At 47.0% G+C, this 43,955-nt stretch carries 41 protein-coding genes and 2 pseudogenes; 15 read left to right on the top strand and 28 right to left on the bottom strand.

Annotated elements, in window-relative coordinates; all coding sequences use genetic code 11:
- Positions 1 to 321 precede the first annotated feature (321 nt).
- The 7 genes and pseudogenes from OCU21_RS08700 to OCU21_RS08670 all read left to right on the top strand — a co-directional run.
- Complete coding sequence (locus tag OCU21_RS08700) at positions 322 to 903, top strand: TetR/AcrR family transcriptional regulator (RefSeq protein WP_261807025.1); 582 nt, start codon at positions 322 to 324, stop codon at positions 901 to 903.
- A 150-nt stretch (positions 904 to 1,053) separates the two neighbouring features.
- Positions 1,054 to 1,425, top strand: coding sequence for a nuclear transport factor 2 family protein (locus OCU21_RS08695; protein WP_261807024.1), 372 nt, complete (start codon positions 1,054 to 1,056; stop codon positions 1,423 to 1,425).
- A 10-nt stretch (positions 1,426 to 1,435) separates the two neighbouring features.
- The gene (locus OCU21_RS08690; RefSeq protein WP_261807023.1) at positions 1,436 to 2,896 is read left to right on the top strand and encodes an MFS transporter; all 1,461 of its coding nucleotides are present in this window, start codon (positions 1,436 to 1,438) and stop codon (positions 2,894 to 2,896) included.
- A 20-nt stretch (positions 2,897 to 2,916) separates the two neighbouring features.
- Positions 2,917 to 3,771 (top strand): aldo/keto reductase, encoded by an 855-nt coding sequence (locus OCU21_RS08685; protein WP_261807022.1) that lies wholly within the window; start codon positions 2,917 to 2,919, stop codon positions 3,769 to 3,771.
- Positions 3,772 to 3,781: 10 nt separating this feature from the next.
- Positions 3,782 to 4,201 (top strand): nuclear transport factor 2 family protein, encoded by a 420-nt coding sequence (locus tag OCU21_RS08680; protein WP_261807021.1) that lies wholly within the window; start codon positions 3,782 to 3,784, stop codon positions 4,199 to 4,201.
- Positions 4,202 to 4,214: 13 nt separating this feature from the next.
- Complete coding sequence (locus OCU21_RS08675) at positions 4,215 to 4,865, top strand: NAD(P)H-binding protein (protein WP_261807020.1); 651 nt, start codon at positions 4,215 to 4,217, stop codon at positions 4,863 to 4,865.
- Between the two features lie 184 nt (positions 4,866 to 5,049).
- Positions 5,050 to 5,190: pseudogene (locus tag OCU21_RS08670) on the top strand (sigma-70 family RNA polymerase sigma factor); the annotation flags it as partial.
- 361 nt (positions 5,191 to 5,551) lie between these two features.
- Here OCU21_RS08670 and guaA read toward each other — a convergent pair.
- The 4 genes from guaA to helD form a co-directional block, all read right to left on the bottom strand.
- Positions 5,552 to 7,105 carry a glutamine-hydrolyzing GMP synthase gene (gene guaA / locus OCU21_RS08665; RefSeq protein WP_261807019.1) on the bottom strand — a complete coding sequence of 518 codons (1,554 nt, stop codon included), beginning with the start codon at positions 7,103 to 7,105 and terminating at the stop codon, positions 5,552 to 5,554.
- Between the two features lie 125 nt (positions 7,106 to 7,230).
- Positions 7,231 to 7,623 carry a hypothetical protein gene (locus OCU21_RS08660; protein ID WP_261807018.1) on the bottom strand — a complete coding sequence of 131 codons (393 nt, stop codon included), beginning with the start codon at positions 7,621 to 7,623 and terminating at the stop codon, positions 7,231 to 7,233.
- A gap of 455 nt (positions 7,624 to 8,078) precedes the next feature.
- On the bottom strand, positions 8,079 to 9,005 hold the full coding sequence (coaA, locus tag OCU21_RS08655; RefSeq protein WP_261807017.1) for a type I pantothenate kinase: 927 nt from the start codon (positions 9,003 to 9,005) through the stop codon (positions 8,079 to 8,081).
- A gap of 282 nt (positions 9,006 to 9,287) precedes the next feature.
- A complete protein-coding gene (gene helD / locus OCU21_RS08650) occupies positions 9,288 to 11,600 on the bottom strand; it encodes an RNA polymerase recycling motor HelD (RefSeq protein ID WP_261807016.1) in 2,313 nt (770 codons plus the stop codon).
- 305 nt (positions 11,601 to 11,905) lie between these two features.
- Here helD and OCU21_RS08645 point away from each other — a divergent pair, with 305 nt between their 5' ends.
- Positions 11,906 to 12,127, top strand: coding sequence for a hypothetical protein (locus OCU21_RS08645; RefSeq protein ID WP_261807015.1), 222 nt, complete (start codon positions 11,906 to 11,908; stop codon positions 12,125 to 12,127).
- 167 nt (positions 12,128 to 12,294) lie between these two features.
- On the opposite strand, the gene OCU21_RS08640 is transcribed toward OCU21_RS08645, so the two are convergent.
- The 5 genes from OCU21_RS08640 to OCU21_RS08620 form a co-directional block, all read right to left on the bottom strand.
- Positions 12,295 to 12,495, bottom strand: coding sequence for a CsbD family protein (locus OCU21_RS08640; RefSeq protein ID WP_261807014.1), 201 nt, complete (start codon positions 12,493 to 12,495; stop codon positions 12,295 to 12,297).
- 146 nt (positions 12,496 to 12,641) lie between these two features.
- Positions 12,642 to 12,896, bottom strand: coding sequence for a GlsB/YeaQ/YmgE family stress response membrane protein (locus tag OCU21_RS08635; protein ID WP_261807013.1), 255 nt, complete (start codon positions 12,894 to 12,896; stop codon positions 12,642 to 12,644).
- 285 nt (positions 12,897 to 13,181) lie between these two features.
- The gene (locus tag OCU21_RS08630; RefSeq protein WP_261807012.1) at positions 13,182 to 13,358 is read right to left on the bottom strand and encodes a hypothetical protein; all 177 of its coding nucleotides are present in this window, start codon (positions 13,356 to 13,358) and stop codon (positions 13,182 to 13,184) included.
- A gap of 51 nt (positions 13,359 to 13,409) precedes the next feature.
- A complete protein-coding gene (locus OCU21_RS08625; RefSeq protein WP_261807011.1) occupies positions 13,410 to 13,772 on the bottom strand; it encodes a CrcB family protein in 363 nt (120 codons plus the stop codon).
- Positions 13,772 to 14,149, bottom strand: coding sequence for a fluoride efflux transporter FluC (locus OCU21_RS08620; RefSeq protein ID WP_261807010.1), 378 nt, complete (start codon positions 14,147 to 14,149; stop codon positions 13,772 to 13,774). The genes OCU21_RS08625 and OCU21_RS08620 overlap by 1 nt, the downstream gene beginning before the upstream one ends.
- Before the next feature lie 386 nt (positions 14,150 to 14,535).
- On the opposite strand from OCU21_RS08620, the gene OCU21_RS08615 reads away from it, so the two are divergent.
- The 3 genes from OCU21_RS08615 (at position 14,536) to OCU21_RS08605 (ending at position 17,270) form a co-directional block, all read left to right on the top strand.
- On the top strand, positions 14,536 to 15,525 hold the full coding sequence (locus OCU21_RS08615; protein WP_261807009.1) for an aldo/keto reductase: 990 nt from the start codon (positions 14,536 to 14,538) through the stop codon (positions 15,523 to 15,525).
- A 164-nt stretch (positions 15,526 to 15,689) separates the two neighbouring features.
- Entirely contained in the window at positions 15,690 to 16,595 is a 906-nt protein-coding gene (locus OCU21_RS08610) for a proline-specific peptidase family protein (RefSeq protein ID WP_261807008.1), read from the top strand.
- A gap of 15 nt (positions 16,596 to 16,610) precedes the next feature.
- Positions 16,611 to 17,270: a histidine phosphatase family protein gene (locus OCU21_RS08605; protein WP_261807007.1), complete on the top strand. Its 660-nt coding sequence runs from the start codon at positions 16,611 to 16,613 to the stop codon at positions 17,268 to 17,270.
- A gap of 109 nt (positions 17,271 to 17,379) precedes the next feature.
- On the opposite strand, the gene OCU21_RS08600 is transcribed toward OCU21_RS08605, so the two are convergent.
- Both OCU21_RS08600 and OCU21_RS08595 read right to left on the bottom strand, forming a co-directional pair.
- Positions 17,380 to 19,230, bottom strand: coding sequence for an ABC transporter permease (locus OCU21_RS08600; protein ID WP_261807006.1), 1,851 nt, complete (start codon positions 19,228 to 19,230; stop codon positions 17,380 to 17,382).
- A gap of 10 nt (positions 19,231 to 19,240) precedes the next feature.
- Positions 19,241 to 19,996, bottom strand: a complete 756-nt coding sequence (locus OCU21_RS08595) for an ABC transporter ATP-binding protein (RefSeq protein WP_261807005.1) — start codon at positions 19,994 to 19,996, stop codon at positions 19,241 to 19,243.
- A 1,234-nt stretch (positions 19,997 to 21,230) separates the two neighbouring features.
- Between OCU21_RS08595 and OCU21_RS08590 the strand changes: the two genes are divergently transcribed.
- Together OCU21_RS08590 and OCU21_RS08585 are read left to right on the top strand one after the other, a co-directional pair.
- Positions 21,231 to 22,136: an alpha/beta hydrolase gene (locus tag OCU21_RS08590; RefSeq protein ID WP_261807004.1), complete on the top strand. Its 906-nt coding sequence runs from the start codon at positions 21,231 to 21,233 to the stop codon at positions 22,134 to 22,136.
- Positions 22,137 to 22,307: 171 nt separating this feature from the next.
- The gene (locus OCU21_RS08585) at positions 22,308 to 23,000 is read left to right on the top strand and encodes an SGNH/GDSL hydrolase family protein (RefSeq protein WP_261807003.1); all 693 of its coding nucleotides are present in this window, start codon (positions 22,308 to 22,310) and stop codon (positions 22,998 to 23,000) included.
- Positions 23,001 to 23,196: 196 nt separating this feature from the next.
- On the opposite strand, the gene OCU21_RS08580 is transcribed toward OCU21_RS08585, so the two are convergent.
- Positions 23,197 to 24,564, bottom strand: coding sequence for an FAD-dependent oxidoreductase (locus OCU21_RS08580; RefSeq protein ID WP_261807002.1), 1,368 nt, complete (start codon positions 24,562 to 24,564; stop codon positions 23,197 to 23,199).
- A gap of 1,420 nt (positions 24,565 to 25,984) precedes the next feature.
- Here OCU21_RS08580 and hflX point away from each other — a divergent pair.
- Positions 25,985 to 27,277: a GTPase HflX gene (hflX, locus tag OCU21_RS08575; RefSeq protein ID WP_261807001.1), complete on the top strand. Its 1,293-nt coding sequence runs from the start codon at positions 25,985 to 25,987 to the stop codon at positions 27,275 to 27,277.
- Positions 27,278 to 27,820: 543 nt separating this feature from the next.
- Positions 27,821 to 28,468, top strand: a complete 648-nt coding sequence (locus tag OCU21_RS08570) for an EAL domain-containing protein (protein WP_261807000.1) — start codon at positions 27,821 to 27,823, stop codon at positions 28,466 to 28,468.
- 75 nt (positions 28,469 to 28,543) lie between these two features.
- Here the strand turns inward: OCU21_RS08570 and OCU21_RS08565 are convergent, their stop codons facing one another.
- The 16 genes and pseudogenes from OCU21_RS08565 to OCU21_RS08490 form a co-directional block, all read right to left on the bottom strand.
- Complete coding sequence (locus OCU21_RS08565; protein WP_261806999.1) at positions 28,544 to 28,765, bottom strand: helix-turn-helix domain-containing protein; 222 nt, start codon at positions 28,763 to 28,765, stop codon at positions 28,544 to 28,546.
- Positions 28,762 to 29,235, bottom strand: a complete 474-nt coding sequence (locus OCU21_RS08560) for a hypothetical protein (RefSeq protein ID WP_261806998.1) — start codon at positions 29,233 to 29,235, stop codon at positions 28,762 to 28,764. Before OCU21_RS08560 ends, OCU21_RS08565 begins: the two co-directional genes overlap by 4 nt.
- Before the next feature lie 11 nt (positions 29,236 to 29,246).
- Entirely contained in the window at positions 29,247 to 29,726 is a 480-nt protein-coding gene (locus OCU21_RS08555; protein ID WP_261806997.1) for a DUF2975 domain-containing protein, read from the bottom strand.
- A gap of 202 nt (positions 29,727 to 29,928) precedes the next feature.
- Positions 29,929 to 32,715, bottom strand: a complete 2,787-nt coding sequence (locus OCU21_RS08550) for a cation-translocating P-type ATPase (RefSeq protein ID WP_261806996.1) — start codon at positions 32,713 to 32,715, stop codon at positions 29,929 to 29,931.
- 376 nt (positions 32,716 to 33,091) lie between these two features.
- Positions 33,092 to 33,730, bottom strand: coding sequence for a potassium channel family protein (locus tag OCU21_RS08545; protein ID WP_261806995.1), 639 nt, complete (start codon positions 33,728 to 33,730; stop codon positions 33,092 to 33,094).
- Between the two features lie 10 nt (positions 33,731 to 33,740).
- Entirely contained in the window at positions 33,741 to 35,126 is a 1,386-nt protein-coding gene (locus OCU21_RS08540; RefSeq protein WP_261806994.1) for a TrkH family potassium uptake protein, read from the bottom strand.
- Between the two features lie 135 nt (positions 35,127 to 35,261).
- Positions 35,262 to 36,008 carry a response regulator transcription factor gene (locus tag OCU21_RS08535; protein WP_261806993.1) on the bottom strand — a complete coding sequence of 249 codons (747 nt, stop codon included), beginning with the start codon at positions 36,006 to 36,008 and terminating at the stop codon, positions 35,262 to 35,264.
- Positions 36,009 to 36,940: 932 nt separating this feature from the next.
- On the bottom strand, positions 36,941 to 37,609 hold the full coding sequence (gene phoU, locus OCU21_RS08530; RefSeq protein WP_261806992.1) for a phosphate signaling complex protein PhoU: 669 nt from the start codon (positions 37,607 to 37,609) through the stop codon (positions 36,941 to 36,943).
- Positions 37,610 to 37,628: 19 nt separating this feature from the next.
- Positions 37,629 to 38,387, bottom strand: coding sequence for a phosphate ABC transporter ATP-binding protein PstB (pstB, locus tag OCU21_RS08525; protein WP_261806991.1), 759 nt, complete (start codon positions 38,385 to 38,387; stop codon positions 37,629 to 37,631).
- 5 nt (positions 38,388 to 38,392) lie between these two features.
- On the bottom strand, positions 38,393 to 39,184 hold the full coding sequence (locus OCU21_RS08520; protein WP_261806990.1) for a phosphate ABC transporter ATP-binding protein: 792 nt from the start codon (positions 39,182 to 39,184) through the stop codon (positions 38,393 to 38,395).
- A 29-nt stretch (positions 39,185 to 39,213) separates the two neighbouring features.
- On the bottom strand, positions 39,214 to 40,086 hold the full coding sequence (gene pstA / locus OCU21_RS08515) for a phosphate ABC transporter permease PstA (RefSeq protein ID WP_261806989.1): 873 nt from the start codon (positions 40,084 to 40,086) through the stop codon (positions 39,214 to 39,216).
- Positions 40,083 to 40,994 (bottom strand): phosphate ABC transporter permease subunit PstC, encoded by a 912-nt coding sequence (gene pstC / locus OCU21_RS08510; RefSeq protein WP_261806988.1) that lies wholly within the window; start codon positions 40,992 to 40,994, stop codon positions 40,083 to 40,085. The genes pstA and pstC overlap by 4 nt, the downstream gene beginning before the upstream one ends.
- 20 nt (positions 40,995 to 41,014) lie before the next feature.
- Entirely contained in the window at positions 41,015 to 41,917 is a 903-nt protein-coding gene (locus tag OCU21_RS08505; RefSeq protein ID WP_261806987.1) for a phosphate ABC transporter substrate-binding protein PstS family protein, read from the bottom strand.
- 252 nt (positions 41,918 to 42,169) lie between these two features.
- Positions 42,170 to 42,943: a hypothetical protein gene (locus tag OCU21_RS08500; protein WP_261806986.1), complete on the bottom strand. Its 774-nt coding sequence runs from the start codon at positions 42,941 to 42,943 to the stop codon at positions 42,170 to 42,172.
- Positions 42,927 to 43,457, bottom strand: a complete 531-nt coding sequence (locus OCU21_RS08495) for a sigma-70 family RNA polymerase sigma factor (protein ID WP_261806985.1) — start codon at positions 43,455 to 43,457, stop codon at positions 42,927 to 42,929. The genes OCU21_RS08500 and OCU21_RS08495 overlap by 17 nt, the downstream gene beginning before the upstream one ends.
- A 204-nt stretch (positions 43,458 to 43,661) precedes the next feature.
- Positions 43,662 to 43,955, bottom strand: a pseudogene (locus OCU21_RS08490) (hypothetical protein); the annotation flags it as partial.

The following is a 43,955-nucleotide window of genomic DNA, read 5'->3' as shown; positions in this document are numbered from 1 at the left end:
GTACTGGTGCCATCAGTATTCAGATAATTCTAGCAAATATCTTTATTACTAAAACCCACGTTAACTTGACGCCATCAATGCAAAGCATGCTCTGGTAAATTAACAGTTTTTCGCGTAAAATTACTCTAATGACTTGTTTATCAAAGAAACGGTGAATATGCTGACAAAAGGACGGGTAACTACTCTTATCATCAAATTAATTGCGCTTGGTCTCACTTGGATTTACCTACCGGCAATGTTAATTATGACGCCTGGTACAGCATTGCTTTGGATTCTAAATGGCATCCTAGCGTAGATGAAACAGTTTATGGAGATTCAATGATGAAATTAACTGGATATGAAGATTTACGCGTTCAGAAGACCATCAACTCGATCTATGACGCATTTGAAACATTGATACTAGCGAACGATTACGAAAAAATTACCGTTACGGCTCTCGCCAAGTTGGCCCAAATCAATAAGAAGACCTTTTATCGGTATTATCCGACTATGGACGATCTCTTATCTGAAATGCAGTCTCGTTACTCACAAGGCTACTTACAAATCACGGCTCACTTTCAATACCCACGAGACATCGCCAAAAGCGTTCGCAGCTTCTTCGAATACTCTGCGGTCCAAGGCCCAGCCTATGACCGAATCACGATCAGTGGTGCTTATTCTGGAATCAGACAGCAGATGGTGGATCAGGTCATGAGTAAGACTTGGGGAGCCTCACCGGAATTCCAAAAGCTTGCGGATTGGCAAAAGCAAATGTTGTTAAGCTTTGTCCAAGACACTGGCCTACGTGTGTATCACCAGTGGATCGACAATAACCGTTCTGCACCATTAGAAGACGTCATCACACTTGCAACTGCATTGATACAAGGTGGTGTCGAAAAGTTACTTTCAGCATTTGATCAATAGTTACAATCAGACAATCAGGAAACTGGTTGTCTTTTTTTTGCGCCGCTTTTTTAAAAAGTGTGGCATAAGACCCGAATTTGAAAACATTGCCCATCGAATGAGTTCATCGACGCTGGTATACTAGCAATATTGAAAGGCGGTGAAGTCATTATGGATAAGCAAACCAGACAGGAAACGATTGCCGTTTTTCACGAAATGACATCAGGCATGCTACGGCACGATGTGACATTGCTGAAACAAGTAATTGCGCCAGACGCAATTTTCGTCCATCTCAATGGCAAAGTAGAATCTCGGGAGGTCTGGTTAGATCAGATGCGAATTGGTCGCATGCGCTATCTCGACAGTAACGAATTGACTTTAACAGTAACTGAAGACGGCACAGATGTTGTCATTGTCAGCCGGTCAGACTTAACCGCCCGCATTTATGGCTTTGAGAATTGCTGGCACATTGAGACAACGACTAGACTTGCTCAACGCAATAACGCATGGCAAATCACCCGCTCGCAAGCACAATTTTTTTAGAGGAGGCTTTATGAAAAGAAAACTCGCAATGGCAACGATTGCCTTACTAATTGCCAATTTTATGGGTGGCCTAGACGCCACCATTGTTAACACTGCACTACCAGTGATTATTAGCGACTTAAACGGCATCCGGCTCGTCGGTTGGGTCAGTTCCGTATTCTTATTAGGCACGGCAATCACAACCGTATTATGGGGTCGAATTGGTGAAACCATCGGTAACAAACGTGCCTTTCAGATTTCCACATTCTTATTTATCGGCAGCTCGGTCATCGCTGGATTATCCAATAGTATGGTTATGCTAATTGTCGCTCGAGCGGTAATGGGCATTGGAACTGGCGGCATGGTTTCAATTCCATTCATTATCTACGCAGATATTTATCCCAATGCTGCGCAGCGCGCACGGGCTTTAGGTTGGGTCACTGCGTCTTACACCCTTTCCACGGTGAGTGGTCCAATTATCGGTGGGTGGCTAGTTGATCAATTTACTTGGCACTGGATTTTCTTTATCAACTTGCCAATCGGAATCATCTCAATGTTGTTACTACAATGGGCTTATCAAGATACTAAGCGTCAAGGAAAACGACAATCCTTCGATTATGCAGGCGCAGCGGTCCTCGCACTCGCGTTGATTATGTTGCTGTTTGCAGGCGACGCAATCGCCGTCAGTGGCTTACGCGCGGTATTGCTTTTACTTGCAGGAGTCATTTTATTAGCCGCGTTTTGGCACGTTGAAGGCCGTGCAACCAATCCTTTGATTCCACACCAGTTAATCACGGCTTGGCCGGTTCAAGCGCAAAACCTGATCATGTTTTTAATCAATGGATTCTTTATCGGTTATAGCGTCTATGCTCCAATGTGGGCGCAAGGAATTCTGGGGACAAACGCAACGTTTGGCGGATTGACCCAGATTGCTGGTTCCCTGATGCTTTTGATCGGCACCCGCTTAACCGCGCATCTCATGACGAAGCTTGGATACAAAACCATTGTTCTGGTGGGGACAACCAGTTTGCTAATCTCTGCACTTGCCATGGTAATTGCAACCAAGAATGCCCCGTATTGGTGGTTGCTGATCAGTGGTGCTTTTGAAGGATTTGGTATGGGCTTGTCATTCACACCAATGCAGGTGTCCATTCAAGACGGGGTCGAAAAAGAACTCGTGAGTGTTTCGACCACGTTTGGCCTTTTATTTCGAACGCTTGGGGAAACCTTCCTCGCCTCAATTTTCGGCGCTGTCCTCAGTTTAAGTACAACCCGTCAAGTGGCAACTGCCGGACATGGGATCACAACCAACATGATCAATCATCTGTCAGATTCGGCGACTGCTAAAGGTCTCGATCCAGCATTACTACCACAGTTGCGAACGATTCTATTCAATGGCATTCATACGATTATGATCATCGGTTTGGTATTGATCATCATTGCATTTCTGATCAACATTCGCCGTCGCGAGCCAGATCTCGCGGCACGCTAACAAAAGAAAGAAGGATTAACATGACAATTCCAAATATTGAACTCAACAACGGTACACTGATTCCACAAGTCGGACTAGGCGTCTATCAAATTTCAGGTGACAACAACACGCGACAAGCAGTATTGGCAGCCTTGAAGATGGGCTATCGACACATTGACACCGCCCACGCTTATCAAAATGAGCGCGGGGTTGGACAAGCTGTCGCCACAAGTGGCATCGAGCGCAAGGACATCTGGATCACCAGCAAGTTGTGGCCACATGAGTATGGCAAGGATTTAACGCAGATCGCGATTGACAAGATGTTGGATCGGCTTAACACACCATACCTCGACTTGTTATTGCTCCATCAACAAGTCGGTGATTACATGGGTGCCTGGCAAGCGATGGAAGCGGCCGTCCGGTCAGGTAAAGTGCGCGCCATCGGGTTGAGTAATTTCGATGGCGCTCGGCTGGACGAAGTACTCCGGCAAGCGACGATCAAACCAGCAATCATGCAAGTAGAACTGCACCCGTATTTTCAACAGAACGACTTGAAGGAAATTCTAGCCCCTTATGGAACAAAACTTGAATCATGGTACCCATTAGGGCATGGTGATCCGCAGTTATTGAACGAAACATTGTTTTCAGAATTGGCTAAGAAGTATCACAAGTCGAATGCACAAATTATCTTGCGCTGGCATACACAAGTCGGTCATATCGTCTTCCCTAAGACAACTAATCCGGCACATATGTCTGATAACATTGCCTTGTTTGATTTCGAATTAACCGACTTAGAAATGGCAAAAATTGCCGCGCTTGATTGCAATAAACGTTACTTCAACGTACCCTTGGAACAACAAGCCGCGCAGTTTATGGCCTGGCATCCAGAAGATTAGGAGAATGAATATGATAACTCAAGAAATCAGTGATCGTTTAGAACTCAAGGAATTAGTGGATCTCTTTTCCAATTACGCAGACACCAAAGAAAATGACAAGCAAGTTGCACTGTTTGCCCCTGACGGTGTCATCAACATTATCTCTAGCGGTGAGGTAACGTTCAGTCTTAAGGGGCGAGAAGCAATCTACAAGGCCTTCTCAGGCTCAATGGATGCCTACGAATCAATCTTTCACATGAGTGGTCAACAAACCGTTGAATTTCAGGACGAAACCCACGCCACTGGCATTGCTTATAACTTGGTCGTGTTGGTTAAAGACGGTGTGACTAGTCAAGAAGGTGTCCGCTACGCTGATACTTACGTGAAGCTGGATGGTAAATGGCAAATCCAGCAACGCAACTCAAACTTTATTTGGCGCAAGGATATTTAACAGGAGGCATTTTATGAAACTACTTATCTTAGGTGCTTACGGACAAATTGCTCGCATTGTGGAACATCGCATTCTATCAGAGCCAGAATTTAAAGATATAGATTTGACGCTAGGACTACGCAATAGCCAGCGCCTTGCAGCATTGAATGATAATCCGCGGGTACGGATTATCGATCTGGATCTTGAATCCGCTGAAGACGTGACGAACGCAATGTCAGGGCAGGATATGGTCTTTATTGCTGACGTCGATCACGATGTTGATAATGCCAAAACTCGAAACGTTCTTGAAGCAATGAAGCAACACAACGTGAGTCGCATTATTTCATCGAACATCTTGGGAATCTACAATGAAGTCCCTGGTGAGTTTGGCCGGTGGAATCACGAATTCGTCAAAGCGGGGCTAAAATCAGCAAGAAATTCTGATCGCATGCTTTCAGAATCTGGTATAACCTACACAACTTTACGTATACCGTGGCTAAACGATCGTAATGAAATCAAGTATACAATCACTCATCAAAATGAGCCTTACCTTGGCGTATCCGGTTCCCGCCAAAGCATTGCTGACGTGGTGCTCAAAATCGTTCGCAATCCATCATTTGTCGCAAACGAGAGTATTGGGATTGCTGACCCTTCAACTCAAGGTGAGCCGCGTCCTGTATACTAAATCATCCTCTACGGTTTAAGAAACTCCTAATGTTCTATGACAATAATCGACATACCAAGTAAAGCCACCAGGGCCGTCACCAATATGCCCTGGTGCTTTTTTTTGCAATTTTTTTGCAAATGGTTTCATTTCTCACTTCCCAATCGGTCTGTACTACCGAAGTCAAAAAAATGGAGGTCAAATTATGAGCAATGAGCAAGAAGTAAGCCGTATGTTTATTCGTTACATGCAACAAGTGCTAAGAAATGAGCGTATTAACATTTACCACCGCAATTTGAAACGTCTCAAAGAAACCCCACTTGAAGACTGGTTACTTGAGGAAATTGTATTTACTTCTTCTGTAAGAAATTCCAATCCGCGCTTCATCGCTATTTTGCCACACAAGCTATGGCATCAAAAGCACCAGATATCGAGGTCATGCACTGGCTAGGACATAAAAACTTGCAGATGACTGCCGACTACACTCGCCAAACATCAGACGAGTCCTTATCGCTGTATGCCAATATGGGCAAGCGATTGCGGATAATCGGCGGTACAAAATGACTTTTTTATTCTGTACCGCCGTTTGTACCGTATTTTTATCGCCAAAGAGCGTAAATAAGCGCAAACCAAGACAAACAAAAACCTGGCAAAACGTAATTTATCAACGTTTTGCCAGGTTCTTTATTGTTTGAAATTGTATCTTTTCACTCCCACTCGATCGTAGCTGGTGGCTTGCTGGTGATATCGTACACGACGCGGTTGACGTGGGCGACTTCGTTGACGATGCGGACGGAGATTTTTTGGAGCACGTCCCAGGGGATCTTGGCGAAGTCGGCGGTCATGCCATCGATCGAGGTGACGGCGCGGATGCCGATGGTGTAGTCGTAGGTGCGGCCGTCGCCCATGACGCCGACGCTGCGGATGCCGGGGAGGACGGTGAAATATTGCCAGACTTCGCGTTCCAGGCCGGCGTTTTTGATTTCTTCGCGGAGAATCAAGTCGCTATCGCGGACGATGGCCAGTTTATCCTCGGTCACTTCGCCGATGACGCGGATGCCCAAGCCAGGTCCAGGGAATGGTTGGCGCCAAACTAGGTCGCTGGGCATGCCCAGCTTTTCGCCCAGGTCGCGTACTTCGTCTTTGAACAAAGTACGCAATGGTTCGATCAGCTGGAATTGCATGTCTTCTGGCAAGCCGCCGACGTTATGATGGGATTTGATGGTTTGGGCGGTGCTGGTACCACTTTCGATCACATCAGTGTACAAGGTGCCCTGGGCAAGGAAATCGATGCCGTTGAGTTTGGTCGCTTCGTCGTCAAAAACTTTGATGAACTCTTTGCCGATGATTTTCCGCTTCTGTTCCGGATCACTAACGCCCTGCAGCTTGCTGAGGAAGCGTTCGCGGGCATCGACTTTGATGATGTTCAAGCCGAACTTGCCTTCCAAGCTGACCATGACTTGGTCAGCCTCGCCTTTACGCAACAAGCCGTGATCCACGAAAATACTCGTCAACTGATCGCCGATCGCCTTGTGCAACAGCACGCCGACCACGCTGGAATCAACGCCGCCGGAGAGGCCCAGCAGAACTTTTTTGTTACCAACGGTGGCGCGAATCTGGGCAATTTGTTGGTCGATAAAGTCAGTCATCGACCAATTCGCCGTCGCGCCGACCACGTCAAAAGTGAAGTGGCGCAAGATGTCGTTGCCATATTCGGTGTTGCGGACTTCGGCATGGAATTGGATGCCGTAAATTTTGCGCTGGTCATCAGCAAACGCTGAGATCGGCGCATTTTTGCTGGTGGCAACCACGTGGCAACCGGCGGGAACGGCCTTGACCAAGTCGCCATGACTCATCCAAACCGTCTGTTCCGTAGGCAAGCCTTTGAAAAGCGCATTTTCCGGATCAGTCACTTCGATCTGCGCCTTACCATATTCGCGATTATCTGCAGATTCGACCTTGCCGCCCAGCTTGTACGCCAAAAGCTGCATGCCGTAGCAAATCCCCAAAATTGGAATGCCCAATTCGAGAATTTCAGGATCAACGCTGAAGGCATTTTCATCGTAAACGCTCATCGGTCCGCCGGAGAAAATGATCCCCTTAGGCGCGATTGCTTTCACTTCCGCGGCTGTGATCGTATTCGGCAGTAATTCCGAATAAACGCCGAATTCGCGGATCCGCCGTGTAATCAACTGGTTATACTGACTGCCATAATCTAAAACAATGATTTTGTCGACACTTTTCAAGTCGGCTGTCGCCATCTTTGTCACGCTCCAATTTTTGAATTTAATGCTGGTTCTGCTTAACACAACAACTGGTTTTCTGAAAATATCTGTCCCCGCTGATGGGTCCAGTCACTGTTCTTATCATAACGATTTTCCCGCGGTTAAGCAATCACTGCTGGGAAAATATCCGCCAATGTTTGGTGAAAATAGCTTGGCCATAATGTTGATAGGGATAGTCGTAAAAGTAGCGTTCCCGCAGCTTGCGCTGCGAAATTCGGGGTGAGCTCGCTGTGGGCGTCACTTTGAGCTTCGCGAAGCCCGCGAATCTCAAAGCTGAGCCTTATTCTAAGCGGCAAAGCCGCTAAGAATAACGACACGGCGATCTCACCCCGAATTTCTCCGCTCCAGCCGTTCAACATTCTAACAGCCGTTTGAGCACTCACGCCGACTGGCAAGCTATGGCCAATTGGTGGAGAACCACGCAATTGACGACCGTGGTTAGTGGTCACAAGCTTTAAATTGGTGATACCAAGACAGTCTGCCTGATGAATCAAGGCAAGTTCTTGATCAGTCAGTTGAATCAGTCGGTTTTCACCAAGGATTGTCTAGGAAGTAGGTAAAACTGTCCAACAAATACAAACTGTACCGAACTTCTAATCCAAATTCGTTGGTGTTGCAGTACCGCCCTAAAAGGGCGATTGTTTGACCTCTAGCTTGCAAAAGCACTTCATCAGATACGCAACTTCGATTGCAGATATGCTCAATTCTGTTCAGCAACCGGTTCGGGCCATGCGGCTCAGCAGTGACGTTATTCTTAGCGGTTTACCGCTTAGAATAAGGCTCGATTTTGAGACAAGCCGCGGGTTTTGCGGATTGGCTCAAAACGATGCCCACTGCGTTCCAGCCGCACAAATGGCCCGAACCGGTTGCGCTCACGCGCCACACCCCACCACTTCTGCAACCAAGCGAGAAATCAAAAACAGAAGCAGCTCTTTTCAACTCGATTCACTCAATACTTGCGCAAACCGATTTTATCGATCACATGGTGTTCGGTCTTATGCAGGATCAAGTCGGCGCGATTGCGCGTGGGCAGAATATACTCGCGGAGATTCTTCAAGTTGACATCTTGCCAAACCTGCCGCGCCATCGTGAAGGCGGATTGACGGTCACCAATCGCGTAAGGGTAGTAGTAATTCAGCGGATCCTGCAAGGCCGTGTCCAACAGCACGCCAAAACGCTGCAAATACCATTCTTCGACCAGCGCCGCTTTCGCATCCACATAAATGGAGAAATCGAAATAATCGCTGACGTAGATTTGCTGATTGGTCGGCAGTTGCAAAACATTGATCCCTTCCACGATCAAGATATCTGGGCGGTCGATCACATCGTAACTGTCAGGCAGCACGTCATAAACTTGATGGGAGTAGCGTGGCACTTTGATCCCCGGTTGATAGGATTTGACCTGGTCCAAAAAAGTCAGCAAATGTTCCATATCGTAGCTTTCCGGAAAACCCTTGCGCGCCATAATACCGCGACGTTCTAACTCTGCGTTGGGATAGAGGAAGCCATCAGTGGTGATCAATTGAACTTTTTGATTGGGCAACGACCGACTAAGCAGTAATTGCAACAGTCGCGCGGTGGTGCTTTTACCCACGGCGACACTGCCGGAGATCCCGATCAAGAATGGCGTCGGCGCCGCGGACTCACCGCGAAAATCAGCTTTGTCTTCGACTAATTGATGGTATCGTCTTAAATAAACATGGATCAAATGACGCAAAGGAACATAGATCTCCTGCACGTCCGTCAGTGAAATGCGGTCATTCAAAGCGGCGATCTGCGCTAGCTCATCGCTGGTGACTGTGTTTAATTGATTCTTGCCATGAAAATTCCGCCATTGTTCCCGCGTAAAATAATCATAGTTTTCCGGCAAAGCCATAATTGCATAACTCCTTGACAACAGTTTATATTATTTTTTCTTCGATCATCTGGTGTTTCACCGTTGTGAAATAGTCGATTTATCAGCGTGAGTGGCCCGCCATTTGCACAACGATTAATACAGTATAACCATACTATTACACCAATGATCGCGTTTGCCAAGGGGTCCCGGCAATTTTTCTGTAAAAATCCCCGTTGAGCGACACAAATCAATGACGATAGCACACAAGGAACCGTGCTAACGCCTGGTTTGGTCACGTCAGGCGCATAAAGGATGACAGTTCTATTCAACTGTGTACAGCGTTGACGGCACTTGGGCCAATAGTGGCGATAATTCATCTTGGGCCAGGATCGTTAAGCGATGCATCGCCCGAGAAGCGATCGTGTAGACCAACTGGCGTTCATCTTCGTCATGGTAACTGGTCGCTGAGGCATTCCACATAATAACAGCATCGAACTCCAAACCTTTGGCTAAATAAGCTGGCACAATGATCGTTCCGGCAGCTAGGCGTTGATTTTCCGAACGGATCAAAGTAGCGCTGTAACCTACCTTTTTCAAAAATTGGGCGATATTCTGGCTTTCTTGTTTGGTTTTCGCAATGATCGCGGTGGTCAGTTGGCGCTGATCATTTTCCTGTAAGGTGCGCAACAACAATGCTTGTAGCGCCGCTTCGTCAGTACGGACCACGATGTTCGGCAGATCGCCTGCTCGTTCGAAGGTGTCGATCTTCTGCCCGTTTTTCAGTAAGGCCCGCGTGTATTCCGTGATCGGTTTCGTTGACCGATATGAGCGGGTCAACTGGACCACTTCCGTTTTCTCGGGATCGAATAGTTTTTGGACTTGACTCAGCAAGGAGCTACTGGTGGCATGAGTGAAAATCGCCTGATTCAAGTCCCCTAGCATGGTGAAGCGAGCTTTCGGGAATGATGCCTGCAAATAAGCGGCCTGAAAAGGTGTATAATCCTGGATCTCATCAATGAAAACAAACTTGATATTACGGTCGACTTGCTTGCCGGTGATCAGATCGAACAGATATAAATAAGGACTCACATCATCGAGGCGTAACCGTTTATCGCGAAAATCCTGTTGGACTTGAGCCACTTCAGCGGCCCAAGCTTCTTTAGTGACTCCGAAACTTTCCAGATCGATCAAATAAGGCACCTGTTGCAAAAAGTGTAAATATTGGGTGCGACTATTGATGAAGCGGAAACGCCGGATCCCCCGATTGACTGTTTGTAATTCTTTGGTCACGATTTTTCGCGCCAAATACTTAAACTCAGCATCACTAGAGGCAAATTCCTGATCAGCCTTGGCGTACATACTTTGCAATTGCTCGTCGCTTAAACTCTCAACCGCTTTGGCGACCCAGTTCTTGCGGATCTCAGGTTCGACTTTATTATTCAGCAATTGGATCAGACGCTCTTGCGTGGCGTCCATTCGGTTGGCCAAATGATAATTTTCATTGAAACTATAATAGATCTCCGCGATTTTTTCCTTGTTGAAATAAGGCTTGCCTCGGAATCTCAAGTCCTTGAAGCGCATATCACGTTTTTCCAGATGGCGCGCATAGATCGCGACTGCTTTGAAAAAGCGTAGGTCGGTTTTGACCCGTGAAATGGCCTTGGCGGTTGCCGTTTGCGTCACTTCGAAATTTGCCGCGGGATCAACGATCGTCATTTTGGGCAGGCGTCGGCCAATAAATTGCGCATAGGTCATCTGCACCATATTTTGTTCGCCCAATTCCGGCAAAACGTTCTCAATATAGTCATTAAACAATTGATTCGGCGAGAACATCACCACTTGACTGGCAGTGAGTTTGCCGCGATAACGATACAATAAGAAGGCGACCCGCTGTAAGATCGCCGACGTTTTTCCGGAGCCGGCCGCGCCTTGAACAAAGAGTAGATCCGCCGCCACATTACGAATGATCTTGTTCTGTTCTTGCTGGATCGTGGTGACGATCGATTTCATCTGTGTGCTGGACTTTTCCCCCAGCACTTCCAGCAACATCTGATCACCAATGGTCTCTGTTGTATCGAACATTGACTGGATCACGCCGGCCTTGATCAAAAACTGGCGCTTCAGTAACACATTGACCGTCTGTTCGCCATCAGGAGTTTGATAGCTGACCTGTCCCAACTTACCATCATAATAGATCGACGAGATCGGCGCCCGCCAATCGTAGATCAAAAAATGATCGTGCTCATCGCTAAAAGAGCCGAGACCGATGTAGATCGTTTCTCGCCTAGGCTCACCGTGTTCATGAAAATCAAGGCGTGCGAAATAAGGCGTTTTGGCTAAACGCTGTAAGGTGTTCAACTGTCGCGCTGATTGTTGCCAACTATTTTCTCGTTCTTGCAGCATTTGTTGCTGCTGCCGGATCGATAGCGCCGTCTCCAAATTAGTCGTATCACTACCATAACTTAAATGGACTTCTTCATTAAATTGTTTATTCAGTGACTGCGTATCATTTTTCGCCTGATCGATCGATTTGCGTGCTTTCGTTTCAGCACGACCCAGTTTGGCGATCACCTCATCTAAATGTGTCTGTTCCGCCGCTTGCGTTTGACGGATAAATTTCTCATTTTTTGTCAATTCCCCACAACCTTTTCAAATAAAAAATGTCATTGCCAAAAATGTATTGAATAATTTTATCACAAAACCGTGACGAACAAAAGTATTTGAGCTTGATCTTTCCCCTTGTCGCCCGCTTTGACCGCCGTAGTTCGCCCTAAGTAATCAACAGTTAGTTGCCGGCTTCCTCCAAAAAGCGGACCGCCAGTTAACCACTGTGGAACACTCAACGACTATTTGAAAAATCTACTTGTTTTGGCCAATTTAGTCGATTAGACTAAGATCAGCTCATTTGCAATGAGCTGAAAATGGAGGAGGAGTTAAGGATGGCGTCAAGCGAAGTCATCGCACCAGCAATAATTGGTGTTATTCTCTTAGGTGTGGGCGTCTGGCAATTGATCACAGTGGTCAGATACATTCGTAATGCTGGCAAAGCGAAGGATGCCTTTAGCGGGTGGGCTATCTGGGCCAGTTTATTGTTTGGGGTGCTCTTCACTGGCATTGGGGTGGAGACGCTGATCGCCACCATCGTCAACGCCCTTAAATAAGCCGCTGGTTCAATCTTATCTGTGAATCAACAAAAATGACCCCGTCAACCGGAGATCGCCGTTAAGCGTTGTTCGGTTGCGGGGCCATTTTTTATTTTAAAGTAGCTGCGGTGCTTGCTGGGCCTTTGTCCTAAAAAGGTTTCCGTCAATTAGCCCATCACCACATGCTATTCACCTTTGTGCCGCTGATCAAGTGTTTCATTGACTTTCTCTGCAACGTTTTCTGCAAGTTGATCTAATTTCTCTTTCGCCTTGCCTGTCGCAGCTTGGGCCTTGCCTTTCAATTCTTGTTGATCATTATTGGTGATCTTGCCGACTGTTTCATTAACTTTGCCTTTGACTTGATCTTTTTTACTCGCAAAACTCATTTGATCACTCCTGACATAACTGCGTCAATCTGAATAGAACTTCTGGGGGAAGTATTCAACGATTTTTTGGGGGGAGGGAAGGAAGAATCAACGCAACACTTTACTACCAGCTGAGAAACGAGCATTGTGGGGGGACAAGGCAAGTTTCAAGGGTGTTGTGTTTTATTGAAAAGCCAAGAAGTGAGTAGAACAACAACGATTGCGCCGACCAAGGCAGGAACGATCGCCATACCACCAATGATTGGACCCCATGAGCCGAGGAAACGTTCCCCCAGCCAGGCCCCAACTAGACCGCCAAAAATATTACCGAGCCAACCCATGGGTAGATCGCGATTGACCAGTGCACTAGCCAATGAGCCGATTACGGCGCCCACGATCAAAACCCAAATGAAATGTAGCACGCGCACACTCCCTTTCTAATCAAGATCAACCAATAATTTCTTATTGGTAGCTTAACTTTAACCTGATGACCATTTACCTGTCAACAAATATGCAATGCAAATCATAGATTAAATCTTATGAAGTTAAGGCGACTATTTTTGTCTCTTCACCAAAATAAAAATCAGGATAACTGACAGTTTGCTCCAGCATTCGCTGACCTGTGAACAACGCTCAACTATAAGGATCAAAAAATAAGCCAGCCATTCTCGCGAATAATGGCTGGCTTAAATTTTCTGATCGTTGAGTTACTTTTTATTCCGGCGCCGCTGTTGTTGCCCCTTGCGAAAATAGGGGATCCAGAAGACGATCAAATACCCAACGGCTAAACCTAACATGGTGTAGACAAAAATATGCTTGAAATAAAAGCCGAAGATAAAGCCTACTAACGTTGTCAGTCCGGTGATGATCGATTTTTTTGCCATTTATTCGCTCCTAATCGTGAATCGTGCTTGATTTCATTTTACCATTTCCACTCAGAAAAGACGATGTCCCAGCCACCAGCCTAAAATACAAAGGCCTAGGCCCAAACCATAAGTCAGCCCGCCATAACGAAGCGCGCGGCGAAAATTCTCTCCGGCGATCTGCCCGCCTAACTCACTATTCAAGGTGGAAAATGTGGTCCACCCACCACAAAGTCCAACTCCGAGAAATGAATACCAACTTTGATTCACTGTGGCCGCAGCTAGCAGTCCTAAAAGAAAAGCGCCGCTTAAATTGATCAATAGCGTTGCTTGATAACCTAATTCTGGCCGCGATCTTTTGTAAAAAGCAGTAAAGTGAAAACGACCTAAGGCGCCTAAACTTGCGCCTAATCCGACCAAGACCCAATCAGTCATCAGTGAAGGCCTCCCCGTGTATTCAAGTGTTGTGCTAAGGTGATCCCCGCCCAAGCCATCAGGATCCCGCCAATCAAACTAAGCACCAAATATATCCCGGCGATCAGCCACTTTCCCGCAGTCAATAATTTGATCACATCAAGGCAGAAACTGGAGAAAGTCGTAAACGAGCCAAAGAAACCAGTCCCCACACCAACATGGAGCCATTGTCGCCGCGATCTTAATCCTGGGCCCCAATAATCGTTCCACAGGGGTAACAGTAAGGTGCCACATAGATTAACTGCCAATGTGGCCCAAGGCGCGCTAAGTAACTGCGTCGTTCCCAGCCGGAAGACCCCACCCCAAAAGGCGCAAAAGGCAATCATCAAATCAGTCATGTCATCCCCCCTAAAACTCTTCAAGAAAATATTGATGCGAGTTTTTCATTGCTTTCATTATTCAATTATTTTCTGAAAAAGTCCATGATAAATTTGAAAATATTTGTAACGTGCCTTTATTCAGGCTGACCACTCTGCCTATCGCTTGATTATCGCTTGGCCATTCTGCTCAGCAACTGGGTTTTCTGGTGATCGGTAGCAGTGATTTGACCGCGATCGTTCCCACTTGTCTGACCTGTTTTCAATAAAAAACGCCTAGAAATCAATCTCCGCCATTTTACCGCTTGCAACCCATACCAATTATCACTAGAATTAAGTTGGACGTTGTTTTTTGTGAACCAACAAACCGCTCGGGCCAACAAGCTCGTGCCCAAGGAGGAATTTTGATGTACGCAGCAGCAACAGATCGTTATGAGAAACTTCCCTATCGTCGCGTCGGCGATACTGGATTACAACTACCAATCATTACCTTAGGACTCTGGCGTCATTTCAGTAGCGTTGATCCCTTTACTGATCGCGAGAAATTGATTTTGAAGGCTTTCGATAATGGCATCTTCAGTTTTGATATCGCCAATAATTATGGTAGTCCTGACTATGGCTCCGCTGAAAAATTATTCGGTGAGGTCTACCAACGTAATTTAAAACCTTATCGTGATGAATTGGTGGTCACAACAAAAGCCGGCTTTGAAATGGGGATCGGACCTTATCAAAGTTTCAATTCACGGAAAAGTCTGCTTCAATGTATCGATCACAGTTTGACTCGTCTAAAAATGGATTATGTTGATATTTTTTACAGTCATCGCCCTGATCCAAATACAGACCCTGAAGAAACAGCGCTGGCGTTGGCGCAGATCGTGCAATCAGGTAAGGCGATCTACATTGGTATCAGTAATTATGACGCGGATCAAAGCGAGACCATGATCTCATTGCTGAATAAATATCACGTTCCTTTTGTGGTCAATCAATATTCGTACAACATGTTACGGCCAGAAGCTGCCCATAATGGCGTTTTAGAAACGATCAAACGTCATGATCGTGGTTTGGTCGCTTATGGTCCTTTGGCGGAAGGTCTATTGACTGAACGTTATCTTGATGGTATCCCTGAAGATTTTCCGATCCATCGTACTAATACACCGATTTTTGCTCAAGGCAAAGCCCACGTGGTCACGATCCTTAACCAACTTGAAGAAGTTGCTCAGAATCGCAATCAAACATTGGCCCAGATGGCGTTAGCGTGGTTGCTTCGAGATCCAGCCGTGACAAGTGTTCTGATCGGCACGACTAGCGAAGCTAATCTCATGGCAAATTTGGATGTGGCTAAGCATTTAGACTTTAATAGCGATGAAGTCAAACGGATCAAAGATATTTTGGCTTAGTGCTAAACTTTGCGCGTCGGCGTGAATACGGGTTGCAACGTCGTTAGTTACAGATCATTCGCGAGTGCAGTAGCTTCAAATAAAAGCGTCAAGTAGTAACTGTCATGTTAAAATAAAACTGTAATAATAGCTGATTAATAATCATAAGGAAACTAGGTGGCGCAATGAAACAAGGAACAACGATTTTAACATTAGATAATGGCTATCATCTTTGGACCAATACTCAGGGCCAAGGTGACATCCACCTACTCTGTCTCCATGGTGGCCCTGGTGGCACCCATGAATACTGGGAAAACTTTGGCGAAAAGTTAGCCGACCTTGGTGTTCAGGTCCATATGTACGATCAATTAGGTTCATTTTATTCTGATCAACCTGATTATAATGACCCTGAGATCGCGGCAAAATATTTAACTACCGATTACTTTTTAGGTGAAGTCGAAGAAGTCCGGCAAAAATTAGGCCTCGATAATTTCTACTTGATCGGTCAATCTTGGGGTGGCGCCTTGACCATGCTCTATGCTTTAAAATATGGTCAACATTTAAAGGGCGCGATCGTTTCCAGTATGATCGACAATATTGACGAATACGTGGTTCATATCAATAAGGTCCGCGAAGAAACGCTGCCCGTTGAAGCGGTCGCTTACATGAAACGTTGTGAAAATGAGGGGACTTGGGACGATCCGCAATACCAACAATATGTTGATATCCTCAATCGCAACTTTGTTGATCGCCGCCAACCACCAGCAATCAGTCATTTGATCTCGACCATGGCAACCCCTGTCTACAATGCCTTTCAGGGAGATAATGAATTCGTCGTTACAGGAAAGTTGAAAGATTTCGACCTGCGTAAACAAATTCAAAATATTACGGTGCCAACGTTATTGACATTTGGTCAACATGAAACGATGCCTTTATCCTCAGCGTTGCGGATGTCGGAACAAATCCCCAACGCGCGGCTGGAAACGACTCCTAATGGTGGTCATCACCACATGATGGATAATCCTGATGTTTACTTCGAACATTTAGAGAAATTCATCAAAGACGTTGAAGGCGGCCATTATCAACCTTAAGGACTGAAGAGAAACATGAAAACAATTACTGTTTATTTGGTGCGTCATGGCCAAACCTATTTCAATAAATTCAATCGCATGCAAGGCTGGAGCGACTCTCCCCTAACCGCAGCTGGGATCGCCGGCGCCGAAGAAGCGGCAGAACGCTTGAAACACTTGACTTTCACTCACGCCTATTCTTCGGACACGACCCGGGCGATGCGTACTTGCGAGGTCATTCTTGGCAAAAATATGAATACCACTGTTCCCTATACAACGACACCCCTTTTTCGTGAAGTCTTCTATGGCTATTTTGAAGGGGCCGACTCCGCCCAGACTTGGTATCAAGTCGGTGCGCCTCATGGTGCGCCGACTTTCAAGGCCTTAGTTTCGCAATATGGCATTGATAAGTCTAAAGACTTCATGAACGCTATCGACCCTTTTCATGACGCGGAGACCGCGACCCAATATTGGACTCGTCTGGGTAAGGGCTTTAAAATGTTGCGGGAACAGAATCGTAACGGCGATAACGTCCTATTAGTCAGCCACGGCACCACGATCCGCAGTATTGTGGAAAAATTTGGTCAGGGTCAGTTTGATGTGACGGTAGCGCCGCGTAATGCCAGCGTGACCAAGATCCAATTGACTGATACAGGGATCGATGTGTTAAGTTACAACCAATTGAAAGTTTTTTAAAGGAAAACAACTCGTGAGGTGCGCTCAGTTTGACGATGATCGCGCTCAACCAGTAGAAAAGCGACCGCGGAAATTGCTTCCGCGGTCGTTTTGGATACTGAAACCAATTTTATTTGTCGATCTCTACTTTAGGGATCACGATACCCCGATAAAGGGTGACCGTTAGCCAATAATAAAGGCCGTAGAGCAATAAGAAAATCAGGAAAGGTAACCAGATCCCGCGGTATGGGTTGAGCAGCAATAGTTTGAAAAGCTGTAACCCAAACAAAACATGGATGATGCCAAGCAAACCGGGTAACGCGTATAGGACCCCAATTTCCTTGGCCACCGACGCTTTCAGCACGCTGGTCCGCGCGCCCATTTTGTTCAGCATGTCATAGCGTTTCACATCGCTGTACGCGCCTGATAAAATCTTGAACATCAAGCAGCTGGCTAACATCGCCAAGAAGGACAACCCTAAGAATAAGCCCATGAAGATCATGCCAGAATACATCGCCGTCCCCATTTGGGCATTGGCATATTTCGAGTTCTCCAAAACTTCACTAAACTCAGGCGCTGCGGCTAGTTGTGCCTGTTCGATCTTGGCGATTTTTTGCCGAGCAGCCGCGAAATCTTGTACCCGAATCAGCGTCAACTGGGAAGTCTTACCCGGCAGTCGCGCAAACTCAGCGGCGGTGACCAAATGCCCAGTTAAATTGGACCCACCATAAATCGACTTGATGCCCAGCTGATTGTAGGCGTTCTGGACGGCGCCATTCGGTTCATCACGACTGATTTGATAGTCTTTCGCCGCGAAACGTCGCCGTTGCGGCATTTGCATTGAAATACCACCACTTCGTTGATAATGGAAATAATACAAAGGCTGATCCTGCAATTGGTCTTGACGATAATAGATCTGGTTGCCTTTAACCTTGTAAGAATAGGTCGCCTGCTCTTTGATATCCAACTTAGCGACTTTCGCGTCGATCTTCGCCGAATGGGTATAAAGTTTCACATCATAAGCGTCAAACGAGTCGATCAACACACTTAAATCATTGCGGAAGCCTAGGCCCACAGTGATCGCGCCTAAAGCCAAGGCAAACAAAATCGAAATCATCGCCAACATTCGCGTATAATCATGAATGCGGAAATTCAATTGCGAAAGTGTGAAATTACGGATCCCCCGTAATGAAAAGGAACGGCGCTTTTTCATGAGGCGTAGTAACCAAATGAAAGTCGCGTTAAAGGTGAAGAAACTACCTAAAACGATCGTGACTAAGGCAAAAGGGATCGCCAACAGTTGCAACAGGGCAATATTGATCATTGACCAGTAGCCGGCAGCTAATAACGCCACCCCCAACAAGGCTTGGACCGCCAACCAAATCGGTTGCGCCTGAGCCCGCGCTGGCTGCTCCGCGCTGTGCAAGAGCTTAAGTACCGGTGTTTTCATTAATTTGTGACTGTTCCAGATCGCCGCGAAAATGAACAGGGCCAAGAAGAACGCCAAGGTGATCAGAAAGGCCGGCCAGTAAAACGAGTTGAAATGCTGCAAGGTCAACCCCATTTGTTGCACCAGTAGTCGGGCGACCACCTGAGTCAGGCCAATGCCAATGATTTCCCCGATCAACGTGGCGCCCATCCCCAGCAAAAAAGTTTCCATGAAAATCAATTGGCCAATTTTTCCGGTTTTGGCGCCAAGCATCATAAACATGCCATATTCCCGTTGGCGCATCGTCAACAGAAACGAATTGGCATAAATCAGGTAGAAGAAGGTGATGATCGCCAATAAAATCGCGCCGAAAATGAAGATGAACATGGTATTGTTGGCGCTGAGCATTGAGTTTTTGCCCAAGAAATCTTGATTGGTCGCCAAGGCCATGAACATATAGAATGTCGCGGCGGCAACGACTAAGCCTGAGAAAAGGACCACGTAATCCTTCAAGCGGCTTTTGATACTGCTAAAAGCTAGCTTTCTTAACATTGTGTCCCTCCTATTCTGTAAAGGTGCCTAGATTATCAAGGATCTCTTGATAAAACGCCGCCCGATCGCGTTCGCCCCGGCGCAACTCTGAACCGATCTCGCCATCTTTAATGAACAAGATCCGCTGACAATAACTGGCTGAGAAAGGATCATGGGTCACCAACAAAATCGACACCTGATCGTTGCGGTTCAAGCTGGACATGGTTTCCAACAATTCCCGGGCACTATTGGAATCCAAAGCCCCAGTTGGCTCGTCACCAAATAAAATCGTCGGTTGATGCACCAACGCCCGCGCCGCCGCCACTCGCTGCTTTTGCCCACCGGATAATTCAGTTGGATAATGATCCAGCACGCTTTCGATCGACAAGCGCTTGGCGATTTTCATCACCAAGGGTTGGATCTGCTTCGGCGCGACGCCCTGCAAGGATAACGGCAAAGCGATATTCTCCGCCGCGGTCAGATTCTCCAACAGGTTGAAATCTTGGAAAATAAAGCCGATCTCGTGACCACGGAAATCCGCCATTTGGTTGCCTTTCAGCTGGGTCAGATCCTGCTGATTGATTCGGACCTCTCCACTAGTCGGTTTATCCAAGGTGGATAAAATATTCAACAGCGTCGTTTTGCCGGAGCCAGACGCCCCCATGATCCCCACAAATTCACCATTCTCAACGGTAAAATTAATATCTTTCAAGGCGGTAAATTTCTTTTCATTACCCTTGCCATATGTTTTAACTAGGTGTTGAACTTTTACGACTTCATTTGTCACGCTTACTTCCTCCGTTTCCTTATTTCGCTATTAAGTATAGCAAGGAACACAAACAGGAGCATTCGTTTCAACTAACAAAACCCAGGTTGAACTAACAGCATCGTAAGATTTGACTAGGTCCTTGGGCTGATGACAAGTTTATGGGCAGTCGATTTGCTTGCGAATGGCAGTTACGGTTCTTGAGTTTTCGCTTAATTGCAGGTGTGCTGGGTTTGGATGGGGACGCAACCGCCTCAGGACGTTTGTCGTGGCTGGAACGCGGTGGGCATCGTTTGAAGCCAATTCCAAAAGCGGGAATTGGCTTCAAATCGAGCCTTATTCTAAGCGATAAATCGCCAAGAATAATCTCACCGCTGAGCCACACGTCCTGAGGCGGTTGCTAGGCAGCATTGAGCTTATCTGCAATCGCAGTTGGGTATCTGACGAAGTGGTTTTGCAAGATTGAGATCAAACAATTGCCCGCCTTAAGGTGGTAAGGCAATGCCAACTGATTCAGATGGGTCGGTTGACACAGTTTGCATTGGTCGAGCTTCTTTACCTGCGCCTTAACAATCCATGGGTGGAAGCCAATCGATTCGGCTGGTTCACCGAGAAGCAGGTCTGTTCATCCTGCGGACTGCGCTGGTGTCACCAATTTGAAGCTTGTAACCACTAACCACGGTCGTCGATTGCGTGGGTCCTCATCAATTGACGATAGCTTGCCAAATGGCGTGAGTGCTCAAACGGCTGTTATAACGTTGAGCGGCTGGAGCGGAGCGTGGGTTGGTGGATCGTTTACTAGTTGGCGGAAGGTCGGGCTGGGGGTGAGTCAGTCGCGATATTATTGTTGGCGGCTCTGCCGCTTAGAATAAGGCTCAGCTTTGAGATTTTCGGTGCCCTTCCGAAAAGCTCAAAGTGACGCCCGCCGCGTTCGAAACAGAGTGTGCAACGCAATGGTTTGCTTTTGAGCACGACTAGCGATTTTGCTGGATTGATGCAATCAATCCAGTGAAATCGCGTATCGGCGCAGAAAGCAATTGCGTGGAACACGTTTCCACCACCCCCAGCCCGACCTGGAGCCCCACTACACTTGCCCACCACCAATGCCACGCGCAGCGCAAGCTGCGGCCAACCTACTTTTTAACGAAGCAAAATTTTTAGCACTCGCCATGATTGACCTGTTTTCACGAAACGCTTACAATGTAAGAGTTCGCCCGCAAACGAGACGACCAATAAATAAAGTGAGGTTTTTGAGATGACAGTTTTACCAGCAGTACCGTTGACCGTCCCAATCGTTGACGAAACCCGCGATATTACATATAAGAACGCGACTGACAGCCATTATCGCGATTTGAAAATGAGCCTCCTGATTCCGCGCATCCCCGGACCCAAACCAGCAGTGCTCTACTTCCCCGGCGGCGGGTTTGTCGAAGCGGAGGCGCATAAGCTGTTACAGCTGCGCCTGGCGCTGGCCCAGCGTGGCATGGTGGTGGCCGCGGCCGAATATCGAGTGATTCCGGACAAATTTCCCGCGTTAGTTCAAGATGGCAAAAGCGCCTTGTTATTTTTACGTCAACATGCAGCTGAATTTGGGATCGACCCCTTGCGGATCGCAGTACTTGGGGATTCCGCCGGTGGCTATTTAGCCCAATTTCTCGGAACAACTAGCGAGAGTACTTTGTTTATCGCGGACGCGGCTATGGCAGCGCAAACTCGCGTAACGGCCACGGTCTCGCTATACGGCATCAGTGATCTGCGCAATATTGGTGCGGGTTTGGACGCCCCTTTTCACGAAGCAGCGACGGCGACGGAGGCCTTATTGGTCAATGGGGTTTCTTTGGGCAGTGACCAGACACACCCAATCAACACCGTTCCAGAACTGGCGGCGAAAGCCAGCCCCATTACCTACGTGCAGGCTGGTTTAGCGCCGTTCTTATTGATGCACGGGTCTGCCGATGGTTTCGTCTCCCCCGTCCAAAGTCAGCAAATGGCCACAGCGCTTCAGGAAAAGGGTGTGCCTGCCGACTATGTCACGTTGACTAACGCCGGCCATGGCTCCGCAGATTGGTACCAACCAACGACGATCAGCTATATCGTCGATTGGCTCGCGGCAAAACTACAGCCAACAACGGTAGCGCCGCACCCAACGATGACCCTCTAATCTCCTAGCTCAAAAAGAGTGCGAGTCACCCCGGATAGTGCTTGAGCATTAGCCTAGCAATTGTTATGGAAGCCGCCCTATGCTGCCGGAACAATTGAATAGCTAAGCGGAAAGCCCTGGGGTGACGAACACGTTTCAAGGAATCAACATAAGTAAGGAAGGTTTCGAAAAATGGCAGAACATCAGCTTTTACTCTACGGCTTCGGCGATTCGTTGATTGCCGGTCACGAACTAAAAATTGGCCTGCTGGACGATTACGCCGCCCAAGCCCATTTGACGCTACAAAATTTCGCCGTCAATGGCGCTTCGATGATCCCTCCGAAACCCAGCGATCACACTTGGGCTAGCGAAAATCATATCCCTGATTTAGCCAAACAACTGGCGCAAGCGCCAGCAGTGCTTCCGGATCTGATTGTTTTTGATGGCACCACCAATGACGCTATTAATTATGTTGACCAACAATATCCGCTGGGCGCCCCAGCGGTGGACTACCAACCAGCTAATTTCGATTTGACCACCTATGCTGGCCATTTCGAAAACGTCCTAGCCCTAATGCAGGCCAAATATCCTTTCGTTCCCCGCTATTTTGTGGCGGTGCACCATATGCCGGCGATTCCGTTAGCGCGACAAGACCGGGTTCAAGCGCTGGCGGCGCAACTGTGTCACAAGTGGAGCATTCCGGTCATCGACCTTTACGGCGCGGGCCAAATCAACACTTTCGATACCAAAATGGCGGCGCGTTTTTCCTATAATTCTGGAAGTCATCCGCAAGATGGCAATGGCACACACCTTAACGTGGCTGGCTACCAACGTTTCTATACCCCCATGTTGCAAGCACAGATCCAGCTACCGCCACGTCATTGAGACCCGAAGTGGCAAATTCTCCAAGAAATTCTCGTGGAAAATTCTTGTGCCAAACACTCGCGCTATGTTCTCACGCCAATTCTGATGAAGAAATAGAGAAATCAAGATAGAAAATACCGCTGACACGTCCTGATGTCAGCGGCATTTTTTGTGATTTTGCTTGGTGGGTGACTATTTCAAAACAGTCTCCGATCGATTAGAACTTGTGCTCGCCTAGCGCGTGTTGCGCGGCCAAATTCAACAAACTCCATTGACGATCGAACCCTGGCTGGAAGAAGAAGTCAGCTTCGGCCAAGTCTTCGACACGTAAACCCTGCTGGATCGCCAAAGCCAAAACATTGCCCTGAGCGGTAATATCATAAGTCGATAAAACAGCGCCACCCAACAGTCGATGGCTGGTCGGATCAAACAATAACTGCACATAAACTTCTGGATTGTCTGACCCGACTGGCACATACTCCGGCCGTAACCAATCTTGGTAGAAAGAAGTTTTGACAGCGACGCCGGCCTTCGCCGCGGTGGTGGTATTTAACCCACTTGTGGCGAAATGGTAGTCGAACACGCTTAAAGCCGATGAGCCCACCACACCCTTGAATGGCGCGCTAGGAATCTCTTCAAAAAGATGGCGGACTAAATAGCGGGCTTCGCGGCGAACGACCGTCGCTAAAGCAATCGGCATTGGTTGCGCCGCAGGGATCGAGTACGCCAGCACCGCATCGCCGATCGCATAAACATCAGGGACATTGGTGCGCAAATACTCGTCGGTCTTGATCCAGCCGCGGCGATCCAACGCAACCGTCCCCTGCAACCAAGCGGTATTCGGTTGCACTCCAGCAGCTTGGATCACCAAATCGGTGGCGATTTCTTCATTATCCGTTTGCACAGCAGTCACATGGTCCGTGCCAAGATAGGCCTGGATCTTGGCGCCGGTGATCACCTGAACACCTTTTTCATCCAAGTGCTTGGCTAAAATATCAGTCATTTCATGATCCAAATACGCCCCTAGCGGCCGGTCGATCACATCCAACAACGTGACCGCCTTACCCGCTTTCCGACTGGCCTCAGCCGCTTCGATCCCAATATAGCCAGCGCCAACGACCGTCACATGCTTGACTGCGGGATCTTCCAACTTGGCCTTGATTTTTGTCGCCCAATCCAAGCCGCGCATCAAGTAAACATTTTCCAAATCAGCGCCAGGGACCGGCAATGATTTCGGCGTGACTCCGGAGCTTAAAATCAATTTATCATAAGGAGCGATGGTGGTCGCCTGCGTCTTTTGATCAACGACCGTCACGGTTTTATCCGTGGTGTTGATCGCCGTGACCAAATGATTACTTAGAATATGCACGTTATTTTCGGGAAAACTCTCCGGGCTGAAATTGCGCACATCGTGAACGTCAGTGACCTTGTTCTCCAGATACAGCTCCATGCCGCAAGACATGAATGAAATAAAATCGCCCGCCTCAAACAAGGTGATCTCCACATCATCATAGCGGTTCAATAATTCCAAAATCGATTGGTGCCCACCATGGGATGCACCGACAATAACAACTTTTTTAGTCATTACAACAAACCTCCTAAGGATTCTTGCTAGATTTTAATGATTCTAAACTGTACGCTTCCAGTATAGGTCTCTTGACTGGGTGATGCAACTTTCCCACTTGTGTTCTCAGGCGATCACGTAGGTGTGGAGGACCGCGCCATGATTCACAGTAAAATCAGTTTTGTTTTAATACTGGCCGCAGGCTACGTTGCGTGTGGCGGGTGAGCTCGCTGTGCTGCTCCTGTATCTTGGTCGCAACTTCCACTGCGTGGTTCGGGGTGAGCTCGCTGTGGGCGTCACTTTCACTGCGTGGTTCGCTGCTGACTTTTATTCAGTTTCAACGTTGGCCGCGGGCTGCGTTGCGCGTGGCGGGCAAGCTCGCTGTGGGCATCACTTTGAGCTTTTCGGAAGTACACCGAAAATCTCAAAGCTGAGCCTTATTCTAAGCGGCAAAGCCGCTAAGAATAACGACACGGCGATCTTACCCGCCACACTCCACTCCGCCTGCTCAACGATTTTAAGCAAATCAAGCTGCCACGCCATTCTACCTGCTCGTGTAAATTGACGGATTCTCACGCAGTTGACGACCATGGCTGGTCACAAGTTCGCACTGATAGTGACATTGTAACAATCGACTAGATGATCCCTAGTAACTCTGGTCAAACAGCCGACAGGCCTTTTCTCACAAAAAGAAATGGCATCATTTTGTCCGCCACACTAGCAAAAGCACTTTATTAACTGCTTCGCCTAGATTGCAGATAGGCTCTACACTGCCCAGCAACCGCCTCAGGGCGTGTGGCTCTATTCAGAGTGTGAGCCGACCTGGGCAGCTTCTGAGCATTAGCCTAGCTCTTATTTTGGAAGTGTTCCTTGCTTCCAGAATAAGAGCGTAGCTAAGCGGAAGAAGCTTGGTCGGCGAACACGTTTCAGCAGTGAAATTTGTCTTTGTAGGTGCGCCAGCAGCTACTTAGACAAAGGCTCGATTTGAAGACAGGCCGCCGTTTTTGCGGATTGGCTTCAAACGATGCCCACTGCGTTCCAGCCACCAAAAACGCCCTGAGGCGGTTGCGTCCCCACCCAAACCCAGCAAACCTGCAAGCGGGCGAAGCAGCAAATGCAGAAGCCGCACTTTGCAAATCAGCCCAAACCAACATGTAAGCAAAGACAAAAGCTGTACTTTCTCCTTTACGCTGGTGTCCAATCGTGTTAAGATGAACTCATCTACAAGAGAAAGGACTGTCAAGAATGCGTTTGAGAATCGCCCCAAAACCATTGAACTCGAACACAACTAAATAAGCATTCACCACGATTGATGACAGTTTCTTGGTCTTTTATTTTTATTGATAAAATTACCAGAGCCGAATGAGTCGGCTCTTTTTTATGCCCAAAATCTGACTGTCAGTGGTCGCCTAGATGCTTTGTTATCAACTAGGAGGTTTATATGACTGATACTTATCAAACAATTCCCACACAAGAGCAAGTTATTATCGGTGGCTTAAGTCACGGCAAGGCAAGTTTCGAATATACAATGACCGAATTAGCCGAATTGGCGCGCGCCGACAACTTAGAGGTCGTGGACAGAGTTACTCAAAACTTGGATCGAATGGATGCTGCCACTTATTTTGGTTCTGGTAAAGTCACTGAGATCAAGGAGCTTGCTCAAGGGCTCAATGTTCAAACGGTGATCATCAACGATGAACTGTCGCCTTCGCAGCTAGCTAACTTAGAGAAGCGAACCGGATTACACTTTATTGACCGGACCGAGCTGATTTTAGAGATTTTCGCTGATCGGGCCAAAACTCGCGAGGCTAAAGCTCAAGTCGAGATCGCTCGTTTACAATATGCTTTGCCGCGGATCCATCCTTCCGCAAATACTTTGGACCAACAACGTGGCGGCGGCGGGCTGATGAACCGTGGTGCTGGTGAGACGCAATCTGAGTTGAATCGCCGGACGATCAGAAAGCGCATCAGCGATCTTAAACAGCAACTGGCGACGATGGCCAAGACAGAGAATACCAAGCGGCAACGGCGGCGTAATAGCGCGTTACCTCAGGTGGCACTGGTTGGTTATACGAATGCTGGCAAATCGACGACGATGAATCAATTACTGGAGGTTTTTGCTGGCGAATCAGGTTCAAAGAAACAAGTTTTCGAAAAGAATATGCTTTTCGCTACTCTGGACACTAGTGTACGTGAGATCCAGCTACCAACTAATCAAAGATTCCTTTTGAGTGACACCGTCGGCTTCGTTAGCAGTCTTCCGCATAATCTGATTGAGTCTTTCAAAACGACTTTGGCTGAGGCGGCTCAAGCCGATCTTTTGATCCAGGTAGTGGATTATTCTGATCCTAACTATCAAGAAATGATGGTCACTACGGCGCAAACGTTACAGGAAATCGGGATCACAGATATCCCGATGATCTACGCGTTTAATAAGGCTGACTTGAAGGGGGATACTGTCTATCCTGAATTGGATGGTCACGATCTTACTTATTCCGCCAAAGATCCTGCTTCGATCAAATTGTTAGCGCGATTGGTCACCTCGATTATTTTTGCGGACTATCAAACCGTTGATCTACTATTACCCTTTAGCCAAGCAAAAGATGTGGCCGAACTAGAGGCGACCGCCGAAGTCAAATCAAAGGTCTATACAGATCAAGGAACCGCTTTGAAGGTAAGTCTTTCTCCGGCCCAATTGACCCAATATCAGGCCTTTCAGGTCAGTACGCGTTAACCGAATGCGATCGAACGATTTAATACTTGCAGCTACCCCATTCATCCTCACCGCTGAATGGGGTATTTCGTTGAACTTTGATCCGCTTCTACTCAGAGGTTCGATCCTTAATAGCCAAGTTTGTGTGGCCTTGCTATTTTTGTAACAATAAGCGCTTTCTTGGAGATCTGGGGATTTATTTCAAAAATTTGTGTAATTAAATCGTTTTCTTGTTCAATTTGCTTATTTTTGTGATTGACTTAATAATTTGTTTCAACTAATATACTTATAGGTTGTAAGAAAATTCCAACTGCTACGTTAAATGTTGCTTTTGTTAGTAATTTTTTCACTTGATATTTATCGCAAACCTGATTTTAAGTTAATCAGGCCCTAATATTCTCAATAAGTTATCAGTTCTTTTTAACTTCGTTTTTAGTTGCTCTTAAGCCAATTAGTTTGATTGAAGTTTTAAAAGAGATGGACTAGAATGGACAGTAGATGATCCCACAAATAAAAGAAAGACCCACCAATTTCTTAACGTACCCACCCAAAGGAGGCGACTCAATGTATCGTTTTTTTGCCCAACCACAGATCAATTCAAAAGATAATTCTGTTTATGGTTATGAAGTTTTATTGCGCCAGAAAGACTGCAATGTTTGGCATTTACCTAAGAATTTCAGTGAAGTTTCGATTGAAGAACAAGCAAAAATGGTCGAGACGACTGTTGGTCAATTGAACACAGCGATCAATCATCGTGTTCTCGCCTTCAACATCAACCAAGATCAAGTCAATAATCCCTTGACCCTAGGTTCATTGATCGCCTTAAAAAAGCGGATCGATCCAGCCGCGCTGATGATCGAATTGACGGAAGCGCCGACTTTACAGCAAATCAAAGAACTTAGTATGGTTTTACACCAGTATGGCATTGGTTTAGTGATCGATGATGTGGGTACGGGTTCAAATACTTACGAAAATATTCGTCATCTTTTGCCTTATGTCGATCAAATTAAATTGGCGATGCAGAATCTACGGGAAAATGGTAATGCCGAGCGGATCCCAGAATATTTGAAGTTCTGGTCAAAACAGGCTCACGAATATCGTTTGGATGTTGTCCTAGAAGGAATCGAAGATGAACACGACCAGAATTTAGCCCATGAATATGGTATCAATATCCATCAAGGCTATCTCTACGGCCGCCCCAGTCTCGTTTAGGTCCAGACTATTTTAACAAACAAAAATCAGTTCGATCATCTGAAGATGACTGAACTGATTTTTTTCTCGGTAAAACTAAATATCGGTATGATCATCTGGCAAATATTTCAAAAGATCACCAGGTTGGCAGTCAAGCGCGGCGCAGATCGCAGCCAAAGTAGAAAAACGGATCGCCCGGGCCTTACCCGTTTTTAAAATCGATAGATTGGCCAATGTCAGCCCAACTTGTTGCGATAATTCAGTCAAGGTCATTTGTCGTTCGGCCAACAGGCGATCTAAATCAACAATGATTTTCATTGCGGCACCCCATTTTTAATTGCGGCCGCTTGGCGTTCACTGAGCTGACGTAATAGCAGTGCCAATACGCCTAAACTAAACATTCCCAAAAAGAAAATCAGATTGAACACCAAAACTTGAGGTACCCGGACTGCTTGAACGTAGGGAAACCAAACGGGTAAGCAAAGCAGTTGTAACCCATTGATGCTCCACAATAATCGCTGGATCGTTTTTAATCGTTGTTGGATCATTGGCGCGATGAACTGGATTTTTAGTAAGCGTTGCAATAAATGAATACTCAGGCCGAGCACAACGAAGCCGACCCCACCAGCAAGATACATTAGGATCGTAGCCCAGACCAGGCCAGGCAACCAACCGATCACACTTAGCCAATCTCGTAGGATGGTGGGCACAAGATCTATCAACATCAACGTTTCAAGTGCTCCTAGCAAGAATAAAACGAATTGTAAAAAACGCACAGTTTTGGTCATCTTGATTCCTCCTAAATCGTTAAGTCGTGTTCTTCTTGTAAGGTCAGAGCCTGTTGCAACAATTGTTTCAAGACGCCTGCAAAAACACCGATCACCAGGGCCGCACCTACAAACACCAAGGCGAGTGCCAGCAGGCCAGGAGCATCATCACGGTCGGCCCACAAATAGAAGATCGGCAATTCAAGTCCATAGATCAAGCCGATCAGGAAGGCCTGATCACGAATGAGCGTCAAAGCCTTGACCGAAGCCGGGGCAAATGCGATTCGTTGTTGAATACGCCGAAGTAAACGCCAAGCCTGCCAGAGGATCCCAGCAAATAAAACTGCGGTGAGATATAAACCACCGCCTAATAAAAGCGGCCACCACCAAGCTCCAGGAAAAAGTCGAGCTACTCCAATCAAAAAATGAGGTAGGACGAGCACACAGACAGCGGTCAACCCTAGCGCTAACACGATCAGCGCCAATTGTAGAAATCGTGTTTCACGTTTCATAGATTTTCTCTCCTTTATCGACTATCGATAAATCCAATCATCTTATTATAGCATTGATTTATCGATAAACAATAAGAAAGTACCTAACAAAATCGTTAGTTGTTTTCACTAACAATAAAAGAACCTGTTCTCAATTTTCCCTAGAAAAGTGAGGACAGATTCTTTTTTCAATCTTTATTCTGATCGATCAGTCAGAACCGTTTCACCACAACGTGATCGGAAATAGTTCCTTCAATCCTGATAGGATCAAGGTCGGCAACGCCGGAATGAAGATCACGGCCAAATAAAGTTGCCAAGTCAGGGGCACTGTTCCAAAAACAGCAGTGAATAAAGGAAACATCGTGACCACCAATGAAGCGATCGCCGCAAAGGAGACCGCCGCGACTAAATGAAGATTACTGAAGGGATTACGGCGAAATAGGGTTTGAGAACTACGAGCGTCAAAAACGTGCCATAATTGGCCGAAAACCAAAGTCAGAAAGGCGATCGTTTGACACTCTGCCGCCGAATAGCCTGATTGTGCCGCCCAGACAAAGGCGCCAAAGACCAAACCGCCCATCACGACGCCACGAATCAAGACCCGTGAGAGTAAGCCATTAGCAAAAACCGATTGTTTCGTATCTCGCGGCTTTTCAGTCATGATATTACGTTCAGCTTCATCATAACCTAAAGCGAAAGAAGGTAACGCGTCACTGATCATATTGACCCATAGGACCATCAATGCGGTCAGTGTTGGTGTTAGTTCTGAAACTTCACCGATCGGCGCGGTAATAAAGAAAACACCTAATAACAAGGACAGGACTTCTGCGACATTGGTCGTCAGTTCATGCCGAATGAAGTTTTTGATATTGCCAAAAATGGTTCGACCTGCCGCCACTGATTTTTCGATCGTCGTAAACTTATCATCCATCAAGATCAAATCAGCAGAATCCTTGGTAACTTCAGTACCATTGATCCCCATGGCGATCCCGATATCAGCCGCACGTAAAGCTGGCGCATCGTTAACGCCATCACCGGTCATCGCCACGATCTCTTGATGACCCTGAAGCGCCTTGACCACTCGCTGCTTGTGTTCAGGGGAGACCCGCGCATAGACGCGAATATCTGGAACGATCGCCGCTAACTCTTGATCACTCATCGCTTCGATCTCACGGCCTTGAACAACACGAGCGGCCTGATCGTGCACGATCCCCAAGCGATAAGCAATCGCGCGCGCAGTCTCCGCATGATCTCCTGTGATCATCACCACATTGACCCCTGCCCTTTCCAGGATCGCCACGGAACGTTTGACTTCCGCACGCGGTGGATCAATGATCCCCGCGATCCCCAACAGTTGTAGATGCTGTTCTAACTCGCCTTGACTCCCATTCTCCGCCATTTCAGCTGAAATGGTCCGTTCAGCGACCGCTAAAGTTCGCAAAGCCTGTTTCGCATAAGTATGGATCTGCGCTTCCACTAGATCACGAGCCGCAGCGATCGGTCGCATTTGATCATTGAGCCACACTTGATCGGTTTTCGTTAAGATCACGTCCGGAGCACCTTTAGTCAAAACCTTGAAGTGCGCGCCATCTTTGACCACAACACTCATCATTTTGCGGGTACTGTCGAATGGAAAGACCCGAAGGATATCATAATCATCCTGACCCGTTTGATTCAGTAGATCGTCACGAAAGACTTTATCTTTTTGACCCAGCACGATCAGGGAAACATCAGTTGGATTGCCAAAAGGACGATAATTGCCGTGTTCGTTTTGGGTAACGCTCGCCTCATTATTCAAAACCGCCGCATGGATAAAGCGTTGGTAATCGAAACGGCCCACATCGGCTTCTTCAACGGGTTCGATCTCACCGATCGGTTCATAACCATTACCATCGACCTCATAGGCGATGCCATTAGCCCAAAAATCGGTGACTGTCATTTCGTTTTTAGTTAAGGTCCCGGTTTTATCAGAAGCGATGAACGTTGTCGCGCCAAGCGTTTCTACACTATTTAGTGACTTGATCAAGCCTTTGCTCTTAGCTAAGCTGGTGGCGCCGATGGTTAGGACGATCGACAACACGACCGGTAACGCGTCGGGGATCGCCGCAACCGCTAACGCGATCGCAGTGGATAAATTATCGGCCACGCCACTGACTGTGAGCTGACCAGTCGCAATCACTTCTTTCGCAATGCCATAACCTAATACGATCACCACGATCGCCGCCGCGACATACATCAATTTCCGCGTTAAATTAGCCATCGTCTGCTCGATCGGTGTTTTTTTAGCTTCGACACTGTCGAGCAAATTCGCGATATGTCCCAATTCAGTCGCCATCCCCGTGGCGACTACGACGCCAACGCCATTGCCATTGACTACCGTTGAGCCCGAGAAACCCATGTTAGTGCGGTCACCAAGTTGGGTATCATCAGCTAACATGAACCGCGTTTTCAGCACCGGTTCAGCTTCGCCGGTCAGATGAGATTCATTGATCTGTAATTCGTTTGCGGCCAACCAACGCAGATCCGCGTCTAAGAAATCCCCCATCTTGACTGACACGATATCACCGACGACTAGCTCCGCCGCGTCGACTTTCTGCCAGTCCTCATCACGTAAAACCGCGACTTGATGATCGGCCAACTGTTTCAAAGAATCCAACGACTTCTGCGCCTTTGTTTCCTGCACATAGGAAAGGACCGCATTACCAATGATCAACGCAAAAATCGCGATTGCTTCATAAAGTGACGCCCGCCCATGACTAAAATCGCCATTGATCTGGAAATCATAGATCGAACTAAGGATCGCCAAAGCCACCGCGATCCAAAGAACGATCACGATCGGCTCTTTAAACGACCGGATAAAAATCTTCCAACCAGGATCAGGCTGTTTTTGGACCAACTCATTGCGCCCATCACGAGCTAAGCGATTCGCCGCTTCCGTTTCAGTCAACCCGCGAAAACGGGAAGTTTGTAGTTTTTCGAGGACCTCTTTTCGATGTTGGTTATAAAACATAGTAAACTCCTTTTCAATTCAGACCGACAAAAAGAACTACGCCTAAAAGGCCCTTCTTCACCCCAAGAAGGCTCGCCTTGAAAGCATAGCTCCAACCGATCGTGCAATATTTCGTTACAATTATTATTCCAGAAAAAACAGGTCCTTGTCAAGTGGCAAGTTACATTTTGTTACCAAAAACTCGGGAATTCCTGACAGACCCTGCCTGCAGCTCCGGTTGGGATTGCTCATTCGAGTCGCAAGTAGCTTGACGCAACTTGTGCTCCGCCAGGTGAGCGATGGTTAGCCGAAATGGTGAGGCGGTTGCTGGCCATACCCCAATCAGACCACAGGATACCTGCCCCACCATCAATTCATAACTGACCAGTGGCAGACTCTATTCCGCGCTTAACATGATCAAGACGTCATCCGTTTGTAAAGTCAGATCTGCGGGCACGGGAATAATGATCTCCTGATTACGGATCACAGCCATAATGTTATAATCGTATTTGTTGCGAATATCCAAATCGGCCACGGTATGTCCGACCCATTGCGCCCGCGGATGTACTTCGGTGATAGCTTGCCGACCCGCACGTTCCAAAATATCGATCATGTCCGGGTCGATCAAACTGTGAGCGATTTTTTCACCCATTTCGATTTCTGGCAAGATCACGCGATCGGCACCAAGTTTCTCGAGAATCTGCTTCTGTCGTTCACCTAGCGCTTTGACAACGACCTTGGGAACACCCAATTCTTTAGCCGTCATCGTTGCCATGATCGCCGCCTCAAAATTCTCACCCATCGCTAAAACGACCACGTCAAAATCAGCAAGGTCTAAGCCTTTTAACGTATCAGCATCAGAAACATCAGCTTGAACCAAATGGTTGGTGTAATCCGCCGCTTCATTCAAACGCTCCTCTTTGATATCACAGGCCAAAACAGTCGCATCATAGTCAGCCAAGGTCCGTACGATACTCATGCCGAAACGGCCGAGACCAAAAACCGCGAACTGTAAATTAGTACGATCAATATCCATTTTTATCTCCTTATCCGATCATGACTGTCGCACTCGGATAGTGGACATCATGTTGATTCATATGATGAGTCAACGCCACCATCACGGTGATCGGTGATAGCCGCCCAATAAACATGCAAAGCGCGATCACGATCTTGCCGATATCACTTAAATGTGGCGTGATCCCCGTTGTTAATCCCACAGTCCCCAATGCCGAGCTTACTTCAAAAACCAAATCTAGTAAACTATGCTGAAAGCCGGAATCCTGTTCTGAAAAGGTCAAGATCGCCACCGCGCCCAAGACCAACAGCACAAACATCGAGACCACCGTTAAAGCTTTTTGTAATAATTGTAACGGCAAAGTCCGGTGAAAACTGATCAGCTCAGAACGCCCTTTGATCGCCGTATGGACCGCGATCAAGATCAAGGCGATCGAAACAGTTTTGATCCCGCCAGCAGTGCCTGCCGGTGACCCGCCGATCAGCATCAATAGAGAAGAAATCAATTTACTCAGGTCCGTTAGGCCGGCCTGATCAATTGAAAAATAACCCGCCGTTCGCAATGTCACCGATTGAAAAAAAGCATTGAGGATTTTCTGACCCCAAGATAAGGGACCCAAAGTCGCTTGATTTTGCCATTCCAACCCTAAGATCGTCAATGTACCGATCAGAAGTAAACTGCCAGTCATCACAAAAACAATCTTGGCGTGGACCGAGAGCATTTGCAAGCGACGTCGGACTGACCACTGCCGGTTACTGGTCAAACGCCGAAAGAACTCGATGATCACTGGGAAACCTAGTCCTCCCAAAATGATCAAAACACTAACGGTCAAAATAATAGCGCCGTTACCGTTGAATGGCTGTAAACTGCTATTGCCCAGAATATCGAAACCTGCGTTACAAAACGCCGAGATCGCGTGAAAAACGCCTTGGTAAACTGATTTGCCCCAAGTGATCGATTCCGCTTGATGAAAAAATATCGTCAGTAACAAGGCTCCGACCATTTCGATCATTAAAGTGATCTGGACGACCCGTTTGATAAACGCACCCATCCCACCGATCCGCTCCTGACCAAAGGCGGTTTTGATCACCACGCGATTCTCCAACGAGATCCGCCGATTGAACAATAACAAGCTGGCCGAGAAAATCGAAATAAAACCTAGCGCACCCAATTGGATCAAGGTAATGATCACCACTTGCCCAAAAATCGTCCAATGAGCCAGTGTGTTGACCACCACTAGGCCAGTGACACAGCTAGCAGAAGTCGCGGTGAATAGCGCGTTCAAAAAACCCACGGATTGCTGATCCTTACTGGCGATCGGTAAATTCAATAATAATGTTCCTAATAAGATCAACCCGACAAAACTCAAAGCGATCAATTGTGTGGCTGATAAATGGCGGACTCTTTTCCCATCCAAAAACAAAACAACCCCTTGTCTAACTCGTTCTGATTGCTTTCAGTATAGCACAAGTCACCAGTTCGATCGTGACCAGTTTGCCGCCAAGATCAAGGCCAACAAAAAAGGCAACCCGTTCCAAACGGTTGCCCTGCTCTATTTTTGATAATCGATTTTCAAGTGTTTATCCTCGAAAATATAGCCAAAACCACGAACTGTTTTGATGATCTGCGGATTTTTTGAATCCAACTCGATCTTATCGCGCAAGTGACTAACATGAATATCAACGATCCGTGAGGATTCTAGCTCATCATACCCCCAAACATTGTTCAAGATCTGTTCGCGGCTGAGCACTTGACCATTATGGTTGATCAAATAAATCAAGAGTTTAAATTCTTTGGGGGTGAGCCCCAGATCCAATCCTTGACGTAAGACTTGATAATGTTGCAGATCGATCGTCAAATCATCTAAATGGATCGCCGAAGACTGCACTTCGTCAGCTAATTCAGGATGCTCTGGACGTTCGTGCTCATGTGTCGTATAGACCCAGATCCGTTGTTGGAGCCGCGCTGACAGTTCAGAAAAAGAAACTTGCGTTGATAAATAATCATCGACCCGCAAAGCAAACAACGCCAATAGATTATCCGCTGAGGGGGCCGCGTCAAGCGCCACGATCGGTCCATTGATCGCCTCACGATTTTGCGCAACCAACTGACTTGAAGCTTCGAAACCTAAGCAATCTAAATCAACGATCACCGCGTTAAATTCTTGACTGGCGATCGCCTGGGCCGCGCTTAAGGCAGAGGTGACATTAAAGACCGAATAATGTTGTTCCGCCAGTTTCTCATTGAGCATAATGAAAATTTTGAGCTGTTTGGTCAAGACCAATATCTTGTTTTGCATTAGTCTACACCTAAACTTTCGCTTCTTGTCTTGGTCGCTACTGTTCCATTCTAATCTTGGCCGTGGGCTACGTTGCGTGTGGTGGGCAAACTCGCTGATTTTCTACATCTTACCCGTAACTTCCACTGCATAGTTCGGGGTTAACTCGCTATGTCTCTTCTGTTTCAATCTTGGCCGCGGGCTGCGTTGCGTGTGGCGGGTGAGCTCGCTGTGGGCGCTGTTTTAAGCCTCGCTTTGCGAGTCTTAAAATCAGGCCTTGGTCTAAGTGGCACAGCCACTAAGACCAATTTCACGGCGATCTCACCCGCCACACTCCACTCCGCCTGCTCAACCGTTTTAAGCAGACTAAGCTGCCACGCCATTCTGCCTGCTCGTGTAAAGTGACAGATTCCCACGCAGTTGACGACCATAGTTAGCAATTACAAATTCGCACCGATAGTCACACCATAACAATTGACCTGATAATCACCAGCAACTGAATAACATGTCAAAAAACTTGGGATTACTAGTCTGGATAATCGGTCGAGACAACCATTCAGGATTTTTTATCAATTGAAATGATATTGTTTTGACCACCACACTAGTAAAAGCACTCCGTAACCTACTTCGCCCAGATTGCAGATAGGCTCTACACTGCCTAGCAACCGCCTCAGGGCGTGTGGCTCAGCAGTTAAATTTGTCTTTGTAGGTGCGCCAGCAGCTACTTAGACAAAGGCTCGATTTGAAGACAAGCCGCTGCTTTTACGGATTGGCTTCAAACGATGCCCACTGCGTTCCAGCCACTACAAACGCCCTGAGGCGGTTGCGTCACCACCCAAACCCAGCCATACCTGCAATCAAGCGGAGAAATAAATACAGAAGCCGCACTTTTCAAATCGGTTCAAGTCGGCAGCCATACTTCTCAAAGCAGTTCAAAAATAATCCCCAACGACCTAGCGTCGTTTATCATTACTCAATTCAACAATATTCCCGGTTTTACTATAAACGATCCACTCCGTGATATTGACGATATGATCGCCGATCCGTTCCAAGAACCGCGCCACCATCAGATAGCTAGCGCTGGCTGGTGCCAGATCAACGCTTTGCGACTCAGTATCAGTGATCGATTTACGGATCGTCATAAATTGTTGATCGATCCCTAGATCCGCCTTGGCGACGTTTTCCGCAACGGTCGCATCTTCGTGAAAGTACGCGTCCAATGCTTCTTCCAACATTTTACGAACACTATTAGTCATTTCGGCGATCTGCTCTTCAACTTCAGGGATCCGTTGATTACCCTTAATATAAATCGTTTCGCGGGCAATGCCAACTGCATGGTCTCCGATTCGCTCTAAATCTGAACTAGCTTTAAGGATCGAGATCACTTCACGAAAATTAGTTGCCACCGGCTGTTGCAACGCCATCAAATATAGCGCTTGTTTTTCCAAGTCGATCTCGTTTTCATTGATATCATGATCCGTCGTGATCACGGCGTGGGCCAACTTTTTATCATGATCAATGAATGATTTGGTTGACTGATAGATTTGCTCACTAACGGTGATGCCCATATTCATGAAGTTGGTTTGTAAACTCTTCAACTCATCAAAAAATTGTTGTGCCATGATTGTCTCCTATCCGAAATTATCCGAATTTCCCGTTCAAATAATCACTGGTTGCTTGTTCACGCGGCTTCATAAAAATCTCTTTAGTCGCTCCGGCCTCAATTAAATTCCCATTCAACAGAAAGGCGGTCTGGTCAGAGATCCGACTGGCCTGTTGTAAATTATGAGTCACGATCACGATCGTATAGCTATCCTTTAAGGCCAGCAAGGTCGTTTCGATCTTCGCGCTGGCAATTGGATCCAGAGCACTAGTTGGTTCATCAAGCAAAATCACTTCCGGGGCCCCCGCCAAAACACTGGCTAAACAGACCCGTTGCTGCTGACCACCAGATAATGATTGCGCGGAACGATGAAGCCGATCTTTGACCTCATCCCAGATGGCCGCCTGACGCAAACTACGCTCCACGATCTCATCGGCCTGACGTCGCTCACGCATCCCCATCATTCGTTGACTGAAGATCACATTCTCATAGATCGAAAAGGGAAACGGTGTTGGTTGTTGATACACCATGCCGATCTGAGTCCGCAAAGCAACGACATTGACTTTGGGTCCATAAATATCTTGCTGCTCAAACTCGATCTCACCACTAACAGTCACATCAGGAAGCAAATCATTGCTCCGATTCAAACAGCGTAAGAAAGTCGATTTGCCGCAACCAGACGGTCCCATCAAAGCCGTGATTTTATTTTTTGGGAAAGCCAAAGTTACGCCATGAAGGCTCTCGTACTTGCCATAGCTAACTTTAACATCCTTGGTCGTCAAACTATTCTCTGTCATGATCATCACCCAAAATTCCCTGACAAATAATCGTCAGTCATCGCCAAATGCGGCTTGATAAACAACTGCGCCGTCGCATCGAATTCCATTAATTGCCCATCGTAAAAGAAGGCTGTGTAATCGCTGATCCGCGCCGCTTGCTCCAGATTATGGGTCACGATGATGATCGTATAGTTCTGCTTTAATTCTAGCAAATTTGCTTCGATTTTGGCAGTCGAAATTGGATCCAATGCACTGGCCGGTTCATCCAATAACAAAACTTGCGGCATCGACATCAAGGTCCGCGCCAAACAAAGCCGCTGTTGCTGCCCCCCTGATAGTTGCAAAGCGTTGCGCTCCAGATCACCATCTAATTCATTCCAAAGATCGACCATACTCAATACCTGCTTCATTCTTTGCTGCAAATCTTGGTTACTGATTTTCTGATGTTCAAGTAGACCAAAGGACAAGTTGAAGCGGATCGAGCGAGCAAATGGATTCGGCTGCTGAAAAAGCATGCCGATCTGTTGCCGCAATTGATAAACGTTTAGCTTGCGATCATTGATATTCGTGTCGTCAAAAACGATCTGCCCGCCGATCGTCGCCACTTCGTCATTCATCCGATTCAAACAACGCAGAAAGGTTGACTTACCAGAGCCTGATGGTCCGATCAAGGCCGTGATCCGATTTTTCGGAAAAACCGCGGAACAAGGGTGCAGCGCTAAGGTATCATCATATTTGACCGTTAGATCCTTGGTCGTCAAGGCATTGGTCAAATCAGGAAAATTCAAATAGGTCTCTGCAGTATCATACATCATCGCACCTCATTAACAGTTAGCTCCACCACTTAATGGTAGATTTTACGTTGCAGTCGTCGGGACAATTGCCGCGCCAGCAAATTAAAGGCCAGGATGGTCAAGATCAAAATAACGATCGTGCCTTTTGAGATAGCTTCGGCGTTAGCGCCCAGCCCTTCAGTATTGACTTTCCAAATATGGACCGCCAATGTTTCCGCCGGTCGCAAAGGATTCAAGAAACTGTTGGCATCAAAAATATTCCAATTGAAGTAGTCTAACTTCGGCGCGCTTTGACCAGCCGTGTAGATCAAAGCCGCCGCCTCCCCAAAAACTCGGCCGGCACTAAGCACGATGCCTGAGATCATTCCCGGCATCGCCTCAGGCAAAATCACCTTGGTGATCGTATGCCACTTGGAAACACCAAGGGAAACGCCGGCAGTCATGCGCGCCTCAGGAACCGTCGCGATCGCCAAGGAAATACTTTGGGTCAAGATCGGTAGATTGAAGAAGGTCAACGCGATCGCGCCAGATAGCACGGAAAAGCCAATTTTGAACTTCAGAACTAACAACAGGAAGCCAAAGAGCCCGATGATGATCGAAGGTAGTGAGCTCAAAGCTTGGATCGCCATTTCCGCGATGGCGGCGAACCGGCTTTTCTTGCCGTAAATGGTTAAGGCAATGGCGGAACCTAAGGCAATGGGAAAGGACAACAGGAGCGTCAAAATCAACAAATACAATGAGTTGAAGAGTTGATCGCGAATGCCCAGCCCGTCATCGCTGGCGGTGGTCAGAAACGACCAACTGATCGTGGACCAGCCTTGAACCAGCAAATAGCCAATGAAGATAGCAATCAAGGCAATGATCGCGCCGACAATGGTGTAGATCAGACCACGGGCAAATTTATCAGTTCGATAACGATTCATTTAGCCTCGCCTCCTCGGGTGAATCCTTTGACGATCAAGTTAAAGGCCAAGGAAATCAACAATAGGATCAAGGCCAAGGTCCATAACGCGTTATTGGGCAGGGTACCATCAATGGTGTTGCCAATATCGGTGGTCAATTTGCTGGTCAGCGTTGCCGTTGGCGAGACCAGACTTGTGGGCATTTGAACGGTATTGCCGATCACCATCTGGACTGCCAGCGCTTCACCAAAGGCCCGGGCGATCCCATAAATCACAGCGATCATCAGTTTTTTCGCGGAGATCCGCAACATGACGTGATAGATCATTTGCCAATGGGTGCACCCCAAAGTATAGGCAAATTTCTGGTAACTGGGATCCACACTGCGCAAGCTTTCGATCGACAAGGACGTGATCGTGGGCAAGATCATCAAGGCCAAGATCAACGCCCCGGCCAAGATCCCAAAGCCCGTACCGCCGAACCTCCCGCGAATGATCGGTACCAAAACGGTCAAGCCGATGAACCCGTAGACAACTGAAGGAATCCCCAACAGTAATTCGATCACTGGTTGGACAAAACGTTGCCCAAATTTTGGCTTTAGCGCCACCACGTAGATCGCGATAACAAAAGCTAGCGGTGTCGCCATAGCGGCCGCTAGCATAGTTGTCGAAAACGAGGTTGTGATCAAGGCTAAGGCCCCAATGTCCGCATGCCCGTGGGCATCCAAGCTGGTGTTCCAATCTGCTGTTGTCAGAAATGACCAAACATTAACGTGATTTTTGGTGAACGTTTGTAGGCCTTTGCTACTAATGAAGTAGACAATCGTCACAACCAGTAGCAACAAGATCGTGACGCTGATGTAGCAGAGTAGCCGGCCCCAATTATCTTGTCGGATCTCTTTAGAGCGGGCAAAGAGCTTATCCTCTTTCATAATCTCACTTCTCGCTTACTTTATTTTTCGCTGACCTTGTTCTTCGCGTCCTTGACAACTTTCATGTCATGCATGCTGATATAGCCAAGATCCTTGACCGGGCCAGACTGAACATCTTTTGAGTCCATGTATTCCAGAAACTTCTTAGTCGCGCTGTCGATTTTTTCCTGAGTATACATATGTTCGTAAGACCAGATCTTCCATTCGTTGGTGGTCACGTTCTTGTCAGTCGGTTCAACACCATCGATCGATAATGGTTGGATATCATCTTTGAAGTATGAGAAAGCCAAGTAGCTGATCGAACCTGGTGTTGAGCGAACGATTTGTTGAACAGTCCCGTTGGAATCTTGTTCTTGTGACTTAACTGCCTTAGCGCCATCAAGCACCGCGTTTTCGAAAGTCGCGCGGGTCCCGCTACCTTCTGCCCGATTGATCACAGTGATCGCGCCATCTTTGCCGCCAACATCTTTCCAGTTGGTGATCTTCCCAGTGAAAATATCCTTTAATTGCGCCATGGTAATGTTCTTCACGCCAACTTCTTTGTTAACGACTGGTCCCATCCCCACAACCGCAACTTTATGATCGACTAATTTAGAAGCGTCGATCCCATCTTTGGCCTCAGCGAAAATATCCGAGTTCCCAATGGTGACCGCGCCTTGCGAAACTTGACTTAACCCTGTGCCGGAACCGCCACCTTGAACATTGACCACGATGTTGCTGTTTTCCTTTTGGAAATCCTTCGCCGCTTGTTCGACTAATGGTTGTAACGCGGTTGAGCCGACGACCATGATTTTAGCTGATTCTGCTTTCTTGCTGCTGGAGCTACTGCTGCTACCGTTGGAAGCGCTACCTGATCCGCTACAAGCGCCCAATAACATTAATCCGGCAGCGATCAGTGAACCTAATGCAAGTTTTCTCTTCATATCTCTACACTCCTGCTCTGTGTCATCCCTAATTTTGAATACAACCACAGTTTAACCAGTGAGTATAAATTTTCAGTATGATTTATGTAAATATCTTGTAAAGTTGCCACTTTTTCGTGAAAGTTTCTTTTTAGTAAGTGAGCGATTTTCAGCAAAAGCCAACAAAAAAACCAGCAAGGAGGCAGCTTGCTGGCAGGCGAATTAAAATATGGGTTAACAGTTATTTTGAAAAGCTTTGGTATCCGGCGCGTATCACAGAAAATGGGTCAGTAAGTAGATAATGAGGCTGATCCCCAAGACGATCCCCATTCCGATAAAAATGACGTAATTGGCACGGATCCCGAAGTTGATATTACTGAAGATGTAATCAAACTTAGTCCCACGAAAGACAGAATCAGAGATTTCAATCTTAGCCATGTTGGGGATCATCAAGAGATTACGCTTGAACAACTCGGCATTTTCCACATTGAGGATCTCGGTGAACACGCGTTTATCTGTGGTCTGAAAGTCTAAGGTGTACCAGTGCAGAACATTGCGGCGCCAAGGTCGGTTGTTATCGGCGGGAATAGATTCTCGATGCTTCTTCAATTTAAGCACAGGAATTCGATCATAATAGTAGGAATAATAAACGGTAGGATCGTCAATAAATTCGATCATCACGAAGAAAATCATCCGTCGATCCGTGAAAATCATCAGGCGATTATCCCGCAAGCTATCTTGTTCCTTGATGTAGTCCGCAGCCGTTGCGGTTTTAGCGGCATACATGCCCATCACCCCGCTGGTCGCCGCGTTCGAACCATTCTCATTGGTGACCGGCATCATATTGACGATTTTCTCATCAGGCTCCAGAATTTTATCAACTTCCTGTAACGCCTTCTGCAAAGTAATATATAGCTTGACTTTCTTGACCCGATAACGTTCGTGGAGCTCCGGGGTCAACCCGTTAAAGTAGCGGCCTTTGGGTAGTTCCGGAAAGCCATTGATTTGGTTAACGACATCAACAAACGGATTAAGTAAAGTAGTCATTGATAACACCCTCCTCTTGTAGTTTCTTGCGTCCGCGTGATAAATGCTTATAAACGGACCAGCGCTTCATCCGTAACTTCTTACCGATTTCTTCAGGCAAGAAATCATCACGATAAAATAACATGAAAACTTCCCGTTCTGTCTTCGAAAGCGAGGCGAAAATCGCCTCGTAATCTAATTCCTCCGTAATCGGCGGCGTAGACAGAACCACATGATCCAGCGTGGTGTTCTGCAGCATCGCTTTTAGTCCCCGCTGATAATCGATTGTTTGGTGCTTGACGATCGCGCTCAACCAGTTTTTGAAAGTGCCTTTATCCGCATCATACTGCCCGATATGCGACCACACTTGATAAAAGCAACGATTGGCAATATCCGCCGTGAAATCTCGTCGAAAATCATTCGGCAAATTGTGCAGAATCACTTGATTGATAAACCCGCCATAGCTAACGACCAACTCCGTCAAAGCCGCTTCATCTTGTGCCCGCAAACGAGCAATCAACTCCGCTTCTTCCATCTCGCCCCTCCTCCTTCCTTGACAAGAATCAAATCCTGTCATACTCGCTTACACCCTATATTACGATAGAACCCCCTGAGGTCTGACATTTTACGCCAAAATAATTTTTTTCTGAACAAAACAAAAAAACCAGCAAGGAGGCAGCTTGCTGGCAGGCGAATTAAAAATATGGGTTAACTGTTATTTAAGAACCATAAATGATCGTTACTTGAAGAAATTATCAAAAATCGCAAATAAAATGAGCACTAAGGTAACAACCCCACCAAAAATCAAGATACCGGTGCTACCCCAAATACCAAAATTGACGTTACTCATCACAAAATCAAACTTGCTCCGACGCTTTACCCGATCGGTGACCTCGATCTCGGTCATCTTAGGGATCATCAACAAATTGCGTTTGAACAGATCGGCATTATCCGCATTGAGGATCTCCGTAAAAACACGCTTATCCGTGGTCTGAAAATCCAAGGTATACCAGTGTAAAGTATTGCGCCGCCA

This window comes from Lapidilactobacillus luobeiensis, from assembly GCF_024345205.1.
Taxonomy (GTDB): domain Bacteria; phylum Bacillota; class Bacilli; order Lactobacillales; family Lactobacillaceae; genus Lapidilactobacillus; species Lapidilactobacillus luobeiensis.
Note: the sequence above shows the minus strand (reverse complement) of the source record. Positions and strands in the feature narration are given on the sequence as shown.

Bases quoted from the DNA above. Each gene is read 5' to 3' on its own strand.
- OCU21_RS08690 (WP_261807023.1), top strand. From the start codon at position 1,436: ATGAAAAGAAAACTCGCAATGGCAACGATTGCCTTACTAATTGCCAAT.
- OCU21_RS08520 (WP_261806990.1), bottom strand. From the start codon at position 39,184: ATGATGTATGATACTGCAGAGACCTATTTGAATTTTCCTGATTTGACC.
- OCU21_RS08545 (WP_261806995.1), bottom strand. From the start codon at position 33,730: ATGGATATTGATCGTACTAATTTACAGTTCGCGGTTTTTGGTCTCGGC.
- OCU21_RS08605 (WP_261807007.1), top strand. From the start codon at position 16,611: ATGAAAACAATTACTGTTTATTTGGTGCGTCATGGCCAAACCTATTTC.
- OCU21_RS08625 (WP_261807011.1), bottom strand. From the start codon at position 13,772: ATGACTGATTGGGTCTTGGTCGGATTAGGCGCAAGTTTAGGCGCCTTA.
- OCU21_RS08645 (WP_261807015.1), top strand. From the start codon at position 11,906: ATGGCGTCAAGCGAAGTCATCGCACCAGCAATAATTGGTGTTATTCTC.
- OCU21_RS08590 (WP_261807004.1), top strand. From the start codon at position 21,231: ATGACAGTTTTACCAGCAGTACCGTTGACCGTCCCAATCGTTGACGAA.
- OCU21_RS08695 (WP_261807024.1), top strand. From the start codon at position 1,054: ATGGATAAGCAAACCAGACAGGAAACGATTGCCGTTTTTCACGAAATG.
- OCU21_RS08550 (WP_261806996.1), bottom strand. From the start codon at position 32,715: ATGTTTTATAACCAACATCGAAAAGAGGTCCTCGAAAAACTACAAACT.
- coaA (WP_261807017.1), bottom strand. From the start codon at position 9,005: ATGGCTTTGCCGGAAAACTATGATTATTTTACGCGGGAACAATGGCGG.
- OCU21_RS08505 (WP_261806987.1), bottom strand. From the start codon at position 41,917: ATGAAGAGAAAACTTGCATTAGGTTCACTGATCGCTGCCGGATTAATG.
- OCU21_RS08585 (WP_261807003.1), top strand. From the start codon at position 22,308: ATGGCAGAACATCAGCTTTTACTCTACGGCTTCGGCGATTCGTTGATT.
- OCU21_RS08610 (WP_261807008.1), top strand. From the start codon at position 15,690: ATGAAACAAGGAACAACGATTTTAACATTAGATAATGGCTATCATCTT.
- OCU21_RS08675 (WP_261807020.1), top strand. From the start codon at position 4,215: ATGAAACTACTTATCTTAGGTGCTTACGGACAAATTGCTCGCATTGTG.
- phoU (WP_261806992.1), bottom strand. From the start codon at position 37,609: ATGGCACAACAATTTTTTGATGAGTTGAAGAGTTTACAAACCAACTTC.
- OCU21_RS08535 (WP_261806993.1), bottom strand. From the start codon at position 36,008: ATGCAAAACAAGATATTGGTCTTGACCAAACAGCTCAAAATTTTCATT.
- OCU21_RS08580 (WP_261807002.1), bottom strand. From the start codon at position 24,564: ATGACTAAAAAAGTTGTTATTGTCGGTGCATCCCATGGTGGGCACCAA.
- pstA (WP_261806989.1), bottom strand. From the start codon at position 40,086: ATGAATCGTTATCGAACTGATAAATTTGCCCGTGGTCTGATCTACACC.
- OCU21_RS08600 (WP_261807006.1), bottom strand. From the start codon at position 19,230: ATGTTAAGAAAGCTAGCTTTTAGCAGTATCAAAAGCCGCTTGAAGGAT.
- OCU21_RS08630 (WP_261807012.1), bottom strand. From the start codon at position 13,358: ATGGCAAAAAAATCGATCATCACCGGACTGACAACGTTAGTAGGCTTT.
- OCU21_RS08680 (WP_261807021.1), top strand. From the start codon at position 3,782: ATGATAACTCAAGAAATCAGTGATCGTTTAGAACTCAAGGAATTAGTG.
- OCU21_RS08495 (WP_261806985.1), bottom strand. From the start codon at position 43,457: ATGGAAGAAGCGGAGTTGATTGCTCGTTTGCGGGCACAAGATGAAGCG.
- OCU21_RS08620 (WP_261807010.1), bottom strand. From the start codon at position 14,149: ATGACTGATTTGATGATTGCCTTTTGCGCCTTTTGGGGTGGGGTCTTC.
- hflX (WP_261807001.1), top strand. From the start codon at position 25,985: ATGACTGATACTTATCAAACAATTCCCACACAAGAGCAAGTTATTATC.
- OCU21_RS08700 (WP_261807025.1), top strand. From the start codon at position 322: ATGAAATTAACTGGATATGAAGATTTACGCGTTCAGAAGACCATCAAC.
- OCU21_RS08500 (WP_261806986.1), bottom strand. From the start codon at position 42,943: ATGACTACTTTACTTAATCCGTTTGTTGATGTCGTTAACCAAATCAAT.
- OCU21_RS08565 (WP_261806999.1), bottom strand. From the start codon at position 28,765: ATGAAAATCATTGTTGATTTAGATCGCCTGTTGGCCGAACGACAAATG.
- OCU21_RS08570 (WP_261807000.1), top strand. From the start codon at position 27,821: ATGTATCGTTTTTTTGCCCAACCACAGATCAATTCAAAAGATAATTCT.
- pstC (WP_261806988.1), bottom strand. From the start codon at position 40,994: ATGAAAGAGGATAAGCTCTTTGCCCGCTCTAAAGAGATCCGACAAGAT.
- OCU21_RS08560 (WP_261806998.1), bottom strand. From the start codon at position 29,235: ATGACCAAAACTGTGCGTTTTTTACAATTCGTTTTATTCTTGCTAGGA.
- OCU21_RS08555 (WP_261806997.1), bottom strand. From the start codon at position 29,726: ATGAAACGTGAAACACGATTTCTACAATTGGCGCTGATCGTGTTAGCG.
- OCU21_RS08615 (WP_261807009.1), top strand. From the start codon at position 14,536: ATGTACGCAGCAGCAACAGATCGTTATGAGAAACTTCCCTATCGTCGC.
- guaA (WP_261807019.1), bottom strand. From the start codon at position 7,105: ATGGCGACAGCCGACTTGAAAAGTGTCGACAAAATCATTGTTTTAGAT.
- OCU21_RS08685 (WP_261807022.1), top strand. From the start codon at position 2,917: ATGACAATTCCAAATATTGAACTCAACAACGGTACACTGATTCCACAA.
- pstB (WP_261806991.1), bottom strand. From the start codon at position 38,387: ATGACAGAGAATAGTTTGACGACCAAGGATGTTAAAGTTAGCTATGGC.
- OCU21_RS08640 (WP_261807014.1), bottom strand. From the start codon at position 12,495: ATGAGTTTTGCGAGTAAAAAAGATCAAGTCAAAGGCAAAGTTAATGAA.